At 58.8% G+C, this 47969-nt stretch carries 41 protein-coding genes; 20 read left to right on the top strand and 21 right to left on the bottom strand.

Features of this window, described 5'->3' with window-relative positions; translation table 11 throughout:
• The 3 genes from ACIOWL_RS14000 to ACIOWL_RS13990 form a co-directional block, all read right to left on the bottom strand.
• A partial coding sequence (locus ACIOWL_RS14000; RefSeq protein ID WP_400386207.1) for a GEVED domain-containing protein occupies positions 1 to 2013 on the bottom strand: 2013 nt, incomplete at its 3' end.
• 1464 nt (positions 2014 to 3477) lie between these two features.
• Positions 3478 to 4863 (bottom strand): GntR family transcriptional regulator, encoded by a 1386-nt coding sequence (locus ACIOWL_RS13995; RefSeq protein WP_400386204.1) that lies wholly within the window; start codon positions 4861 to 4863, stop codon positions 3478 to 3480.
• Positions 4864 to 5720: 857 nt separating this feature from the next.
• Positions 5721 to 6725 (bottom strand): Lrp/AsnC family transcriptional regulator, encoded by a 1005-nt coding sequence (locus tag ACIOWL_RS13990; protein WP_400386201.1) that lies wholly within the window; start codon positions 6723 to 6725, stop codon positions 5721 to 5723.
• A 117-nt stretch (positions 6726 to 6842) separates the two neighbouring features.
• Here ACIOWL_RS13990 and ACIOWL_RS13985 point away from each other — a divergent pair, with 117 nt between their 5' ends.
• The 3 genes from ACIOWL_RS13985 (at position 6843) to ACIOWL_RS13975 (ending at position 11636) form a co-directional block, all read left to right on the top strand.
• Complete coding sequence (locus ACIOWL_RS13985) at positions 6843 to 8336, top strand: amidohydrolase (RefSeq protein WP_400386198.1); 1494 nt, start codon at positions 6843 to 6845, stop codon at positions 8334 to 8336.
• A 143-nt stretch (positions 8337 to 8479) separates the two neighbouring features.
• Positions 8480 to 10036, top strand: a complete 1557-nt coding sequence (locus ACIOWL_RS13980) for an MFS transporter (protein WP_400386195.1) — start codon at positions 8480 to 8482, stop codon at positions 10034 to 10036.
• Positions 10037 to 10157: 121 nt separating this feature from the next.
• Complete coding sequence (locus ACIOWL_RS13975) at positions 10158 to 11636, top strand: amidohydrolase (RefSeq protein WP_400386192.1); 1479 nt, start codon at positions 10158 to 10160, stop codon at positions 11634 to 11636.
• Between the two features lie 197 nt (positions 11637 to 11833).
• On the opposite strand, the gene ACIOWL_RS13970 is transcribed toward ACIOWL_RS13975, so the two are convergent.
• The 4 genes from ACIOWL_RS13970 to ACIOWL_RS13955 all read right to left on the bottom strand — a co-directional run bounded on the left by ACIOWL_RS13970 (position 11834) and on the right by ACIOWL_RS13955 (position 17035).
• Positions 11834 to 12667, bottom strand: a complete 834-nt coding sequence (locus ACIOWL_RS13970; RefSeq protein WP_400386189.1) for a bifunctional allantoicase/(S)-ureidoglycine aminohydrolase — start codon at positions 12665 to 12667, stop codon at positions 11834 to 11836.
• Between the two features lie 11 nt (positions 12668 to 12678).
• Positions 12679 to 13935: a DUF6986 family protein gene (locus tag ACIOWL_RS13965; protein WP_400386186.1), complete on the bottom strand. Its 1257-nt coding sequence runs from the start codon at positions 13933 to 13935 to the stop codon at positions 12679 to 12681.
• Complete coding sequence (gene aceB / locus ACIOWL_RS13960) at positions 13932 to 15563, bottom strand: malate synthase A (RefSeq protein WP_400386183.1); 1632 nt, start codon at positions 15561 to 15563, stop codon at positions 13932 to 13934. Before aceB ends, ACIOWL_RS13965 begins: the two co-directional genes overlap by 4 nt.
• 86 nt (positions 15564 to 15649) lie before the next feature.
• Entirely contained in the window at positions 15650 to 17035 is a 1386-nt protein-coding gene (locus ACIOWL_RS13955) for an NAD-dependent malic enzyme (RefSeq protein WP_400386180.1), read from the bottom strand.
• 217 nt (positions 17036 to 17252) lie between these two features.
• Between ACIOWL_RS13955 and ACIOWL_RS13950 the strand changes: the two genes are divergently transcribed.
• From ACIOWL_RS13950 to ACIOWL_RS13940, 3 genes are all read left to right on the top strand, one after another.
• The gene (locus ACIOWL_RS13950; protein ID WP_400386177.1) at positions 17253 to 18026 is read left to right on the top strand and encodes an IclR family transcriptional regulator; all 774 of its coding nucleotides are present in this window, start codon (positions 17253 to 17255) and stop codon (positions 18024 to 18026) included.
• A gap of 163 nt (positions 18027 to 18189) precedes the next feature.
• Positions 18190 to 18540 (top strand): hypothetical protein, encoded by a 351-nt coding sequence (locus ACIOWL_RS13945; protein WP_400386174.1) that lies wholly within the window; start codon positions 18190 to 18192, stop codon positions 18538 to 18540.
• 23 nt (positions 18541 to 18563) lie between these two features.
• On the top strand, positions 18564 to 19352 hold the full coding sequence (locus ACIOWL_RS13940; protein WP_400386171.1) for a Fic family protein: 789 nt from the start codon (positions 18564 to 18566) through the stop codon (positions 19350 to 19352).
• A 193-nt stretch (positions 19353 to 19545) separates the two neighbouring features.
• On the opposite strand, the gene ACIOWL_RS13935 is transcribed toward ACIOWL_RS13940, so the two are convergent.
• Positions 19546 to 21399 (bottom strand): ABC transporter ATP-binding protein, encoded by a 1854-nt coding sequence (locus tag ACIOWL_RS13935; RefSeq protein ID WP_400386168.1) that lies wholly within the window; start codon positions 21397 to 21399, stop codon positions 19546 to 19548.
• A gap of 478 nt (positions 21400 to 21877) precedes the next feature.
• Between ACIOWL_RS13935 and ACIOWL_RS13930 the strand changes: the two genes are divergently transcribed.
• From ACIOWL_RS13930 to ACIOWL_RS13905, 6 genes are read left to right on the top strand one after another with little or no spacing between them, the layout of a single operon-like run.
• Positions 21878 to 22132, top strand: coding sequence for a hypothetical protein (locus ACIOWL_RS13930; RefSeq protein ID WP_400386165.1), 255 nt, complete (start codon positions 21878 to 21880; stop codon positions 22130 to 22132).
• Between the two features lie 16 nt (positions 22133 to 22148).
• Complete coding sequence (locus ACIOWL_RS13925; protein WP_400386162.1) at positions 22149 to 23072, top strand: acyl-CoA dehydrogenase family protein; 924 nt, start codon at positions 22149 to 22151, stop codon at positions 23070 to 23072.
• 59 nt (positions 23073 to 23131) lie between these two features.
• Positions 23132 to 24037, top strand: coding sequence for a MetQ/NlpA family ABC transporter substrate-binding protein (locus ACIOWL_RS13920; protein ID WP_400386159.1), 906 nt, complete (start codon positions 23132 to 23134; stop codon positions 24035 to 24037).
• Positions 24021 to 25100: a methionine ABC transporter ATP-binding protein gene (locus tag ACIOWL_RS13915; RefSeq protein ID WP_400386156.1), complete on the top strand. Its 1080-nt coding sequence runs from the start codon at positions 24021 to 24023 to the stop codon at positions 25098 to 25100. Before ACIOWL_RS13920 ends, ACIOWL_RS13915 begins: the two co-directional genes overlap by 17 nt.
• A gap of 1 nt (position 25101) precedes the next feature.
• Positions 25102 to 25770, top strand: a complete 669-nt coding sequence (locus ACIOWL_RS13910) for a methionine ABC transporter permease (protein WP_400386153.1) — start codon at positions 25102 to 25104, stop codon at positions 25768 to 25770.
• A gap of 4 nt (positions 25771 to 25774) precedes the next feature.
• Positions 25775 to 27175 (top strand): NtaA/DmoA family FMN-dependent monooxygenase, encoded by a 1401-nt coding sequence (locus tag ACIOWL_RS13905; protein ID WP_400386150.1) that lies wholly within the window; start codon positions 25775 to 25777, stop codon positions 27173 to 27175.
• Here the strand turns inward: ACIOWL_RS13905 and ACIOWL_RS13900 are convergent.
• Positions 27172 to 27951, bottom strand: a complete 780-nt coding sequence (locus ACIOWL_RS13900; protein WP_400386147.1) for an SDR family NAD(P)-dependent oxidoreductase — start codon at positions 27949 to 27951, stop codon at positions 27172 to 27174. The two genes, ACIOWL_RS13905 and ACIOWL_RS13900, sit on opposite strands and share 4 nt — an antisense overlap.
• A gap of 82 nt (positions 27952 to 28033) precedes the next feature.
• On the opposite strand from ACIOWL_RS13900, the gene ACIOWL_RS13895 reads away from it, so the two are divergent.
• A complete protein-coding gene (locus ACIOWL_RS13895; protein WP_400386145.1) occupies positions 28034 to 28621 on the top strand; it encodes a TetR family transcriptional regulator in 588 nt (195 codons plus the stop codon).
• Here ACIOWL_RS13895 and ACIOWL_RS13890 read toward each other — a convergent pair.
• Entirely contained in the window at positions 28618 to 29223 is a 606-nt protein-coding gene (locus ACIOWL_RS13890) for a TetR family transcriptional regulator (protein ID WP_400386143.1), read from the bottom strand. The two genes, ACIOWL_RS13895 and ACIOWL_RS13890, sit on opposite strands and share 4 nt — an antisense overlap.
• A 224-nt stretch (positions 29224 to 29447) precedes the next feature.
• Here ACIOWL_RS13890 and ACIOWL_RS13885 point away from each other — a divergent pair, with 224 nt between their 5' ends.
• A complete protein-coding gene (locus tag ACIOWL_RS13885) occupies positions 29448 to 30482 on the top strand; it encodes an aldo/keto reductase (protein ID WP_400386141.1) in 1035 nt (344 codons plus the stop codon).
• Between the two features lie 22 nt (positions 30483 to 30504).
• On the opposite strand, the gene ACIOWL_RS13880 is transcribed toward ACIOWL_RS13885, so the two are convergent.
• A complete protein-coding gene (locus ACIOWL_RS13880) occupies positions 30505 to 31290 on the bottom strand; it encodes a hypothetical protein (RefSeq protein WP_400386138.1) in 786 nt (261 codons plus the stop codon).
• Between the two features lie 339 nt (positions 31291 to 31629).
• Between ACIOWL_RS13880 and ACIOWL_RS13875 the strand changes: the two genes are divergently transcribed.
• A complete protein-coding gene (locus ACIOWL_RS13875; protein WP_400386136.1) occupies positions 31630 to 32514 on the top strand; it encodes a sugar phosphate isomerase/epimerase family protein in 885 nt (294 codons plus the stop codon).
• Positions 32515 to 32543: 29 nt separating this feature from the next.
• Entirely contained in the window at positions 32544 to 33545 is a 1002-nt protein-coding gene (locus ACIOWL_RS13870) for a Gfo/Idh/MocA family oxidoreductase (RefSeq protein WP_400386134.1), read from the top strand.
• A gap of 22 nt (positions 33546 to 33567) precedes the next feature.
• On the opposite strand, the gene ACIOWL_RS13865 is transcribed toward ACIOWL_RS13870, so the two are convergent.
• Genes ACIOWL_RS13865 through ACIOWL_RS13855 form a run of 3 tightly spaced genes read right to left on the bottom strand, consistent with a single transcriptional unit; the run spans position 33568 to position 36739 of the window.
• Positions 33568 to 34563 carry a substrate-binding domain-containing protein gene (locus ACIOWL_RS13865; protein WP_400386132.1) on the bottom strand — a complete coding sequence of 332 codons (996 nt, stop codon included), beginning with the start codon at positions 34561 to 34563 and terminating at the stop codon, positions 33568 to 33570.
• 30 nt (positions 34564 to 34593) lie between these two features.
• The gene (locus tag ACIOWL_RS13860) at positions 34594 to 35778 is read right to left on the bottom strand and encodes a Gfo/Idh/MocA family protein (protein WP_400386129.1); all 1185 of its coding nucleotides are present in this window, start codon (positions 35776 to 35778) and stop codon (positions 34594 to 34596) included.
• A 25-nt stretch (positions 35779 to 35803) separates the two neighbouring features.
• Positions 35804 to 36739, bottom strand: coding sequence for a sugar phosphate isomerase/epimerase family protein (locus ACIOWL_RS13855; protein ID WP_400386127.1), 936 nt, complete (start codon positions 36737 to 36739; stop codon positions 35804 to 35806).
• 233 nt (positions 36740 to 36972) lie between these two features.
• Here ACIOWL_RS13855 and ACIOWL_RS13850 point away from each other — a divergent pair, with 233 nt between their 5' ends.
• On the top strand, positions 36973 to 37974 hold the full coding sequence (locus ACIOWL_RS13850; RefSeq protein ID WP_400386125.1) for a LacI family DNA-binding transcriptional regulator: 1002 nt from the start codon (positions 36973 to 36975) through the stop codon (positions 37972 to 37974).
• Between the two features lie 79 nt (positions 37975 to 38053).
• Here the strand turns inward: ACIOWL_RS13850 and ACIOWL_RS13845 are convergent, their stop codons facing one another.
• From ACIOWL_RS13845 to ACIOWL_RS13825, 5 genes are all read right to left on the bottom strand, one after another.
• Entirely contained in the window at positions 38054 to 38938 is an 885-nt protein-coding gene (locus ACIOWL_RS13845; RefSeq protein ID WP_400386123.1) for an ATP-binding cassette domain-containing protein, read from the bottom strand.
• Between the two features lie 19 nt (positions 38939 to 38957).
• Positions 38958 to 40022, bottom strand: a complete 1065-nt coding sequence (locus tag ACIOWL_RS13840) for an ABC transporter permease (protein ID WP_400386120.1) — start codon at positions 40020 to 40022, stop codon at positions 38958 to 38960.
• Between the two features lie 79 nt (positions 40023 to 40101).
• Positions 40102 to 41100 carry a sugar ABC transporter substrate-binding protein gene (locus ACIOWL_RS13835; RefSeq protein WP_400386118.1) on the bottom strand — a complete coding sequence of 333 codons (999 nt, stop codon included), beginning with the start codon at positions 41098 to 41100 and terminating at the stop codon, positions 40102 to 40104.
• A gap of 211 nt (positions 41101 to 41311) precedes the next feature.
• Positions 41312 to 42322, bottom strand: coding sequence for a LacI family DNA-binding transcriptional regulator (locus ACIOWL_RS13830; protein ID WP_400386116.1), 1011 nt, complete (start codon positions 42320 to 42322; stop codon positions 41312 to 41314).
• 7 nt (positions 42323 to 42329) lie between these two features.
• Entirely contained in the window at positions 42330 to 43535 is a 1206-nt protein-coding gene (locus tag ACIOWL_RS13825; protein ID WP_400386113.1) for a Gfo/Idh/MocA family protein, read from the bottom strand.
• A 380-nt stretch (positions 43536 to 43915) separates the two neighbouring features.
• On the opposite strand from ACIOWL_RS13825, the gene ACIOWL_RS13820 reads away from it, so the two are divergent.
• Together ACIOWL_RS13820 and iolB are read left to right on the top strand one after the other, a co-directional pair.
• Positions 43916 to 44656, top strand: a complete 741-nt coding sequence (locus ACIOWL_RS13820) for a GntR family transcriptional regulator (RefSeq protein ID WP_400386111.1) — start codon at positions 43916 to 43918, stop codon at positions 44654 to 44656.
• 33 nt (positions 44657 to 44689) lie between these two features.
• Positions 44690 to 45589, top strand: a complete 900-nt coding sequence (gene iolB, locus ACIOWL_RS13815; RefSeq protein WP_400386109.1) for a 5-deoxy-glucuronate isomerase — start codon at positions 44690 to 44692, stop codon at positions 45587 to 45589.
• A 154-nt stretch (positions 45590 to 45743) separates the two neighbouring features.
• On the opposite strand, the gene ACIOWL_RS13810 is transcribed toward iolB, so the two are convergent.
• Both ACIOWL_RS13810 and ACIOWL_RS13805 read right to left on the bottom strand, forming a co-directional pair.
• Entirely contained in the window at positions 45744 to 46340 is a 597-nt protein-coding gene (locus ACIOWL_RS13810) for a hypothetical protein (RefSeq protein ID WP_400386106.1), read from the bottom strand.
• A complete protein-coding gene (locus ACIOWL_RS13805; RefSeq protein ID WP_400386104.1) occupies positions 46337 to 46885 on the bottom strand; it encodes a hypothetical protein in 549 nt (182 codons plus the stop codon). The genes ACIOWL_RS13810 and ACIOWL_RS13805 overlap by 4 nt, the downstream gene beginning before the upstream one ends.
• A 120-nt stretch (positions 46886 to 47005) precedes the next feature.
• Between ACIOWL_RS13805 and ACIOWL_RS13800 the strand changes: the two genes are divergently transcribed.
• A complete protein-coding gene (locus tag ACIOWL_RS13800; RefSeq protein WP_400386102.1) occupies positions 47006 to 47815 on the top strand; it encodes a transposase family protein in 810 nt (269 codons plus the stop codon).
• Positions 47816 to 47969 lie beyond the last annotated feature (154 nt).

The following is a 47969-nucleotide window of genomic DNA, read 5'->3' as shown; positions in this document are numbered from 1 at the left end:
GGTCGACGGATCAAGATTCTCTGAATCATTGTCCAACACAGGAACGGTAACTGAATCACCAATCTTGTTCCCATGCGACTCATCATCAGCAGCATCAACACCATCGAGGTAGGTCACGTGAACATTCGCACCAGTCTCATTACCGTTACGATCCTTCACGACGTATGCGATATCAGTCGGATTACCCTCGAAACCCTCTTCAGGAACGAAAGTAACCGAACCATCCTCATTCACCGTCCAGGTGCCTTCACCCTCAACAACCAGTTCCTTCACTGGATTGCCCTCAGGATCAACAATATTCACCGTCGACGGATCCAAATCGCCCTTGTCATTACCCAAGGTAGGAACAGTCACCGCGTTACCACGAGGATTATTCAACGACTCATCATCCGAAGCCTCAGGCAGGTAAGTCACCACAACCTGAGCACCAGTGGACTGACCGTTCTCATCTTCAACGGTGTAATCAATCGGCGTTGGATTACCCTCAAAACCCTCTTCAGGAGTGAAAGTAATCGAACCATCCTCAGTCACCGACCAAGTACCCTCACCAGGAACAACCAAATCCTTAACAGGATTGCCCTCAGGATCAGTAATATTCACGGTCGACGGATCAAGATTCTCTGAATCATTGTCCAACACAGGAACGGTAACTGAATCACCAATCTTGTTCCCATGCGACTCATCATCAGCAGCATCTGCAGCCGGCGAAATCTCTACCGCGTAGTCTTCAACTTCGCCAGAGTCCGCGTGTCCGGTAGGCGACTGAATTTGCGAGCTGGTGTAGCCGGCTCGCAGTCGTAGGTAGGTTGTTCCTGCGGCGAGGTTGGCCGGAGCCTCCCACGTTAGCTCGGCAGAGCCGCTACCGGAAGGAGCCGTTGCACAGGCCTGCTCCGATGAATCAAAAATGCCGTTCTGGTTGAAATCGATCCAGCCGCAGATTTCGCCATTTTTGCTCGCACCCGTGTATGGAACTGTCACAGTGTAGGGGTGCGCTTCCGCGCCACCACGCAGTGGAGCAATTTCGCTCAGCGCATCGTCGGAGTCGCCATCCGCGCCAGCTCCGGCGTTTGGACTGGTTGAACTATTTGCGACCGTTGAATTATCAGCAGTGATACTCTCGCCAAGTGCAAAATCCGTTAGCGTATGTCGCGCAGCGTTACCCTGGTCGTAGGACGCTGGGGCATCGCCGAAATCTTCGCCCAAGGTTGAGGTGAGGTTGAAGGCATCGCCTTGACCGCCACTTAGGGTGAAGTCTCTCCCCGCATAGCGAGTGACCACTAGAGAGGTGTTAAAGGTCAGAGAAGTGACCGTTCCTTCAACCTGGACGGAGCCACAGCCTGCATTCGCCGAACGACCTTGGAACGGTCGCCCGTTGTCAGCGATACAGCTGGCTGAAGAATCTTCGTTGGTGGCACGGATTAGATTTCCGTCAACGGTGAGATTCGGTCCGCTTGCCTTTGAGATACTCACACCTGGTGTCGCGAGCGTCAAACGCGCCGTAATAGTCGCCAGGTTGTTTGTGGCATTCTGCGCGGCACCGCCGAGCCCGGCAAGGTGGATCACAGGATTACGAACCGGATGCTCGTAGTTGATCGTTACGGTGCCACGGTTGTCGTACACGGTTGGCGTACTTCTGGCAGCCAAACCTGCCCCACCGACAGTTACGAGAACAGCCGGTGTTGAGGATGGAATACCTGGGGCGTACTGCGTGACGTTGTATCCACGATCGGTCATGTCACTGTTTACACCACCACTGGTATTCCCTGCCCCCACAATGGTGAGTTGAAGACCAGATGGTGTCACCGCAGTCCCGTTGACGAAATCGTCAACGGGAACTTGATAGGCAACCGACGGAGTAGCCGCCAGAGTCACGTAACCCGACGAAACTAGAATTGCAGCCATGACTGCGGCCGGGCGGCGCAGCCAACCAGGCCGTGCCCCGGGCCTGAGCCGCGCCTCTCTTTTTTCACGAATGTGCGACCACGGACGTGGTCGCTGGTTTTTACCTTTCACACCTAACTCCCCCTGCGATTTGTGATGATTATTTGCTCGTGAACCCCGTAGGGCCGTATCTGGATTTTTCGTCGCGCGGGACAGACTTCCGCCATCGGTGATGGGTGCTGCTGTACTTTCGATAGCCGCGGTGTTGCTCGACCCGGAAAGATTCGATCACCAGATCGCCACCAGCCGCGCTTGACCACGGAGCAGATTTTGCGACGTACTCGACGTCCATAACTTGCCGACGGTGCCAGAACCCTGCCCTACGTCGAGCACGAACCTTCATAACATCGCCGTTTGTATCCGTAGCCCTGCGGGCACCTCGTCTGGGGTTAGCCTCGTACGCACTAACTGTTCCGGTGAATGACAAGGAACCCATATCCACGACTTCCCCCAAAGCCATCACAACTGCGCCTACGCCGGTCTGACAAAGTCGAATCAGCGACTGCACATAACACCCCCTCACCTTCGCTAAACCCAGATAGCTTCATTCGCGGTATGCCAGAACAGAGAACACCGTGGCGCTCTGCCCTTAGATAAACTCATGCACTTCTGGCATCCCAAAGAGTTCACGAAGTCCAAAATATCAAAGAATGTCAATATTTACAGCACCTAGCTATTTCATATTGGCTTGCCAATACGGCAATAGTTACGCTACACAAGCGTAGATTCTGGCATGCCTATCGATATACCACGCCTTGCGGCTGCCGCAGGGTAACTCTCACAACAGAAGAGATCGCTGGCGTGAAACTGGCCGCTGAAGAATTTAGCCACAAATAGGCATGCCAGATTGAAAGCTTTCAGAAACGTAATCACAACGGGTCGGACCGGACATCGAAACCATGTGCGGCACCGTGCGGCTACTGGCAGCGCGGTTGAATTTGGCTCCTCGCGGTCGCATCACAGGAACAGCTTGGAATTAGAGAGCGAGTTCCTGCAAGGTTTTGAACACCGGAGCACCGGCAAGTGGAACCGGCCATTGAAGCACTGGCCAACACCACCTAGGCGCCACCCAACAACTTCCCGTTTCAACCTGAGTCTCCGCTTGCCCTTCACAGGAAGGGCCTGGAGTGCACTACATTAGCCAGCCTGAATCATTGACACCTCGGCAGTGGACTCGCTGGCAAAAATTGTGCCTTGCACGGAGCAATGAGCTCGATAGTTAACCTGAACCAGGGTGCAAGAATCACTAGCCCTACCGCTCACGATCACAATTCACCTGTTGAGCATAAGAGACTTTCAACGAAACAGGCGTAATAACAGCGATAACCATCGTTGCCTACGCCCCTGGGCGCACTATCCGAGCCTGCTGTTGTTGCGGTCCTGACAGCAATCACTCGACGCGTACCGATCTCGAACGTTCGTCTGCATAGTAGGGCACACGACGCAGATCAAAAGTGCAATCGGTCTAGCCGAACTTAACTGCCTAATTGGATCATCATAGGCCGGTGATTGAACCTTCCACAGGGAATAGTGTTTCTATTGATACTCCACGGCAAAGCCTGAGCTCAGATTCACGTAGTCGTCATTCAATGCCAGATCGAAGAAGCACTCGAAAACACTTCTGCCCATCAGCTCATCGCGGTTAATAATTGACTCCAGGAGCAGATAGTTCCCGCGGACCAAAAGCCCGTGCTTCTCGAGCTTGCTAAGGTGCCACTGCAGGCGTGCCTCGATAACTTTGTTGGCGCTCAAGATATATCGGTTCTTTGATGCCACAAGCAATGCCTTGCGAAAATTCATCAGGGCAGGAACTAGACTGCTGGCATTTGCCTTGCCCTCCACACTGGCAACTTGATCGGCCAAATATTGTTTCAAGGCACTTAGATCCTGGCCGTCTCTGCGTTGTCCCGCCAGTTTCGTTGCATAACAATCCAACGCCAGCGCTACGTCAATGACGTCATTGATTTCAGATTCCGCGAGGTCCCTGATGCGGGCGGAGCGTCGCGGGCCTGCGTCACTGACCAATCGATCGGCAATAAGTTCATCAATGGCCTGCTGCGCAGGGGTTCTGCTTACTTTAAAATCTTCGGCCAGAGTTCGCGCGGACAAGGCGTCCCCCGCTCGGCGGGAACCTGAATAGATTTCCTCGCGCACTCTCTGCGCAATCGAGAATCCGCCGCTTTGGTAACTCGCTTCCCCCTTCGGCAGTGGCTGACTGGCTCGATTCCGTTGGAACACCATCGACTGAACCGTCTCAGATGAGGGAAACTGCGGGCTACGCAGGAACTCCATCGCCTCTGCGCGGCCCTTTGCCTGTGCCTTGATAGCGAAGGTCCTGTAGACGGCTTCAACACCGTTGAAGTCGCGCGAGAGAAGGTGATCGGCAAACTCCCGGAACAGAAGACTTAGTTCATCCATGGAGACCCCGTCCGGGTTCCATTTAAAGTAGTAGTCGTTAAGAACATCATTGATCTCAAGAAGAATCGAATTACCACTCGATTCGACAACTAAGCTTCGAAGTCGGTAAATGAACTCATTAACTTCCGTTTGTGTGGCAAGGCCATCTGTTGCACAGAATCGCTCAACAAAGGTTTTCACCTCTGACAGTTTTCGTTCGTCATAACGAACGATTGCCTGACGACATGCCAAGAGATCAAGGGTGACCATTAGTTCATCAAGGTCAACTCGGTCTTCCTTGCGCATCCCCACCACAACAGCTTCATTGCCCGCTTCTCGAGCAACAAGGCCTTCGATCACAAGTTGCTGAATCGCGTACCGCACGGGGCTTCTGCTCACGCGAAATTCGTCCGCTAAGGCGCGTTCCCGAAGCTTTTCGCCGACCGAAAACTCGCGGTCTAAAATTCGCAGACGAATGCCCTGCAGGACACGTTCGTTCTCATTCTCGCGTTGTTCTTGTGACACAGATACATCATCTCATTTCCAGTGCTGCACTACTGATTCGAACGTAGTGTTAATCGCCGTTGCGGAAATGGCAATGGCGAAACTGGCCAAAGCACATGTTTCATCTGGCATACCGTGTGATACGATCTAACACGATAGAAGCTCGATTATAGATCTCAACAAACATCTCTCTCGTTGATGTTTGTTGAAATTTAGCGGATATTCAACATTGGCTTGCGACTTGTGGGTCGGATTTAGCGAGATAAATCTGGCATTCCAATCTTGAACCGCGATTGAACTTCTCTCTGGTTTTGTTGGTCGCTTCCCAGGGCACCGACAAAACCCGCCAGGACCCCCACCCTGGCCCTGTGTAGCCCAAGCAATCTTTGGGGTAGTTTGGGCTACACACTTCTATGAACCCAATACAATCACGCTGTGCACCAAAACTAGCTACCATTTAGAACGGTGAATCTGGCGCTCCGACGTAGTTTTCGGGGTACTGGAGCAAGTGGTATTCGTCTAAATTATCAGCAAGGAAACAAGCGTCCTGCGACATTGGTTCACTCAAGACGTCCACCCAACGGTTCAAGAAACTCCGCGGCCGTTTTTGTCCAGACAAAAACGGCCGCAAATTCTCATTCCAACCCGTGCCCCAATCGCACAGGTCTTCCTCCAACGTTTATACAATTCGATGGTCATTTGTCAGTGGCAGTCCCCGGGTAACCTGTGCAAAACCGCTTCACCTGATTGATCCATGAGAAATACGTGCGAGTGAAATGCGTGGTGAACCCGGCTGCTCTTCCAGCCAATCCCTAATGGTCTGAAGTCGCTTTCGTGAGCGGATACGAAACATCAAAAGCGACAAGCGCAATCCGGCTCTAGGAAAACCCGTTCGGTGCACCGGCGGCTCTGCCGTCCTCGTTAAGCTTCCTTCCCAGATGTTTAGCGGCATGTATAACCAGGGAACGGTCGGCGATACGGGCACCCGGGATCGACTTCTCCAGCATGACTTCCAGACGCTGCACGTCATCGAGGTTTCGCAGCCACACGGACATGATCAGGTTGTATTGGCTCGCGGAGCGGGCAGCCAGCTTCACTTCTTCCACACGTGCCAGCGCTCCGCGCACATTTTCCAGGGAGGAAGCCGGAACCTGCATAAAGTACCAGGCGTTGACGGGCCATCCAGAATACGTCCTGGCGATGTCGGTGCGGAACATAAGTTCGCCGCTGTTTCGCAGTACCGCAATGGCATCCGCTACCCGCTGACTTGTCACGCCGGCTCGTGCTGCAATCTGCGAGGTTGTCGCCCGCCCGTTGACGGCCAGTTCGGATTCAATCACCTTGTGCAGATCCTCGGGAACTTGACGGGGAGCACGCAACCGAGGCGGCCGCAGCGGCGGAATCCGGTTGATATCAGCGGCTGAAAGCTCTCGCAGCCGCCAGGCACCGCCTTCCTTGATCACGTCGGTGACCAGGTGCGTGCGGGCCGCGCGAATTGAGTCGAACTGCCCCAGCTGATGAAGCACAAAGTTTGTCACATCACGCATCGATTTAGCGACGAAGGTCAGGATCAGGTCGCGGCTGCCCACGGTGAAGTCGACCGATAAGATATCCGGATTTTCCGCCATTGACTGAAATGTTGCAATGGACTGCCCCGGCGCGCACTCCACTTCTATCAACGCAAGAGTTGAACGGCTAGTTCCGGGGCTGTATCCGCTGACCCATGCCAGACCGGTTTCCGAAAGCCGTTCCCAGCGCCGGGCCAGTGTGACCGCGTCAACGCCGACTACCGGGGCGAGGTCGCTCCAAGGGGCTCGCGGGTCAACCTGGAGCGCATGCACCAGTCGAAAATCGATGGCATCGGGCTCGTATTCCTTCGTCATGAGGCAATTAGAGCACTCTTTCCTGCAGATTGGACTGACGAAGCCGGTGATGGACAACACTCTCCACCAATCGCAGGCCTTGCAGGCAGGGCCATCAGGTCAACATGAAAGGACATCATGTCCGTCGATGAATCCACACTTCAGGCGCAGGGCGCTGCCACCGTTGAGTACGACCGCGCCGCGCACGTCGAAGCACTGAGCGCCATCGTCAACCATCACCTTCCGGTGTTTACCGAGCTTAGTGATGCCATTTGGGACAACCCGCAGCTGCGCTGGGAAGAGTTTGATGCCGTCGAAAGACAGATTGCCCTGGCCGAACAACATGGCTTCGAGATCAAACGCGAATTGGGAGGCATCCCGACCGCCTTTTCCGCCGAGTACGGAACTGATGGCCCGCTTATCGCCGTCCTTGGCGAGTATGATTCACTTGCCGGCCTGAGCCAGGCTTCAGGATCCACCACCCAGACTCCTGATCCGGGCAACACCTCCGGCAATGGCCACGGATGCGCTCACCATCTGCTCGGTGCAGGATCTCTACTGGCTGCCATCAGCATTGCCGAGTATCTGCAAACCTCGGGGACGCCCGGTCGGGTGCGTTATTACGGATGCCCATCTGAGGAAGCCGGCTCGGGCAAGGCTTACATGGTCAAGGCTGGCGTATTCGATGATGTTGACGCGGCCGTGACCTGGCACCCTATAGCCAATACCTCAACCCGTCAGTGGTTGAGCTTGGCCAACATCAATCCGGTCTTCCATTTCCGCGGGGTTGCGGCCCATGCCGGAGGCGCTCCCCACATGGGACGCAGCGCACTGGACGCGGTTGAGCTGCTCAATGTGGGAGTCAACTTCCTGAGGGAACACATGCTGGATTCCTCGCGAATCCACTACGCAATTACGGACACAGGCGGAGAATCACCGAACGTCGTTCAGTCACAGTCATCCGTGTACTACTTGGTGAGGGCGCGGACCGTCCGGGAGATGCAGGAACTCTACGAGCGTGTCCTGAAGGTCGCCCGTGGCGCGGCGTTGATGACCGAGACCGAACTGACCGTCGAAATCCAAGGAGCTACAGCAGAGCTCCTTCCGAATGAAGTCCTTGAGCAGGCCATCCATGAAATCACCGAACTTGTAGGTCCTGTTCCCTTCGACGAGGCCGACCAGGCGACTGCGCAAGAATTCCTGGCACAGTACCCGGAATCAGAAGTCGCTGCCGTTCGCCAGAGGTACGGGATCGACCGGTTTGATTCGAAGGCTCTCCATGATTCGATCCCTGCGCTGAACCCTTCCATGCCCCGGCATCAGGAAACCGGATCAACAGATGTCGGTGACGTCAGCTGGGTGACACCAACCGTCCAGATTTTCTCGGCAAGCATGGCAATCGCAACCCAAGCCCACTCGTGGCAGTGGGTTGCCCAAGGAAAACTTCCGGCAGCTCACAAGGGCATGGCCCACGCGGCCAAGGTCATGGCGAGCATGGTTGTAGATCTCTTCACGAATGAAGAATTGCTCGAAACCGCAATAGCTGAACATCGGAAGGCAACGGCCCTGACACCTTTCATTTCTCCAATTCCTGACGGAGTAGTGGCTCCGCCGCTGCGCGAAATCAGCTAACCAGTTCCGGGACGGGTCCACAACATTTGTTCCCGTCCCGGAACACCTCGTTATACCTGAGGTCAAACCTCGCTCTTTGGAACACCCTCCGACTAAATCGTCGGACCCATGTAACCTCTCGTTCTCACATCGTTGGAGTAGCAATGAGTTCCACACATACCCCTCGCAGCGCCAAACCTCTTACTGCTAAGTCGGGCGCATCGGCGGCAGTAGGGTTCCTGATTTTCCTGGAATTCGGCAGCGGGCTGCTGCAAGGTTGGCTCAGTCCCCTGCTTCCCGCCATCGGGGCGACCCATGGTGTATCGGCAGCCTCACTGAACTGGATCATGGCCATCTACCTTCTGGCCACCGTGGTAGCAGTCCCTATCTTGGGAAAGCTCGGCGACATGTACGGCCACAAAAAACTCTTGGTCTTCGCGACCGCGGCAGTCGCGGCCGGGTCCATTCTGGTCGCTTTCGCGCCCAGTTTTGAATGGCTTTTGGTCGGGCGCGCACTCCAGGCACCGCTTGGCGCGTTCCTTCCGCTGGAATTCGCCATCGTGCGGCATCGGGATCCCAAAAGCGCGGGCAAAAGCATTGGCCGGCTGGTTGGTGCACTCACCCTCGGCAGTGTCGCGGGCGGGTTGATTTCAGGGGCGGTCATGGATGCGTTGGGCAGCCTGACGCTGACCCTCCTGTTCCCGGGGCTTTTCCTCGCCCTGTGCATCCCGCTGGTGAAGTTCCTGGTTCCAGAGACAACGTTGCTCAAAAAGGGCTCGATCGACTGGATCGGCGCAGCCTTGCTGGGTGTGGGCATGCTGGCCCTGCTGGGCGGTGTCTCCAATGGCAACTCGCTTGGCTGGAGCAACCCGTTGGTCATCGGCGGCATCATCCTCGGAATCATCTTGCTGGTTGCGTGGATTTTTGTTGAACGCAGCGTCAAGGACCCGCTGATCGACCTCCAGGTGCTGACCCGAGGTATCGGGCTTCCCATCCTGATGTCCCTTCTTGTGGGTGCCCAGATGTTCGCTTCCAACACCCCCAGTTCACTGTTCCTGAGGGCCGACCCTGCGAACGGGTACGGTTTCGGGCTGAGCGCTTCCGAGGCAGGGCTGGTTTTGGCCAGCTACTCGTTCGCACTTTTTATCGGCTCAACCTTCAGCGATAACCTCGCCATACGGTTGGGAGCAAAGGGCACAATCATTGGAGGCGCAACAGTCAGCGCCATCGGCTACCTGCTCATGGTGCTCTGGCCCGGAACCGTTCTGACTTTCAGCACGTGGTTGTTCATTTTGGGGGTAGCTTCCGGCATCCTGATCGGAGTCTTGCCCACCGTCATCGTCAAACGCGCACCGGCGGACTCGGTGGGCATCGCCTCGGCGATGTACAACACCTCTCGCTCGGTTGGCGGGGCGGTGGCAGGCGCTGGTTTTGTCCTCGTGATGTCCACTCTCGCGACCCAATCAAGTGTCAATGGGGCCGCGGTTTCCGTGCCGTCCCATGATTCCTACCGCGTGGTGTGGAGCGTTTGCGCCGCCATTTGCCTGGTTGTTGCCGTCATGGCCACGCGCTTGAAAAACAGCCAGCCGGTCCTGGAGGCAAACTCGCCGGAGGCTGGCAACGCACCGCTCCGGGACGAGTCGCGGCCTTCGGCCCAGGCCGCGGGAGATGACAACTTTGAAGAATCAGCAGCACGGGCTCCTTTGCCGGCGCAGGACTAGCAGCTGCAGGCACTGCACTGTGCCCAGCGGTGCACCGCATCTCGCAATCCGGCGCCCCCTTTCCCCTCGCCACGTTTGAGGGAACAATCCACACCGCAACTCAACCAAAAGGTAGGTAGTTATGAATAACCTTGAAGCCATCAACGCGGCAATCGATGCCCTGGCCCCGGAGTTCACCGCTCTTTCGGATACGATCTGGGATCAACCCGAGTTGCGGTGGGAAGAACATCGTTCAGTACGGCTGCACAGCGAACTTGCCCAGAAATACGGGTTCAGCATCACCCAAAACATTGCCGGCGTTCCCACCGCATTCGCAGCTGAGAAGGGCACCGACGGGCCTGTGATTGCATTTCTCGGTGAGTACGACGCACTTGCGGATATGAGCCAGGACAGCGGGAATCCTGAACGATGCCCCAACCCGCTGGGCGATTCAACTAACGGCCACGGATGCGGCCACCATTTGCTCGGATCAGGGTCGCTGCTGGCAGCCGTGGCAACCGCCGCCTACCTGGAGGAAAACAACCTTCCCGGCCGAGTCCGGTACTTCGGTTGTCCAGCAGAAGAAGCGGCAGCCGGCAAAACATACATGGTCAGGGGTGGTGCATTCGACGACGTGGATACGGCCATCACCTGGCATCCAAACAATGAAACGATTGTTCGCCAGGTACTCACGCTGGCCTACGCACAGGTCTATTTCCACTTCACCGGAGTCTCTTCGCATGCCGGGGTAAGCCCGCATCTGGGCCGCAGCGCGCTTGATGCCCTCGAGCTGACAAACACCGGACTGAACTTCCTGCGCGAACACATCCCGGACTCTGCACGGATTCACTACGCCATCACCGACGCCGGTGGACTCTCACCCAACGTCGTCCCGTCCCAGGCCTCGGGTTTTTACATCATCCGCGCCGAAGACACCGCCCAGATGCGTGAGCTCTACGAGCGTGTTGTGAAGGTCGCTGAGGGAGCCGCCCACATGACGGAAACCAAACTGCGAATCGAATTCGACGGGGCCTGCTCAGAGATCCTGCCTAACGACACCCTCGAACTGGTCATGCATGACACGGTGCAGTCGTTAGGAAGCATCCCATTCAGCGACGCGGATCAGGCCGCGGCCGCGGCCTTCACCCTTGACTCATCCGCCCGGGATCTGAAAAATGCACGGCTGCGTTTCGGTTGGTCTTCAGATGATTCACGGGCGTTGCACGAAACCCTCCCGTTGACGGATTTCCAACGCCCGCGCAACCAGATGACCGGTTCCAGCGACGTCGGCGATGTGTCGTGGTCGGTTCCCACGGTGCAGATTCTGGCGTCAACCTATGCGCTGGGAACTCCTTTCCACAGCTGGCAGGCGGTGGCGCAGGGGAAAACAGCTGCTGCGCACAAGGGGATGACCTATGCCGCCAAGGCGATGGCCGGCACGGCCTTGAGAGTCTTCACGGACGCAGAGTTGCTGGCGGCCGCCAAGAAGGAGCATTCACAAGCCACCGCGGAAAATCCCTACGTCAATCCGATCCCTGCTCACGTCGTGGCGCCTCCCCTGCGTACCGCCCAAGACGCCAGTGGCGACCAGCCTTCGTCCCTGGAAAAGTCGCTGTCCTAAGCACTACAAAGTTCAACGGCGCAGCGCGTCACGTTCATTAGCCACAAAAAACCGGGGCCAGAACCCTGCGACATCCCAAGCACTGATGCACCGTGTCCGAGCAAAGAAACATCACTGGAACATGAGGTGGACATGGTGCACCATGAAGCGGCGGGATCTCGCGGGTTCTGGCCCCGGCGGTCTAGGAAGGGATCAGATTACAACGTGATCTGGCGGTTCTGATCCTTGTACAGCAGGTAACGGAAGTTGCTGGGGCCGCCGGCGTAGCAAGCCTGCGGGCAGAATGCGCGCAGTGCCATGTAGTCGCCGGCTTCAACCTCAACCCAGTCGTCGTTCAGGCGGTACACCGCTTTGCCTTCGAGCACATACAGCCCGTGCTCCATCACGTGGGTCTCGGCGAACGGAATCGACGCGCCAGGCTCGAAGGTCACAATGTTCACCCCGAAGTCGTAAGCCAGGTCCTGCGGATCCAGCATGCGGGTGGTGCGCCATTTGCCGTCAGTATCCGGCATGTGGCCCGGCTCGATGTCTTTCTCGTTGCCCACGACCGCCTGCGGAGCCGGAACGTAGTCCAGCGCCTCGTAGCGCTTGCGGATCCAGTGGAAGGTCACGATCTGCGATTCGTTGTTCTTCAGCGACCAGATGGCGTTCGGCGGAACAAAGGCGAAACCGCCCTCATCCAGCACGTGCTCTTCACCGTCGAGGGTCAGCGTCAGCGCACCGCCGACGACAAACAGGAAGCTGGATACCCCGGCCTGAGGTTCCGGCTTGGCGGCCCCGCCGCCCGGAGCGATCTCCACGATCACCTGGGAGAAGGTGGTGGGACCACCGGCTACCGGGCGGTTGAGCACCCAGGCGCGGGTGTCGGTGAACTCGGGGAACACGCTGGTGACGATGTCGCGCAGCACACCCTTGGGGATCACGGTGTAGGCCTCGGTGACAATTGCACGGTCGGTCAGCAGGTCGGTCTGCGGCGGGTGCCCGCCGTAGGTGTTGTAGTACGGGCTCTTCACCTGGGCTGGAACGGTCATGGGAAAATCTCCTAGTTTGCGTGGGAGCGATTCAGCGCGATCGCTTCCAGTTCGGCAAGTGTAATTTGGGCAAGATCGGTGACTTCCTGGGCGGTGACCGCACCGCAGGCGACCCCGCGGTGGATGTAGCGCGCCAGGGCCCGCGCGGTGGCAGGCTCGTCCATGATGGCCGATTCGATCTTGTGCACGTAGTTGCGCAGGCGGGTGCCGGCCGCTTGAAGTCCTTCGCGGAAGAACGCGAAGGTGGCCAGGTAGCGGGTCGCCAGCTGGTTCTCGTGCATGTCCCAGCCCTGGTAGATCCCCCGGGTGAGGTGGCGGTTGACCAGGCGGGCGTGCAGTTCCCAGGCGGCCGCGATGTTCTCCGGGTCCCCGGCCGGGATGATGTTGGTGGAGCCGTCGGAGAGTTCCACTCCGGTGCCGGCCACGGCAACCTGCATCACGTCCTTGGCGAAGTCCGCCACCGGGTGCTCCATGGACTGGTAGCCGGCGGCAACCCCCAGCGAGGCGGAGTAGTCATAGGTGCCGTAGTGCAGCGAGGAGACCCGGCCCTTCCCGGCATGGATCAGGGTAGCCACCGGGTGGGTCCCGTCGGCCGCGATGATCACCTGCGGGGTCTCCACCTGGACCTCGAAGCGGATACGCCCGGCTTCCAGGCCGTGGGCTTCTTCCAGCTTTTCGGCCAGGAAAACCATGGCGCGGACCTGGTCCACGGTGGTGACCTTGGGCAGCGTCAGGCGCAGCCCCTCGGGCAGGCCGCCGTTGGCTAGAAGCCGCGAGACGAACAGGTCCAGGGTGCGGATGCCGCGGGCCCGGGTGGGGGCTTCGAAGCACTTGAAGCGGATTCCGATATAAGCCGGGGCCTTGCCGGCGGCTACGGCGGCGGATACCGAGTCGGCCGCGGCCACTGCGGCCGCATCCTCTTCGGCATCCGACCGGTTGCCGTAGCCGTCTTCAAAGTCCAGACGCAGATCTTCGATGGGTTCGCTCGCCAATTTTGCGGCAACCAGCTCGCCCAAGCGCTGCGGCTCGGCCAGGTTCAGCTTGGCGGCCAGCTTGGCCAGGCCCGCGGCATTGCCGGCGGCGGCCAGGGCATTGGCGCCCCAGGCCTCCGGCAGGCCGACGGTGAACTTGTCCCCCGGCACGTACACGGTGTGCACGGGCTGGCGGGCGCCGGTCTCCCCCGGGTAGGCGGATTCCAGCAGCTGGTCGGTAGCGGCCAGTTTGGCTTCTACCGCGGCGAGCGTTGACTCATCGAAGACGTTGCTCATGGCTTGGTCACGTATTCCTTTTCCAGTAGTTCGTAGGCGCCGGTGGTGAGGAAGTCTGCGAAGTCCTCGTCACGGCCGGACACCAGGGTGCCGATCAGTTTGGCGGCTGGCTCGTAGTAGGTGGCGAAACGCTGGGCGTCGTTGATCTCGCCGCGCAGCTTCTCCACCTCTTCGGCCAGGATTCCGGCAACCAGTTCCGCGGTGATGGTGTTGCCGGTGTCGGCGGCAACCACCTTGTTGCGGATCTGCTGCCAGATCTGCGAGCGGGAGATTTCAGCGGTGGCGGCATCTTCCATCAGGTTGTGGATGGCCACGGCGCCGTTGCCCGAAAGCCACACGGCGGTGTAGGCCACGGCCACGTAGAGGTTCAGACGCACACCGGCCTCGGTGACCGAACCCGGTGCGCTGGCCACGTCCAGCAGCTGGGCTGCGGTGACCTCAACCTCTGGGCGCTGCTTGTCCAGCTGGTTGGGCTTGCGCCCCAGCACCGAGTCGAAGACCTCCATGCAGGTGCTCACCAGATCCGGGTGGGCAACCCAGGAGCCGTCGAATCCGTCATTCGCCTCGCGGGTCTTGTCTGCGCGCACCTTCTCAAAGGCGGCGGCGGTGACTTCTGGTTCGCGGCGGTTCGGGATGAAGGCGGCCATGCCGCCCATGGCGAAGGCCCCGCGCTTGTGGCAGGTCTTCACCAGCAGCTCGGTGTAGGCGCGCATCATCGGCGCGGTCATCGCCACGTCGGCGCGGTCCGGCATGATGAATGCGTCCCCGGCCTCGCGGAAGGTCTTGATGATGGAGAACAGGTAGTCCCAGCGTCCGGCGTTCAGCCCCGAGACGTGGTCGCGCAGTTCGTAGAGGAACTCGTCCATCTGGAAGGCGGCCGGAATGGTCTCGATGAGCATGGTGGCGCGCACCGTGCCGTACGGGATTCCCAGCTCTGCCTGGGCGAAGGTGAAGACCTCGTTCCACAGGCGCACCTCCAGGTAGTGCTCCATCTTGGGCAGGTAGTAGAACGGACCCTGTCCGGATTCGGTGAGCACCTTCGCGTTGTGGAAGAAGTGCAGGCCGAAGTCCACCAGCGCGCCGACACCCGGCTTGCCGTCAATCAGCACGTTGTTCTCCGGCAGGTGCCAGCCGCGCGGGCGGACCACCACGGTGGCCAGCGGCGCATCGGTGCGCAGGGCATAGGACTTGCCGGTGTTCGCGTCGGTGAAGGCCAGCTCGCCGCGGGCGGCGTCGGAGAGGTTCTTCACCGCGTCGATCACGTTGTTCCAGCTCGGGGTGGAGGCGTCCTCGAGGTCCGCCAGCCATACCTTGGCGCCGGAGTTCAGCGCGTTGATGGCCATCTTGGCCGGGGTGGCCGGGCCGGTGATTTCCACGCGGCGGTCCTGCAGTGCCGCAGGTGCCTGCGCGACCTTCCAGTCGCCGTTGCGGACCTCTTCGGTGGCCGGGTCGAAATCGATGCTCTTGGAATCCGAGAACTGCTGGCGGCGTACGTCGCGGGCGGCCAGCAGCTCGTCGCGGGTGCCGGCGAACTTCTGGTGCAGCTTCTGGATGAATGCCAGCGCGTCATCCGAGAGGATCTGCGCGGCGCCGTCGAATTCCGGAATGCGGGATAGTGAAATACTCATGTGGGTTGCTCCTTAACCTCTATGCTCTGTTCCAGTGATGTGGCCCCAAGGTGCCGGGGCCGGGGGTGACTAGCCCCGATAGGTGCTTAGTTCTTTTTCGCGGCGAGTTCCACGGCGACCGCCACGTCGGTTGCGACCTGTGGGTCGAACACCGAAGGAATGATGAAGCCTGGGTTCAGCTCATCGTCGCTTACCCGGGCGGAGATCGCGTCGGCAGCTGCAAGCAGCATCTCATCGGTGATCTCAGAGACGCCGGCATCCAGCAGGCCGCGGAAGAAGCCCGGGAAGGCCAGGACGTTGTTGATCTGGTTCGGGAAGTCACTGCGCCCGGTGGCAACCACCGCGGCGTGACGACCTGCAACCTCCGGGTCCACCTCTGGATCCGGGTTGGCCATGGCGAAAACGATCGCGCGCTCGTTCATTGCGGCGATATCCGCTTCGTCCAGGACATTCGGGGCGGATACGCCGATGAACACATCCGCATTAACAACGGCTTGCTTCAGCGATCCGGAGAAGTTCTCGGGGTTGGTGTTCTGCGCCAGCCACACCCGGTGCTCGTCGGTGTATTCCTCGTCGCGGGTGATCGCTCCGTTGCGGCCGCAGGCGATGATATTGGTTGCACCGCGTGCCGCCAGCAGCTGGATGATCGCGTTGCCCGCGGCGCCGACGCCGGAGACCACGATACGCACCTCGCCGATGTTCTTCTGGACAACCTTCAGCGCGTTGTCCAGGGCCGCCAGGGTCACGATGGCGGTACCGTGCTGGTCGTCGTGGAAGACCGGGATGTCCAGTTCTTCACGCAGGCGGGCTTCGATTTCAAAACAGCGCGGGGCGGCGATGTCTTCCAGGTTCACCCCGCCGTACACCGGTGCGAGCGCCTTGACGATCTTCACGATCTCATCGGTGTCCTGGGTATCCAGGCAGACCGGCCAGGCGTCGACATCTGCGAACTGCTTGAAGAGGGCGGCCTTGCCTTCCATCACCGGCAGCGCGGCGGCCGGGCCGATGTTGCCCAGGCCCAGCACGGCCGAACCGTCGGTGACCACGGCAATGGTATTGCGCTTGACCGTCAGGTTGCGGGCATCGGCCGGGTTTTCTGCAATCGCCAGGCAGACGCGGGCTACACCAGGGGTGTAGGCGCGGGACAGGTCGTCGCGGTTGCGCAGCGCGACCTTGGGGACCACCTCGAGCTTGCCTCCCAGGTGCATCAGGAAGGTGCGGTCCGAGACGTTGCGGACGTTGACCCCTTCCAGCTCATTGAGTGCATCTCGAACCAGCTCGCCGTGGGCAACATCCATGGTGTTGCACGAAACGTCGACCACCATGTGGGTGTGGTGCGATTCGGTCACGTCCAGAGCGGTGATATGTGCACCAGCCGAGCCAACCGCCGCAGCCAGTTCGCTGGTGGCGGTGATCGACGCTGGGGTCTGAACGCGAAGCGTCAATGAATATCCCGGGCTAGGTGCTGCCATGAGGTCCTCCTGTAAAAGTTTCCGTATAGTGGATACTAATATCCTCAAAATGAAAACGCAAGGCCACTTTGTGCACTGTGACACAACTTCTTGCATCATTTCTTCTCGCATCATGGAATTCTTGCTGGCCATGGGGCTATTCTTAGAGAAAAGATTTCGTATCGCAGAAGTTAACTACCAACTACTTCCACGATTCAGAGGCATCAAGGAGTCGTATATGACGCAGACAACCAGCAAGTCGACCACCGGCGGCGTCCAGTCCGTCGAACGCGCCTTTGAACTACTGGAAGTTATTGCCCGGGCCGGCGGAGAAGCGGCCTTGAGCGAGTTGGCTGCCGACACCCCCTTGCCCCTGCCAACCATTCACCGGCTTTTGCGCACCCTGGTTGGCGTCGGCTATGTCCGCCAGCTGCCCAACCGCCGCTACTCGCTGGGCCCCCGCTTGATCCGCCTGGGCGAGGTTGCCAACCGCCAGCTGGGCGCCCTGGCCTCACCGGTACTCAAGGACTTGGTGGCCAAGCTGGGTGAATCGGCGAACATCGCCGTGCTGGATGGCGATATGGTCACCTACATTGCCCAGGTGCAGTCCCCGCACTCCATGCGCATGATCACCGAGGTAGGGCGCCGCGCCATGCTGCACAACTCGGGTGTCGGCAAGGCAGTGTTGTCCGTGCTTGACGACGAACGTGTCCAACGGCTGGTCGCGCAGGCCGGAATGCCCCCGAAAACCGCGAACACCATCACCACCCTGGGCAAGCTTTTTACCGATGTCGAGGCCACCCGCGAACGCGGCTACGCCATTGACGAGGAAGAGCAGGAATTGGGTGTGCGTTGCATCGCCGTGCCGGTTCCCGGTGCACCTACCCCCATGGCGATTTCTGTGTCCGGTCCGGTCACCCGTGTCGATGAAACCTTCATCGGGCACGCAGTTCCAGAGTTGCAGGAGGCCGCGCGCGAGCTGGGCCGCCAGCTGGTTGCCGCCGCAGACTAGTGGCGCCCGCCCGCACAATGAGCGCCCGGTTCCAACAAATCTGCAATTGTGAGATCACTAGTTTGTAATTGTTGCGTGCGAGAGCTCTGCAAAAATCCCTGTCATCACTGGGATCGAGGGGCCTTGCCTGTAATTGTTGCTCGCGGCTTGTTAAATTGTTGATATGCGACCTATCGAAGTTCCGGATTTTTCGTTCAATAGCCGGCTGGCGCAAGTTGTCATCGCGCACGAGCGTCTTCGTGGAGATCCGGGCACAAGCACCACACCGCCACAGGTCTTCGCGCAGCTGAAGCAGCTGTTCCAGCTGATGGCCAGCATCATGAGCGCCCGCATTGAAGGTAACCGAACTTCAATTGTTGAAATCGTCGAAGGCGCCCAAGACAACGTGGCCAAAGCACGCGAAAAAAATCCGCAACCCACTCCGATGGTGTCAAAGAAATCATTCTCCTGGAGGAAGCTTCCGAGTTCATTGACAAGCACGTGCGCCCGGGAGACCCCATTACACACGCCCTAGTTCGCGAACTCCACAAGATTGCAGTGAGCGGCCTCGAACGCGAAGGCGACAAAACTCCTGGGGCGTACCGCACAAACGATGTCCAGATCAAGGGGTCCAGCCACAGACCACCGTCCTTCGTATCTGTCCAAGCCGATATGCAAGAACTGCTGGATTTCGTCAACCAGGACATGGACCGTTCCTTCGATCTGCTAAAAGTAGCAATTGCGCACCATCGATTCGTTTGGATCCATCCGTTCGGGAACGGAAATGGCCGCACCTGTCGATTAATTACCTACGCAATCATGGTCAGCCAAGGATTTACGGCAACCACTGGGTACCGAGCAATCGATCCAACCGCAGTGTTCGGAGCTGATCGTATTTCGTACTATGCGCACCTTGAAGCTGCAGACTCACTGGAACCGGCGGACCTCATTCAATGGTGTACATATCTCCTCGAAGGGATGCTGCTAGATCTCAAGAAGCTGGAGCGTCTGGGCGACCATAGATTTGTTATCAATGACTTGCTCATCCCTTCACTCAAAAGAGCACACACCGCAGGGATGATTGGAGCAGAAGTACTGTCTGTCCTTGAAGTTTTTGCTCACAAAACTGTCGTAAGAGCCTCCGACCTCGCAGAAGCATTCGACGGGACTTCTGTCGCTCGGAGTCAGCTAATCCGGCGTCTTATCGATCATCAACTGATTGAACCGATAGCCGACGGAAAACGTAGCTACCGCCTCGTATTGTCGCCCGGCCCCTTAACCACTTTTGTCTTGCGGCAACTGGATGAGCTCGGATTCCTGCCACAGATTTTGCGTGACGATCTCTAAAATCCATGATCCGCATCAAGTTCTTGTAATTGTGAGATCGCTAGTTTGTAATTGTTGGGCGCGAGCGTTCTGTGAAAATCCCCGTCATCACTGGAATCGAGGGGCCTTGTCTGTAATTGTTGTTCGCGGCGAATGTAAATGTTGAAATTATCCGGCCAAGATTTCAGTTCCCCGCGAGCGCTCTTTGCATCGGCTACTGGGCGAACTGTGTTTCGTACAGCTGGGTGTAGCGTCCACCCAGTTCAAGCAGCTGGGTGTGGGTTCCACGTTCAATGATTCGCCCTGCTTCCACCACCAGGATCTGGTCCGCCGAACGGATGGTGGACAAACGGTGGGCGATCACCAACGCGGTGCGCTGTTCCAACGCCTCACTCAGCGCGGCCTGAACCGCCGCCTCGTTCGCCGAGTCCAGGGACGCGGTCGCCTCATCCAAAATCACCACCTGCGGGGCAGCCAGCAACAACCGCGCAATGGTCATACGCTGGCGCTCTCCGCCGGAGAGCCGGTACCCGCGTTCACCCACCACGGTATCCAGGCCATCTGGCAGGCTGCGGATGACCTCGCCCAACCGAGAGCGTTCCAAGGCTTCCCACAGCTGCGCTTCGGTAGCCTCTGGCCTGGCCAGCAGGAGATTCGTACGGATCGTCTCATGGAAGAGGTGCCCGTCCTGGGTCACCATGGACACGGTGCCGCGCAAGGAATCCAACTTGAGTTGGCGGATATCCACCCCGGCCAGTTCTACACTTCCGGAATCCACATCGTAGAGCCGGGCCAACAGCGAGGCGATCGTGGATTTGCCCGCGCCTGACGAGCCGACCAGGGCGACGGTATGCCCGGCCGGGATCGTGAAATCAATATCATGCAAAACGTCTTGGCCGCCGCGGGTGTCCAGAATCGAGACCTCTTCCAGGGACGCCAGCGAGACCTTATCCGCACTTGGATAGGCGAAATCCACGTGGCGGAAGCGTACATCCACCGCGCCGGCGGCTAAGGCTTGGGCGTCGGGCACATCGGTGATCAGGGGTTTGAGATCCAGGATCTCAAAAACCCGGTCAAAACTGACCAACGCGCTGGTGATCTCAACCCGGGCGTTAGCCAAGGCGGTCAGTGGCGCGTAGAGGCGGGCAAGCAGCATACCGAGCACCACCACATCACCGGCTGCCAGATCACCGCGCACCGCATACATTCCGCCCACCCCGTACACCAGGGACAGCGCCAGGGCCGCGACCAGGGTGAGGGCGGCGACAAAGTAGAACTGGCGCATGGTCATCTTCACGCCAATATCCCGCACCCGGCCAGCACGCAACGCAAACTGGGCCGATTCATCCTGCGGGCGGCCAAATAATTTGATCAAGGTCGCGCCCGGGGCCGAGAAACGTTCGGTCATCTGGTTTCCCATGGCGGCGTTCAGATCCGCTGATTCCCTGCGCAGCAAGGCCACCGATTTTCCGAAGTGCCGTGCCGGGAGCAGGAAGATCGGCAGCAGTACCAGCGCGAGCGCCGTGACCTGCCATGAGGTGGTGAACATGACCGCGGCGGTGAGCACCAAGGCCACGGTGTTCGCCACCAGGCCTGAGAGGGTTCCGGCAAAAGCCGACTGCGCGCCAATCACGTCGTTATTCAACCTGCTGACCAGCGCACCGGTGCGTGTCCGCGCGAAAAACGCCACCGGCATTTTCTGCACATGATCAAAAACTGCCGTCCGCAGGTCGTAGATGATCCCCTCCCCCAGCCGGGAGGAAAACCAGCGCACGGCCACGGAAATGATGGTGTCCAGCACTGCCACCAACGCCATCAGCAACGCCAGGTTGATGATCAAAGACAGCCCGCTGCGCGCAACCACCTCATCCACCACACGTCCGGCCAATACCGGGGTGATCACGGCGAGCACCGCCGAACAGATCGAAAGGATCACAAAAATGACCAACCGGCTTTTATAACCGGCGGCGAAGCTCAGAACGCGTCGCGGAGTGCCCAAAGCGTAGGCTTTGCCTTTGTCTTCCGACATTCTCCACAGTGCATTCCATGCGGTGTGTTCCATGCTCATGAGTGTCTGCTCTCGATCCTGCTCGGGGAATCGTTGGGGGTACCAGCACCTATCTTCCCGGGCGGGCGGCCTCGCATCTACCTAGGGCAAGCTTACGTCCGCGCTCCCAACCGGGAAACCGGTCTGCTCAAACGCTCTTGAAACCACCGCTGCGGCAAGCGTGCTTCCTGAACCTGAAAACACCATGAGGCCACTGGCCGCCAGCCGTCCATAGCCGGTCGCCGGGTAAAAATCATCACGATGTGGCCAGCGACTCCTCGCCGCGTATGCGGTGCGTCATCTGGCCATGCACCACCGCGAATACGTCGAAATACGTCGCTTCCAAGATGTCCCCCAAAGACCGCACATGACGGGTTGCGACCACTTAAGAAGAGCAGTGTCACAGCAAATATGCAGGTCGAACCCGAATTTATACGGTTGAGTCATTGATCGCGCCGGGCAGCTTCCGGCCCCGCCGAACGAATCAGGAGAGTACGCCATGACCGCACCAGCCATTTCACCTACTGCGTCCGCAAACGAAATTGCCGGCTTGCGCGAAGAATTCGGATCGGTCTTTCAACGCATCGCGGCCGGCGCGCTGGAACGCGAAGAAACACGAACCCTTCCACGCGAGCAGGTTCAACTGCTCAAGGACACCGGGTTCACTTCCTTGCGGGTTCCCGTGGACTTTGGCGGGCGCGGTGTTCGCCTAGAAGTTTTCCTGCAGCTCTATTTTGGAGCTGGCGACGGCTGACTCGAATGTCGCCCACTTGCTGCGCGGGCACATCGCACATGTTGAACACCTGCTGCTTCGCCCACAGAGCGCACACCGCGAGAAGTGGCTGCACCGAATCGGCGCCGGGGATATTGTCGGCAACGCGGCGTCTGAACGTACCGAACTGACCGAAATCACCACCGTGCTGGAAGAAAACAACGGCACGTTGAGTGTCTCGGGCACCAAGTACTACACCACCGGAAGCCTCTACGCCGACTGGATCTCGCTCAGCGCCCTGCACGGTGAGCAACGGGTCAATCTGCTTGTTTCGGCCTCCGACCCGGGTGTTTCAATTCGAGATGACTGGGACGGGTTCGGACAACAACTCACCGCGTCAGGCAGCTTGACCCTGGAAGGGGTCCTAGTCGACGCCGCGGACGTGCAGGTTTTTGAACTTTCGGATCCGCACACGGCTTTCCGTGCTGCCTTGTTCCAGGGAATCCTCCTGTTTGTTGCCGCCGGAATCGCACAGAACGCAGTCGATGATGCGGTGGCTTTTATCAAACCTCGACGGCGGACTTTCGCGGTTTTCGGTGAAACGATCCCCGCCGAACAAGAGATTGTCCAGACCACCCTTGGCGAATCGGCGGCTAAAGCCTATTCCGCCGCCTCGATTGTGCTGCACCTGGCCGGCGAGTTTGAACGCTACACCTCATCGCAGGGAGCTGCCCTCAGTGCCGAAGCCTTGGCGCTGGATACCTTCAAAGCCCAGCAGGTGGTGTTGAAACTTGCCACAGACACCGCCACCGAAATTTTCGAGGTCGGCGGAGCCTCCGCGACCAGCCTCTCGCGTCGCCTCGACCGGCATTGGCGCAATGCCCGGACCGTCGCAAGCCATAACCCCGCCAAATACCGTGCACGCCTGATCGGAGAGCAACTGCTGACCGGCAATTTCAGCCTCTATTCAACCCGCCCATAACCCACCGGACTCGTATCCGATTCCATCATCTTCACCGCTACCAACCTCAAGGAACACCGATGACACTCGCATCAACTCGCACCGCCCGACGTTTCGCTCCGCTTGCACTTCTAGCCGTTTCCGGCCTGCTTTTCACCGGTTGCGCATCGAGTTCCGAAGCCGCCGACGAAGGACTGAAACAGATCACCATAGGAACTGGCGAGCTTTCCCCCGTCAACGACGCAATTTCGGCGGTAGCCAAGGACCATGGGGTTCAAATTGAGTGGCAGTCCTTCTCCGATTGGACGCTGCCTAATCAGGCACTGGCGAACTCCGAAACCGACGTGAATGCGTTTCAGCACCTGGCATTCCTATCTGCCTACAACGTCGCCGAGGATCAAAACATCACACCAGTGGGCTCGACTCTGATCACCACGTGGGGAATCTACTCGGATAAACATGATTCGATCGAGTCGATCGGGCAGGACGCAACGATCGCAATTCCCAACGACCCTTCCAACGGAGCCCGCACGCTATTCCTGCTCGAATCCGCCGGCCTGATTGAGTTGGCGGACAACATCGGGGTGTACCCAACGGTGGATGACATCACCTCAAACCCCAAGAATCTGAAGTTCAACGCGGTGGTTGCGCAGCAACTGGTGAACGTCTACCCGGATGTCGACGCGATTGTGGTTGGCGCGGCAACGATTGACCAGGCGAAGTCGATTCCGCGCGACCAGGCGCTGGCCTTGGACGATCCGAATGCAGAATCCTCACGCCCCTACGTCAACGTGGTTGCGGTGCGCGGCGAGGATGCCGATTCCCAGGATTACGCCGAGCTTTCAAGTTTCTGGCAGGATCAGCGGGTCAAAGACGCTGTAGCCGAGGAGTCCAAGGGCAACACCGTGATTGTGGATGTCCCAACGGACGAACTTCGTGCAACTCTTGCGGACCTTGAGGAGCTGGCTCGTGACCTCGAGCAGTAGAACCCTGCAGGTTGATGCGGCGCAGCAGGTTTCTTCCGCCACGCAGGAAATGATCCGCTTTGATCAGGTGTCGAAGATTTTCAGTTCTCGGGGCGAGCACGTCACCGCGCTGCGGGATGTCACCTTGAGTGTTGCTCGCGGCGACATCTTCGGTGTGGTGGGTTATTCGGGGGCTGGCAAGTCGACACTGCTGCGCACCATCAACGGCCTGGAGCAACCGACAACTGGCACCGTGACGGTGGACGGCCAGGTGATTTCCGAGCTGAACGGCAAAAACCTGAGCCGAATCCGTCAACGGATCGGCATGATCTTCCAGCAGTTCAATCTGTTGCTCTCCCGAAACATCTTCCAGAACGTCGCCTACCCGCTGCGTTTGGCAGGGGTTTCCAAGGCGGAGACGGCACAGCGGGTCACCGAATTGCTGGAGTTCGTGGGGCTGGCAGACAAGGCGAAGGCATATCCGGAACAGCTTTCGGGCGGTCAGAAACAGCGTGTGGGAATTGCGCGAGCACTTGCCAATCGTCCCTCCGTGCTGATCTGCGACGAGGCAACCAGCGCGCTAGATCCGCAAACAACCTCCGAGGTACTCGCCCTGCTTCAACGGGTGAACCGGGAATACGAAATCACCATCTTGCTGATCACCCATGAGATGGATGTCATTCGCAAGATCTGCAACAAGGTCGCGGTGATGGAAGGCGGCGCGGTCGTGGAACACGGAAGCGTGTACGACGTGTTCTCCGGTCCTGCCGCCCCGGTCTCGCAACGTTTTGTTTCCTCGGTACTAGACCATCATCCAGGAGCAGAAGCCATCAACCACATCCGCAAGGTACACCGGGGTCAACTGGTGCAGATCGAAGTCAAGGACCGGGACACCTCCGACCCGTTCCTTTCACGCATCGCCCGCACCCGCAACGTGGATTTTAATATCGTTTACGGTGGCGTAAATGAGCTTCAATCACGGATTTTCGGCTCGCTCACCGTCGAGTTCTTAGGGCAACCGCAAGACATCGAGTTGGCAATCGCCGACCTCGCACAGATTGCCGAAACTCGAAAGGTTAGTTGACATGGGAAACACCGATTGGAGCCTGCTCTGGCCCAAGATTTTCACCGCGCTCTTGCAGACCCTGCAGATGGTGAGCATCGCAATGATCCTGGCTTCGATTTTCGGCCTGCTGCTTGGCCTCGTGCTCTACAGCACCAGGCCCGGGCACATTCTGGCCAATCGTTTCGTTTTTGTCGTGTTAAACGCACTGATCAACATCATCCGCCCCATTCCGTTCATCATTTTTATCGTGGCCATCGGCCCGCTGACCCGCGCGGTCATCGGCACCACCATCGGCACCGAGGCAGCGATTTTTGCACTGACCATTGTGGCCTCGCTGAGCATCGCGCGCATTGTGGAAAACAATTTGGTTGCGGTCGACCCTGGAGTGATCGAGGCAGGGCGAGCCATGGGTGCACGGCCGTTGCGAATCCTTTTCACCATTGTGGTGCCCGAGGGACTCGGTGCGTTGATCTTGGGATTGACCTACATGATGGTTGCCCTCATCGATGCAACAGCGGTTGCCGGCATTGTCGGTGGAGGCGGTTTGGGAGATCTGGCAATGGTCTACGGCTATCAACGTTTTGATTCCACCGTAATGCTGGTGATCATCATCTTCCTGATTGCGTTGGTCCAGCTCGCGCAGTTTGGCGGCAATGCCCTGTCCCGCAAGATCCTTCGAAGGGGATAACCTCATGCCAACCGAGAAGAAGCAGCTGATCGTCAACCTGTTCGAGATGGCCTGTGTCAGCCATATTACCCATGGCTTGTGGGTGTTGGAGGGCAACAATCGCCACCGAACCGCAGAGTTGGACTACTGGCTTGAACTGGCACAGGTCAGTGAGGATGCCGGATTCGACGCGATTTTTCTTGCCGATGTCATCGGGGCCTACGACGACTTTCGCGACGGGCCGGAGACTGCGCTTCGTGAAGGACTGCAGATCCCCAATCTTGACCCGCTGAGCGTGATCCCTGCGATGGCCGCGGTGAGCCGCAATGTGGGCTTCGGAGCAACCTATTCAACAAGTTATGAACCACCATTTGCCTTCGCACGCAGAGCCGCGACGCTTGACCATCTAACCAATGGGCGGTTCGGGTGGAATATCGTGACCTCTTATCTGTCAAACGCCGCCCGCAACTTTGGGCTGGCCGAACAGATCGAGCACGACACCCGTTATCGGATTGCCGACGAGTATCTTGAGGTGCTCTACAAACTCTGGGAGGGCTCGTGGGACGATGATGCGGTGCTCAATGACCGGGAACACGGTGTGTATTCGGACCCGGACAAGGTCCGCTACATTAATCATCACGGCGAGCACTTCCAGGTGGCCGGCCCTCACCTGGTGGCACCCAGCAGGCAGCGAACCCCCGTATTGTTCCAGGCAACTGGCTCTGCGGCCGGCATCGAGTTCGCCGGGCGACATGCCGAAGTCGTGTTCACGGGCGGTCGCACCGCGGCCGACTACCGAGCGAATTCGGGCAAAATCCTTGCGGCGGCCGCACAGGAAGGGCGCGGAACGCAGGCAATCAAATGCATTGTCCAGGCCGGGGTCATCGTGGGGCGGACGGAAGAAGAGGCACAGCGCAAGTGGGATCTCTACCGCTCCCGGACCTCCGTAGACGGCATCATGGCCCATGGCGGTTTTGCGATCGACCCGACGGCCTACTCCCCCGATACTACGGTGCATGAGATTCTTGCACGCGAAGGAAAACTTGATTCTCCGTTGGCATCCAGCACTCCGCCGGGGACAACGGCAGAAGCGTTGCTGGATCAACTGCGCGCCGGGCGCCAGGAACGCTACTTTGTGGTGGGCACACCAAAAGTTGTCTGCGATGAAATCGAGCGCTGGCTTGATGCGGACGGGGTGGATGGCATCAACCTGCGCCAGTACCATTCGTTCGGCACAGCGCGCGACTTCGGTGAACTGGTGGTTCCGGAGCTGCGTCGACGCGGACGCATACCGCAGGGTTACACCGCGGGTGAAACGCTGCGCGAACGGATCTTCGGCGCCGGGAATTCACGGCTTCCGCAGACCCATCGCGCAGCACGCTACCGGCTGGGTGCAAACCTCGGTTCGTTGCAACCCTCCGGCTAGATTGCGCTCCAGCCGGTGTCCGAAGCCAACACCGCACCGTTCACGTTGGTGCCGTCGTCGCTGAGCAGGAAGGTAATCGAGGCGGCCAACTGCGCGGCGGTGGCGACACCCGGAACCAGGGTTCCCATCAGCGGCCCGATGGCCTGCTGCGCGAACACGGAATCCATGGGCGCCTCGATGTTGGTCTGCACGGCACCCGGAGCCACGGCGTTGAAGCGCAGACCCTTTTTGCCATACATCACCGCGGAGTTCTTGGTCATCCCGATCACCGCATGTTTCGAGGCGGTGTAGGCAACACCTGCGGCCGAACCGCGCAGGCCCGCTTCGGAGGCCACGTTGACCACCGAGCCGGCCCCGGCCTGGAGCATCAACGGCACGACGGCGCGGGTCAGCCGCAGGATCGAGTTGACGTTCACGTTAAAGACACGTTCCCAGGTGGAGTCCTGGACCTCATGAATTGGCTCGAATTTATCCATGATCCCGGCAACGTTGGCCAAGGCATGAACCGTACCGTTGGCGGCGGCGATGATTTGCGAAACAACAGCCTCGTCGGTGATGTCTCCGGCCACCAGCACAAAACTCAAGGAAGGGTTTTCCGCGACTAGTTCATCCAGTCGCTCAGCGCTCAGGTCAGCGGCGATCACGGTACCGCCCTCCTTGGCCACGCGCAGTGCGGTGGCTTTGCCGATACCGGATCCTGCACCGGTCACGATGACCGTCTTGCCGGCGAAACGCTCGGAGGTGATCTGTTCTTGCCAGGTGTTTTCTGTGCTCATGATGGCTCCCTTGGATCTGTTGACCTAACTGATTTCATGTTATGACACAGGGTGTCATAACTCAATGGCTCATACTGGGAACATGGCAGATGCACAGGATCAACCGACACTACGCGCCACCGGGCGCCCCCAATCCATTGATCCGGATACCGTAGCGGGTATCGCCCTGACACTTTTTGCCGAGCACGGGTACGACGCCGTCTCCATGGCTCAGATAGCGGACGCCGCTGGAATTGGGCGCAAAAGCCTCTACCGTTACTTCGCGTCCAAGGCTGATCTTGTCTGGGGAGGACTCAACGAGGCGGCCACCGTTTCACGCACCGAAATGGCAGACGCCGAAAACCCATCGCAAGACCCCTTGGACGCCCTGTTAACAGCCACCACCGCGGCCCTGCGCTCATTGCCAGACCTCGAAGTGACCCGCGGAAGATTGCGCCTGATCGCCGAGCAACCCGAGTTGCTGGCCCAAGCCCCGGTACGCACCGTTGTCCAGAATCAGCAGACCATGCAGTACCTGATGCACCGCGGGCTCAGCGAACTCGATTCCCACTATCTCTCGGTGGCCTACGGCAGCGTCACTATGACCGCATGGATACGCTGGGCGCAATCCGACGAGCCGTCCCCGCTGCCCTTCCTAACGCAGTCGCTGACGGTATTACGCGTCCCCTAAATTTGCACGCGCGTCGACGACCACGAGGCATCGATCATCGCGGCATGGTCAAAAGCCTCGTCCAGCAGCTCTCGCAGGGATTCAGCCGGGGACTCAAGCCAGCGCACCAGACACCGGTCGTACAATGCCAACGCGATCAGCGCGGAGGTATCCAACTGCCGCGCATTCTCGCAAAATGGCGCCAACGCCTGAGCCAGCTCCGCTTGCTGCTCAAGCCGGGAATTCAGCCAGCGCGCACGCAAATTCGGGTTCTCCCAGATGAATCGAATTCGTTGTCGCAGCAACTCCGGCTCCTGCTCGGCGGACTGAACCGTTGAATCGAAACTGCGGCGCAACACCTCCAGCAGGCTCTCCCCTGGACGCGAAGCTAAGTCATCGGGGAGCTGAGAGATTTGAGCGCTGAAGGAACGCAACGCGGTCACCACGGCGTCTTCTTTCGAGGCGAAATACCTGAAGAAGGTTGCCCGGGAAATCCCAACCGCCCGGGCCGCTTGTTCAGCCGTGACATTTTCCAGTCCGCGCTCGACGAAGAGGTTGTACAGCCGCTCGGCCAGCTCAACCTTCATCTTTGCGCGTACCCGCTCGCCTAGTGCTCCCGCCATGTTCCAAACCCTACACTGAGACGTTCGCTCAAGTTTGAGACTTCGTCTCAAATGGCTTGTCAAAATATCCATGACAGGGAATCTTGGGCACCGAATTCGTACGTTCAAGGTGGCGTCACACCCGGTAACACCACATCGTATGGCGCAATCTAACGACGCACGAATCAGCGCCTCTCCCCCGGCTCGGTAGGCTCGAATTCACAAGGATCCGCACGGAGGTAAACATGGTACAGGAAACAACAGCGTTGGAGATCATCAATCTGGGACAGGGGCTTCAGGTTCCCAATCAGGGATTCGGCAGCATGTCGTTGAGCGGGCCGTACGGCTCGGCAGATGATGCGCAATCCCTGCGGACCGCCAACCACGCGATCGACGCTGGGGTGACGTTTGTCGACACCGCCAACATCTACGGCGAGGGGCACAATGAGAAGCTCCTTGCCCAGGTGCTCAAAACCCGTCGCGATGAGGTCACCCTGGCCACCAAGGCAGGAATCGTCCGGCCGAAGAACCCCGGCGACCCACGCGCCAACGGCGAGCCCGCGTTCATCAAGAAGTGCTTGGACGAGAGCCTGCAGCGACTCGGCGTGGACGAAGTAGACCTCTACTATTACCACCGCGTGGATAGCCGGGTGCCCATCGAGGAAACCGTCGGAGCCTACGCGGATTTGGTGCAGGCCGGCAAGATCCGGTTTATCGGACTGTCCGAGGTGACCAGCAATGAGCTGCGTCGCGCTCACGCGGTACACCCGATTGCCGCCATTCAGATGGAATACTCGATTCTCAGCCGAGACATCGAGCGCTGGCTGCTGCCAACCGCGAGCGAGCTGGGTGTGGGTTTGGTTCCCTACGCGTCCTTGGGTCGCGGGTTCTTCACCGGTGCCGTGGACTCCGTAGAACAGTTGGAGGCCAAGGATTTCCGACGCAACTTCCCGCGCTTCACCGATGAAAACATCGGCACCAACCTCACACTGCGTTCGAGGATCTACGAAGTAGCGGCGCGCGAGGGGATCACCCCTGCGCAGCTGTCCCTGGCCTGGGTGTATGAACAGGCGCGCGAGTTCAACGTCGCAGTCTCCCCCATCCCTGGCACACGCTTCGCCGCGCATGTGGATGAAAACGTGGCCGCAGCTAGCCTGCGGCTGAGCGCCCAGTCCTTAGAAGAGCTGAACACGCTGGCTGATCAGGTAGCCGGCGAGCGCCAACAGGATATCTATTTTGTTTCCAAGGGGCGTGAAGAACTGCAGATGGCGCAGGCCTGACACGCAGAAACTCAGCTGCGGTTCACACGCCGATGCGGGTGAGCCGCAGCTGCATCAACCCGTCATACCGGCTGACCCGTTCCGGAACATCGCCCAGATCCATTGATTCAAGATCATCGCGGGCGTTTTCAGGCTGGATGTAGCGCACGTCAACCAGGCCAAGGGTTGCCGCGTATTCAAAAAGCAAAACCATCAGGTAACGTTTGTCGACCAACCCAGCGAAATCACGGCCGTCATAGCCGAAGGAACCATACTCCGGATGCTCCATGTAGAACCGCCAGACGGAGCGTTCGTAGCGGGCGCACGTGAAATCACCAGTGGCGTAGACCAGTCCAAAGAGTTCGTCGAGGTCCATAAATGAGTCGATCGGCAGGAGCTCTATCGATTCGGCAGCGGCGATGCGCCTCGGACGCAGAGCAGACAAAACATTTTTCCCCGTTTTGCCTTTGATCGCTTCAACCCGCATGATCTCATCAAGGGGTCCTTTCAGCTGCCAGTCGTTCCATAGTTCAATCAGCACCTGATCTGCCTGCCGACTCTGGGCTCGTTTGCCCTTGGCCGTGAGTTTGAGGGTGGGGCCGGTGGCCAATCCTCCAGCCTGCAGGATCAGTGGCCAGGCGAAACTCTGAATATCCTCATGTGAATAAAAATCTCCACCATCAAGTGAGGCCCTGATGAGCTTTACAGTCGCCGCCGAAGGCCGCAGAGTTTTGGCGCCGCACTTGATTTTTCCCTGCTCAACAAGTGACAGCATGATGTGCAGGTTCGCTCTTGCGGCATCGAGTGTGGTGCGTGTGCAGGCCAACATGTTTTCGATTCTACGATCACTTATGTGGCTCTGGGGAAACCCGTGGACTTCCAAGAACGCCATCCGCTGTGTCCGCGCGCGGGATTCCAGAGTCTTGCCGAAAACTTCATCACTTAAAAAGTTTTTGCGGGTGAATATCTGCCAGTGCGGATGTGCGCATGCGTTTTGTTGCCAGCCAACTAGCGTTCCATGCGACCGCCAGATCAAAGACTTTTAGGTTGTCGCCTCGTACCCCCTATGCATGTGAGCATTCAGGGCATACGATACTCAAGAACGATTTGTACTGACAACCTCACATGAATGATTTTTTGATACTTGAAGTTATCCGAGGAGAACTCCATGCCCAAGCTTTCCATGAACGTCACCACCACGTTTCACGGCAACGTAGTCACCGACATTGCAGCCGCCCGCGCCGCCGGATTCGGCGGAATCGAGCTGCAAAGCCCCAAACTCTATCGCTACCTCGATGCCGGATACTCGGTGCACACCCTTCCCCCGCTGCTTGACGGGTTGGAGGTGACCGGCATTGGCGCGGTCCTGGACCTGGAGCGCCGCGGCAACGCCCGTCAACAAATGCTTGCCGAGGTGGAGCGTATGGCCGATATCGCCACTGTTGTTGGAGCGCCAATCTTGCAGATGTGCACCGGACCGGTGGACTGGAACGTGGTCAAGGACTTCAAGAACGGCTCCCTTGCGGATGCCGATCCCCGTTACCGGGGCACCCTTGGCCTGAGCGAATCCGAGGCAATCAACGTCGCCGCGGACAATGTCCGCGAAGCGGCCGCCATCGCGGCAGACCGGGGGCTGGAAATCTATCTGGAGCCGCTGGCTTGGTCCAATATCAACCGCTGCGCCCAAGCGCTGGAGATCATTGAACGCGCTGCTCGAGACAACGTCGGTATTGCCCTGGACACCTGGCATTTCTGGACGGTTGGCGACACCTTGGAAGAGGTTGCCGCACTGCCCAAGGAACTGATCAAGGCAGCCCATATTTCCGACGGCCTTGATTTGGACCGTGCCACCGAGGTTCCCGCCCAGGATGTGCACCGCAATGTGGTGATCGGCGGCGGAGCCATCCCGCTGCAGGAATGGGTTGATGCCATCAAGTCCACCGGCTACGACGGCTGGTGGGTCTCTGAAATGTTCTCCGACAAAGCCAACGAACACGATTTCCTCAAGGTTGCCAGCACCATGCGCAACCTGCTGGACATCATGGTTTCCTGATTTCATCCCCACTCTTCCAAGGATTTCTCATGCAACGTTTTGCACTCATTGGCGCCGGCTTTATTGGTTCGGTGCATGCCCGGAACCTCGCGGAGAACCCGGATGTCGACTTCGCCCTGGTTTACGACGTGGACCAGGAACGGGCCCAAACTCTCGCCCAAACCCACGGGGCCCGTGCGGCACAAGATCTCGATGAAGTTTTCAACCCTGAGCACATTGATGCGGTGTTTATCGCTTCTTCCACCAATACCCATGCCGAGAACCTTCGCCGCGCAGCCGATGCCGGAATTGCTGCCCTGGTTGAAAAACCCATCGACATGGATCTGGCACAGGCTCGGGAAACCGTTGACTATGTTGAGCGCTCGGGTATTCGCGCCATGGTGAACTTCAACCGTCGTTTTGACCGCGACCATGCGCAGCTTAAGCATCTGGTTGATGCGGGCGAGCTTGGTCCGCTCTCATTACTCCAGCTCACCTCGCGAGGACCGGCGTTGCCACCGCTGGAGTATCTGAAAGTCTCCGGTGGCCAGATGCGCGACCAGACGGTCCACTTTTTTGATCTGGCCCGGTGGATCTTCGGGGCAGACCCGGAAGAGGTATTTGTTGCCGGGTCCGCGCTGACCGACCCTCGGGTAGCGGAGATTGGGGATGTCGACACGTCTGCGGCAACCTTGGTTTTCGGCACCGGGGCGCTGGCGCAGATCGACAGCGTGCGGCACACCGGTTACGGCTACGATGAACGAATCGAAGCCCTGGGAGCCGACGGGATGGCCGAATCCGGGCGGATGCGCTCGGGTAACGTCACCCTGTTCCACGGCGCCCAGTCGCGGACCGATGGGCTGCACGCGAACTGGTTCGAACGGGTGCAGCCCACCTACGCGGCATCGCTGGGTGGATTTGTTGATGCATTAGAGCGTGGAGTGGATGTTCCAGTCTCCCTGCGCGATGGCTTGAAGGCTCAAGCCATCGCGGAGGCGGCCACCACGTCGCTGAGCAGCGGGCGCAGCGAGCGGATCAACTACGGGTTCTAAGCATGCGGCCGGGGGTCAGGTATTACCTGATCCCCTCCTGCGCGAAGCTTAGGATCTGCTCCGCATTGGAGGAATCAACAATTGCGGGGCCGGTCAGAATGTTTTTCCCGCCGCCGATTTCAAAGCCGCCGCGGTGATTCTGCCACAGCGCATCAACCGCCAAGTACCCCTGCAGCCACGGTTGCTGGTCCACGGTGAACAAGATCTTTTGATCCGCAATGCCCTGGGCCAGCTCGGCATTCAGGTCAAAGGAGGCAATGGCCGCCTCGCTGTCCGCTTCCTCCTTGGAGGCGGCGGCGGTCAGCGCAATGGGTGCATCCAAGGCCACCAGTGCATCCGCACCCTGGGCGGTCTGCAGTTTGGCGGTGATGGTGGAGGCAACCTGGGTCATGTCAGTTCCTTGGACATAGAGGTTTTCGGTTGCTGGAATCACCTCTTTCACCCCTTCGCACCGCGCCTCCAGACCCACATTCCCCTGTTCGTGGATCACGCAGATCGGCGAGGTTTTACCCTCTTCCTTGAGCCGCTGCCCTACCGCTTCCCCGGCCAGCTTTTCATCGCTGCCAAAGTGGGCGAATGCGCCCATGGCCGCGGACACGTCTCCTCCGGAGTTGATGGAAACCAGCGGAATCCCCGCTTCTTCCGCCTGGGAGAGCACATCTTCCAGGGCACCGGGTTTGGCCAGGGTGACAATGATTCCGTCAACCCCCTGCACCACATACTGTTCAACAAGCTGCGCCTGACGTCCTGCTTCGGGATCCGAGCTGTAGATCAGTTCCACGTTGTCCTTGGCGGCCGCTTCCTCGGCACCCCGGCGAATGGTGTCCCAGAAGGTATTCCCCGGAGCCCCGTGGGTGATCATGGCGACCTTGATCGGATCGGTGGAGGCAACCTGCCCGGCCGATAGATTCTCATCCACTACCTGCCGGCCGCCCTGCGACGAGCATCCGCTCAGGATCAACGCTCCGGCGAGCGCCAACCCGGTCAAACTCGAACTTTTTGTTTCAATCCAACGCATGGTGTTCTCCCTCGATCCGATGCTGGTGCGTTATCTCCGGGCTACGAGGCCTTGGACTGATACCGGTTCCTTGCGCTGGGCAGACGCGTAGGCGGCTCCGACTACGTTCATCATGCGTTCGGCGGTGTCGAAATCGGTGCTCATCGGTTGGCCGTCGCGCACGCACCGCACAAATTCCTGGATCTCCGCCACAAATGCCTCGGCGTATCCGGTCCCGACCCCGGCGCCTGGCATGGCCGCGACATCATTAAAGTACGGGTGGTTCGGACCGGTGTACACGGTGCGCGGCCCGTTGTAGACGCCGTCGGCGCTGGCGGTGAAGAGCTGGAATTCACCGCCGCGGATGGAATCAAAGGTGGCGCTTCCGGCATCGCCGAACAGTTCAACACCCAGGGAATTGGGGACGCCGTGGGCGATGCGGCTGAGCTGGACCTGTGCCTGGGCGCCGTTCTCCAGTCCCAGGGTCAGCAGTGCTACATCGTCGTTGGTGACCTCACCCAGCTGGGACGTGACCGCTCCGCCATGGCCCACCGCACCGGCTGCAGCCAGCGGACGCTGCTTGATGACGGTGTTGAGGGTCGCGTTGTGCACCTCGGTGATTTGCCCGGCCACAAATTCAACCGCGTCCAGTGCATGGGCGCCGATGTCCAGCAAGGTACCGCCGCCTGATTCCTCCTGAGAGTAACGCCAGGTCAGCGCCCCGGAAGGATCCGCCGCATAGTCTGCGTTGTACCAGGCGCGCACGGTATGCACCGAGCCGATCAGTCCCTCGTTCACCGCGGCGGCTACCGCCGCCAGCCCGGGAAGGCGGCGGAAGGAGAATCCGACACCGGTGACTGCTTCACTGGACCGGGCAAGCTGCGCCAGGCTGGAAGCTTCCTGCGGGGTGCGCCCAATGGGTTTTTCGGAGAACAGGTGTTTGCCGCTGGCCAGCACCTTTGGCAGCACCTGTGCGTGCAGGAAGTTCGGCAGGGCGACGCTGATGATGTCGACATCCGAATTGATCAGTTCATCAACATCCGCGGTGGCCTGCTGGAAGCCGAAACGGCGGGCTACAGACTGGGCGAGCTGAAGATTCGGATCTGCAATGCAGACCAATTCGAGGTCAACCGGCTCGCTGTCACGCACCATCATGGCGTTGCGGAAGCCGAAGGCGTGGGCTTGGCCGGCCATGCCGGCACCGATGATTCCGACCCGCAGTGTTTTGTTGCTCATGGCATTTCTCCTTGAAGATTAGGGCTTAGCGTGCGGCGACACGAATACGTGAGGTGCACGAGGAAAGGTGGTTGAAGGTGCGCTGCGCAATGGGCAACGGCTGGTCCATGCTCTTGAGCGGGTACATGTCCTGCTCGACAATTGCGAAAATCTCGCGGTCCAGATTGGCCACGGCTTCAAGCACCGGAGCGAAGTCTGGCACCCCGAACGGCGGCTCGACCATGATTCCCAGCTGCACAGCGGTGGCGAAGTCGATGTCATCCTTGAGTACCTGGGCGATCAGCTGGGGGTTGACCTGCTTCAGGTGCAGGTAGCCGATACGCTCTGGACGCTCGGTGATGAGCTTGACGTTGTCTCCCAGGTAATACGCGAAGTGGCCGGTATCCAAACAGAGATTCAGGTACCGAGGATCGGTATTATCCAGCAGGCGGTCAATGTCCTGCCGGGTTCCAATGGGGCTGTCCGCATGCGAGTGGAACTGCTGGCGCACCCCGAACTCCTGAAGCAACCGGCGCCCAAGTTCATCATGTCCGGTGCAGAAGTTCTCCCACTGCTCCGCAGAGTATCCGCGGCGGCCCTTCACTGCCCCGGCGTCATCACGTACCCAGAGCTCGGGAATAACAATCAGGTGTTCTGCCCCAAGTTTGGTGATCAGCTTCGCCACCTGGCTGACTTCTTCCCAGGCCCGCTCAAGTTCGGTGCCACCCAGGTGCAGCGAGGTGAAGCTGGTGCCGCCGGTCAGGGTGAGCCCGTGCTGTTCCAGTTGCAAGGAGAGCTGGCCGGCATCGGTTCCCAGATACCCATAGGGGCCGAGCTCCGTGTAGGAGTAGCCGGCGGCCGCGGCTTCCGCGAGATACTGGCCGGGAAGTGGCTGCAGCGGGTCTTCGGCGTTCCAGACACCCCATGAGTCGGGCGCGATTCCCACCTTGATTCCACCGGCTTGGGCCTGATCTAACGACATGTATCCTCCGTCATTGTTGTGTTGTTGGAGTTAATACTAGAGCGCTCTAGATTTATGGTCAATAGGTTTGTCAGAACATATTTATGGAACTCATTTCACCAAGTCAAATGCTAAAAATTGACGGCGCAAGGGCGATTCTGAAGACCACGAGACAATAAACTTCCCCTAAGCTAGGTGCTGAGAGGGTCGAACAGCCAGCTGCAGGAATTCACACATCCAGGAGGGAAACTGCTGTGAAGTCGGTGACCATGGAAGACGTCGCGCGGGCGGCCGGAGTTTCTCGCGCGCTGGTGTCATTGGCCTATCGGAACGCAGCTGGGGTCAACGCCAAAACCCGTGAACGTATTTTTCAGGTCGGACGCGAACTGAATTACCAGCCGAACCGCATTGCCGCCACGCTTGCCAGCAAGTCGCAAAATTCCATCGGAGTGTTCCTCTCCGACCTGCACAACGACCTGTTTGCGGATATTTTTGACGGGCTTCGCGAAGGATTCGGGGACAGCACCAAACAGCTCATCTTGGCCGTGGGCAGCATTGACGGCCAGCGGGATACCGCCGCCTTGGACACGCTCATGCAATCGAGGGTAGACCTGATTGTGGCCGCCGGATTGTTGCTCCCCGACTCGGCGCTCCAAGGCTACACTTCCGCCACCCCTATGGTCAGTACGGCCCGGGTGGCCCCGGGGGCGGATAATGTCTACACCAACAATCTGCAAGGCGCCGCCCTGGCTACCAATCACCTCATTGAGCTGGGCCACCAGAACATCGTGTTTCTCGCCAACCCGCCCTCGGATGGATATCTGGAACGCGACGCGGGCTACCGTCAGGCGATGCAGGAATCCGGTCTCCACGCGCAGGTCATCGCCTCATCCTACGCACGCGCCCAGGCGGCGGCCGATATTGGCGAAGCCCTGCGCTCGACCAAACGCCCTACCGCCGTTTTCGCCCACAACGACCAGAGCGCGCTGGGGGTGCTCGATGCCGCGGCTCACTACGGGTTGAAGGTTCCCGAGGACCTCTCGGTGATCGGTTACGACAATTCTTCCTCCAGCCTGGTCCCCGGGCTGGCACTGAGCACCGTGGACATCCATGCGCGCGAGCTCGGGCTACGCTCCGCGCAAGCTGCCTTGGCTCGGCTGGATGACCCGTCGGCACCGTTGCAGTCGATTTCGATTGAGCCCTCGCTACTGGTGCGCGGCAGTACAGCGCACCCCGCCAAGGCCCAGGTTTTGTAGGGAAAACGACAATAATCCCCCGGGAATGCAGGGCCATGCTCCTGCACTTCCGGGGGATCGTTACGTACCGTCCATGACCTTACGAGGTTGCGGCGGCCGCTCCGGCCTCGGCCTCGGCCAGCTCTTCCTTGTGACCGCCGATCTGCTCCAGTTCATGGGCCAGCTCGGCCAGTTCGGCGCCACCGGCCATCTGCGCGGTGAGTTCTTCCACGGTGATATCCGACTTGGTGTAATAACCAATGGAACGGCCGCGCTTAAGCAGCAGGAATGAATCCCCCACCGGGTAGGCGTGGTGCGGGTTGTGCGTAATAAAGATGACTCCCAGCCCGCGGTCGCGTGCCTGCAGGATGTAGCGCAACACCACTCCCGACTGCTTCACACCCAGCGCGGCGGTTGGCTCATCCAGGATCAGCACCTTGGCGCCGAAGTACACCGCCCGGGCGATGGCCACACACTGCCGTTCACCGCCGGAGAGCTGCCCGATTGGCTGCTCCACGTCGCGCAGGTCAATGCCCATGTCCAGCAGTTCTTTTTTGGCAATTTCCTTCATCTTCTTGACGTCCAGCTTCTTGAACGGGCCAACACCCGTGGTCAGCTCGGAGCCAAGGAAAAAGTTGCGCCAGATCGGCATCAGCGGAACCACGGCCAGGTCCTGGTAGACCGCGGCGATCCCGGCATCCAGTGCCACACGCGGGCTCTTGAGTTTGATGCTCGCGCCGTGGAGCGTGAATTCTCCTTCGTCATGCTGGTGAAGGCCCGCAATGATCTTAATCAGTGTGGACTTTCCCGCACCGTTATCACCCAGTACGCAGGTGACCTTGCCCGGATCCACCTGCATGTCCACACCGCGCAGGGCGATGATGCTGCCGTAGTGCTTGCCAACGTTTTTCAGCGTCAGCAGGTTGTCGGTGGTTTTTGGTTCCAGCTTTTCAAGCAGCTGTTCGTCGGTCAGTCGAGATTTCATGATCCTTAGTTTCCTTTCGCTACTTGCTGGATTCCGCGCGCTTTTTCACCACGATGTTCACTACCGTGGCCAGCAGGAGCATCAGGCCCAGGAAGAACTTGAACCAGTCAGGGTTCCATTCGGCGTAGACGATACCCTTGTTGGCCATGCCGAAGATGAAGGCGCCAATGGCGCCGCCGATGGCTGAACCGTAACCGCCGGTGAGCAGACATCCACCGATCACCGCGGCGATGATGTAGAGGAACTCATTGCCGATGCCTTCACCGGACTGCACGGTGTCGAAGGCGAACAGGTTGTGCATTCCCAGCACCCAGCCGCAGAAACCCACGGCCATGAACAATCCAATTTTGGTGCGAACCACCGGCACACCGACCGCGACGGCCGCTTTTTCATCTCCGCCGATGGCGAAGATCCAGTTGCCGACCTTGGTGCGAAGCAGGATCCAGGAAGCGACAATCACCATGATCAACCAGATGAAAACGGTGACCTTGATATCGACTCCCCCGATGCTCACGGATGAAGCAAAAATTGCCTTAGCGCTTTGGAAGCCATCCATGTTGGCGATTGACGGCGAGGACACCGAACCGCCAATGGCACGTGTCAACCCCAGGTTCAGACCGGTCAGCATCAAAAAGCTGGCCAGGGTGACGATAAAGGAGGGGAGTTTGGTTTTGATCAGAATGATGCCGTTGATAAAACCAATCAGCAACGAAACGACCAGGGCCAGCACTACTCCAACCCAAACGTTCAGCCCGAAGTACCAGGAGAACAGTGACGCGCTCAGCGCCGAGGAAATCACCGCGACACCGGTGGATAGGTCGAATTCGCCGCCGATCATCAGCAGTGAAACACCGACGGCCATGATGCCGATGGTTGAGGCGCCGTAGAGCACGGTGGCCATGGAGGCCGGCGCGAGGAACACCGGTGCGACAATTGCGAAAAAGATAAAGAGTGCAACAGCGCCAACGAGGGCGCCGATTTCCGGTCGTCCCAGCAGAACCGATAGCGCGCTCTTTTTGGCGACGCGTTCATCTCCGGGTTGGGCTGGACTTTTACGAGTGGTGGAAGCTGTTGTCAGTGCCATGATGTTTTCTCCTCATCCGGTGTTCTAGCGCCGCTGGTTCGCTGGCGAATCCAGCGGCGCTAGAACAGTTCGGACGTGTTTAGCGGATACCTTCCTGGGCGAAGGTGGAAATTCGGTCCGCGACTTCCTTGTCAACAATGGTCGGTCCGGTCAGGGTGGCCTGTCCACCGCCAATGGTGAATCCGCCGCGGTAGTTCTGCCACAACGAATCAACTGCCATGTATCCCTGCAGCCATGGCTGCTGGTCTACGGTGAACAACACGTTGCCTTCTTGGATTTCGGTGACCAGCTGCGGGTTCATGTCGAAGGAAACTACTTCCGCTTGCGAAGCGGCGGTTTCCTTGGCCTTGAGCAGCGTCATGGTGATGGGTGCACCCAGACCGATGATTGCATCGGCTTCGCTGTCTGCCTGAAGTTTTGCGGTTGAGGTGGATTCCACCTGGGTCATATCGGTGCCCTGGACATAAAGCACCTCGGTTTCAGGGATGATCTCCTTCACGCCGGCGCAACGGGCTTCAAGGCCCACGTGCCCCTGGTCCTGGATCACACAGATTGGTTTTTTGATTCCTTCAGCCTTCAGCTTCTCGCCAGCCGCCTCGCCGGCCAGCTCCTCATCGGAGCCGAAGTGGGCGAAGGCCCCCAAGTCCTTAAAACGATCCTCGCCCGCGTTCAGGCTGACAATCGGGATACCGGCGTCGGTTGCCTTTTGCAGCGCTCCGGCCATCGCGTCAGGTTTGGCCAAGGTGACCGCAATTCCGTCTACACCCTGGTCCACCGCCTGCTCGATGAGCTGGGACTGGCGCCCGCCGTCCGGATCCCCCAGGTACTGCAATTCAACGTTGTCTTTGGCCGCTGCTTCTTCGGCGCCCTTGCGGATGATGTCCCAGAAGGTGTCACCCGGAGGAGCGTGGGTAATCACCGCAATTTTCATTCGTTCGGTGGTCGCAACTTGCCCGCCGCCACCCTCCGAACCACTGGCAACTGGCTCCCGGCCGCCCTCGGCCGAGCATGCGGCGAGCCCGAGCGCCGGAACAATTGCCAGCGCGATCGCCGCTTTCCGCCAAGTTGTCATTCCCATAGTCCTGTTCCCTTCAGGTAACCGTCAGCAGGCTCCGTCGTTCCCTGGAGCTTACCGCCTACTCAAAAACGCTCGTGATGTGAATCACAGGTCTCCTAAAGTGTGCGCTAAGAAATCGCCAACGTCAACACTTTGTAAAGACATAAGGATGTTCTTACGAAACTTTTTTGAGTGCTTCAGGTCCAAAACACTGGGTTTTGCACCTTTCAAACTAGTTGGGACGGGACGAAGTACGGACAATAAGCTCAGGTGAAACCATGATCTGCCGAGAAAACTGGCCATCGGGGGCGCGAAGCATCCGCAGCAGCAGTTGCGCGCCGCGTTTTCCCAGTTCTTTGCTGTCTGGATCCACGCTGGTCAGCGAGATCCGCTTCAGGGAGCAGAGCGCAATGTTGTCATATCCGGTCACCGCGGCCTCTTGCGACACCTCATCCAAGGCTTGAAGCGCGCCGAAGGCGGTCAGGTCGTTGAAGCAGACCAGCGCCTGCGGGGCGGGTTCTTGCTCCAAGAATTCAGCGACGGCTGCCCGTCCCGCCTCAATGCTTGGCCCGGCTTCCAGCACTCGCGTTTCGGACTGCAATCCATGCAGCCGCATAGCCCGGTGATAGGCGGCCTCCCGGCCATGGGACACCAGCCCGGGTCCACCGGTCACGTGGACAATACGGGTGAGCCCGCCATCAACAAGATGCTTAACCACCTCCGAAATCCCTTGGGCATCATCCACCTCGACGGCGCCGATCGCCCCTTGCGCGAGCCGGCCGCTGCCGATAAACACCGCCTGGGCTCCCTCCAACGCGGATTCGAAACCCGAGCCTTCCTCCACCGTCCCCAGTACCAAAAATCCACTCACCCTCAGATCGCGAAGCGATTTAAAGGCCGAGGGCCCCACCCCTTGTCCAGCATGGGGTGGGGCGGCACTGAACAGCACGTCAAAGCCTGCATCTTGGAGTTCGTCGCGGACTACCTCAGCCACTTCGAGCGCCCACGGGTTATGCAGCTCGCCCAGAACCACACCGATGGCCCGGGGATTATCGGCGGACAGTGAGCGGGCGGCCAGGTTCGGTTGATAACCAAGCTCACGGATCGATCGTTCAACCTTTTCCCGGCGCTGCGCGCTGACTCGGTCCGGGTCCGAAAGCACCAGCGACACCAGAGATTTGGAGACCCCCGCATGGCTGGCAACGTCCCGGATGGTTGGGCGACGGCGTAACGGTTCAGTCATCACATGCCTACCGCGCGCAGGTGGCTCCGACTTGCTGCTGCACGGCGTGCCACGCGCCAGACTGAGCAGAGCGCTCAGCCGCCTCGACGATGGCGGCCGCTGCGACCGCATCATGGATGTTCGAGTTCAACTGCTCTCCCCCGGCCACGGCAGTGAGGAATTTTTTGGCTTCGATGATCTTCAGGTCGTCGAATCCCATGGCATTGCCCGGGCCCGGTTGGAATCGCGAGTAGTCCCCGTATTTCGGCGAGCCGACTACCGTGGTGTATCCCTGTTCCTCGTTGCCGCGGCCCACAACGACCTGCAGTTCGTTCATACGCTCGAAGTCCCACTTGACCGAGCCCTCGGTCCCGTAGATTTCCAGCCGGTACCCGCATTCGGGCCCCACCGCGACCCGTGACGCCTCGATACTTCCAATGGTTTTGGCCGCGCGGCCAGGCCCGGAGAAACGGACCAGGGCAGCCGCGTAATCTTCGTTTTCTACCTCGCCCATCTCCCCGCCCTCAATGACATCAAAGTGGGTTCCCTGCCCCATGGCCAGCTTTGGCCTGGTTTCAAACATGGTGCTGCTCGCCGCGGTGATCTCACTGATCGCACCGATGGTGTACTGGCAGAGGTCTGCCGCGTGGCTGAAGAGGTCGGCCAACACGCCGCTGCCGGCGAGTTCCCGCTCAAACCTCCAGGACAGGGCGCCCTTGGGCTCGGCTGCATAACCAGCCAAAAAGCTCGCGCGAACATTGGTGATCTCCCCCAACCGGCCCTCAAGCACCAGCTGCCTAATGTGCTCGATTGCCGGAGCGTGGCGATAGTTGAACCCGATGGAGGTTGTTACGCCATTGTTTTCAACGACTTCCTGGATGGAGGTGGTTTCAGCCAAACTGCGACCAGCCGGCTTCTCAATCCAGAAGTGCTTGCCGGCCTGCGCCGCGGCCACAGCCATTTCAGCATGCAGGAAGTTCGGTGCGCAGATGGACACCACGTCAACGTCCGGGTCGCTCAACACCTGATGGTAGTCCAAGGTTCCGCGTTCGAATCCGAGCACCGAGGTCGCGAAATCCACCCTTGATTGCTCGGTATCCGCGGCAATCACCAATCTGGGAGTGATCCCCAGTTCCGGATACACGTAGGGCAACGAGGAATACGCACGAGCATGAAGTTTGCCCATCCACCCCACTGAGATCAACCCGACGCCAATAGTTTTCTGCTCTGCCATGTTCACTCCTACGGGTTGGCCGGCCGCCAGAGCTGACATATTCAGAAGCTCCGGCCAGCCGATAATCAAAATTGGACCGTTCCAGACAGACTTTATGGGCGTTTGGTTGGTTTAATCAATGAAATTCAACGACTTTTTTGTCAGGACAATTGGACAAGCAGACCTTTCCGTCCAATTTCCCATGTCGCAGCCGGTTTTGAACTGACCTGCGGACGGGCCACAAAGTGAACGGGTCGCAATTTGAGGCACGACAGACACCTAGACAGCACCGATTTTTGGCAGATTTTCGCACTGCGGGTGCCGAAGTGGCAAACTTTCAGATATATTTGTCCTGTCAAAGCGACATTTGACGGCAAGGTCGCCAGACAAGGGAGTTAACCGTGAGCACACCACTAAGTATCAAGATCGACCGATCTTCACCGATTCCGCTGTACCACCAAGTCGTGCAGGGTATCGAAAAGGCCATTCATGACGGGTCGCTGGAATCCGGCTCTCGTCTTGAAAACGAGATCGAGCTTGCCCAACGGCTCAGGCTCTCGCGCCCAACCATCCGCAAAGCCATGGATGATTTGGTGCAGTCAGGGCTTTTGGTACGCAAACGCGGTGTAGGAACACAGGTTGTCTCCAGCCAGATTCGCCGTCATCTGGAACTCTCCAGCCTGAACGACGACCTCGAGCGGGCCGGCAAAAAACCAACCACGACGTTGCTGAATTTTGAGCACACGCAGGCTCCCTCCGAAATCCAGGAGCTGCTCTCACTTCCCAAAGATGTCTCGGTGTACCACTTCACCCGTCTGCGTTCGGCCGGGGGCAGCCCGCTGGCGCTGATGGAAAACTGGGTCCGCGACGACATTGTTGAGCTCACCGAAGAGTCCCTGCGCACCCACGGCCTGTATGAGCTGTTGCGTAATGCGGGGGTCAATTTCCGCCTCGCTCAGCAGCGTATCGGCGCCACGGTGGCCGATAAGGCGCAGGCCGAAACTCTTGAGACGGATAAGGGCTCGGCGCTGGTGACCATGCAGCGTACCGCGGTGGACGACACCGGACGCAACGTCGAAACCGGCTCGCACGTATACCGTGCCGACGCCTACAGCTTTGAAATGACCTTGGTGCAACGCTAAGCGTATACGCACCGCTCCCGAAAGGAACGATGCATGACCGATTGGATTTACCCCGCCGGCTCCGCAGCCGACGGCGACTGGAGCATTTCGCTCGGGGCGCATGATTCGGCGCTCTCCGTGCCGGGCTGGGCCCACACCGGACTCAAGGTGGCGCAACTGGCCCCCGGACAGGTGCTCGAATTGGGCGCGGCCCCCGAGGAACGTATCGTCATTCCGCTCTCCGGAACCTCATTCACCGCGCGGGTTGAGGATCAGGAGTATCTGCTCTCGGGTCGCGACTCGGTATTCGCCGGGCCAGCCGATGTCCTCTACACCGGAATCAACACCGCGTTGACGCTCAGCTCTACCGAAGGTGGCACTGTGGCCGTGGCGTTGGCCCCGGCCAAAGAACACTACCCAACCCGGCTTATCACCGCGGATCAGACTCCGGTTGAACTCCGCGGGGCAGGGAACTGTTCACGCCAGGTGCATAACTTCGGCACGCCGGCCGCGCTGGAAGCCGACCGTTTTATTGTCTGCGAGGTCATTACCCCGGCCGGCAACTGGTCTTCCTACCCTCCCCACAAACACGATGAGGAGAAGGACGGGGAAACCTCGCTGGAGGAAATCTACTACTTCGAAACCCAGCTGGCCGCTGGCATGCCCGCCCCAGCGGCAACCGACCCCATGGGCTATGCCCGCGTGTACGCATCGGATGAACGTCCCATCGACGTGAACACCGAGGTCCGCACCGGTGACGTGGTTTTGGTTCCCTATGGCTGGCATGGACCGGCCATGGCCGCCCCAGGCTACGACCTGTACTACCTCAACGTCATGGCTGGACCGGGCCGGGTGCGCGACTGGCTGATCAGCGACGACCCCCACCACGGCTGGATCCGCCAAACGTGGGACGAAGCGCAGATGGATCCACGACTGCCTTTCGGTGCTTCCTAACCCACCACACCTTATTTACTGCTTTCAGGGCATGTCTTGTGCAGCAATGCTGCACAAGACATGCCCTGTTTTCACACGTTCAATGGCGTGAACCACACTGACAAGAAACTGGTGAACGAAAGTCCGCACCAGGTGCTCGGATTCAGAATTGTGGCTATCGCAGCGGCCTTCTCGTTCTAACCAAAACTAGTCCCGCAGATATGCCTGCCACAATCACCACAACGCCAATACAGGAGTATGGGTGAGGCTCCATGATCCATGCCCAGGGGAAAAATTCAGCCGATTTATTGCGTGCAAAAGCCGATGAAAAAACGACGTAACCGACTGGGAGTACGGATGCAACGGGACCAAGACCCCCAAGCGTCGCCACTAACCACAAGGCCAATAAACTTGCCAGATCACGGAAGAACAGAATCGTTGGAGCCATACCCTGTAAAGACGCCACCGAGACCACAAAACAAGCACCCACTGCAATCACGCAAACGCCAATGAGATAGGCCAAGGAATAGGCCCAACAGTTTCGCACTGAAGCACCTGCCCATAGCCGCTCAGCACCGGCAATACTTGAACCAAGCACTACGCTAAGTAGCAATGCCGGAATAACTGAAGCTGGCATCTGGGTTGGCATGATCAGCCCGCCGAGGAAGGGTACTGAAATAAGTTGTTTCCCGAACATTCCTGCGACTGCCCCACATAGAATCGCGACGGAAATACATAACCAGACACTGTGCGTTCGGAGAACTAGGCTCACGGAGCTACCTTTGGCAATTCAGGAATTTCGCAGTTGCTCAGTCTTTCGTAAGTCGTCAACGCCCAATTCTTTTGTTGCTCGAAAGACATCGAGTTCAAAGCCGAGTTGCCGAACCCCTCATCTATTCCGAGAATCTTTCGGTTGGCGTAGGACGTGCTCCAATCCTGAAGTATTTCGAATGCTTCGTATTGCTGGTCAAATTTATCACTATCACATAAACCATTCAGAACTTCTGCGGCATAGGCGCTGGCCGATGCGTAAACTACCTGCTCATTTGAGTACCAGGGTTCAAAGTTCGTCACCAGCTCATGTGAGTCTTTGAGTCGAACCCCTTCTCTAGCAGACGCCGTCACTTTTTCGACTTCCGGGAATCCGAGTTCAGTAAGTACTGAAACACTTTGCGCAACTAGTTCACTTCGGTCGCCGTTTGATCGCTGTATCTCGTTCAGGCACACTTGGGGTTCCGTTGCCGAACAAGTAAACGAATCGTCGTCGGCCACCACAACAGGAATTCCGTAAACTTTAGCCGAAATAAGCAGACCCATAGAACTTAATTCACAACTCTAGTTAATGACATTCATCACCTGACCAGTGAAAACATAGAAAAATCGGCTTCAACGATTAATAATGGAAGTGATCAAACAACACAAAAACCGAAGAAGCCGATGAGTTACAAGTATAGTACAGGTCTGCCCCTGACCAAGTTCATGGAACTACAGAACAGGATCCAACAGATCCTCGACTCACGTCCCAACCCCCACAAAGGCCCCGGTGGCAGACCTAAGGTTCTGAACCTGCACCAGCAACTACGGATCGTCCTGCACCTGCTGCGCCACAACGTCCGTCAAGCATTCATCGCCGACCAGTACGACATCAGCCAGCCCACAGTCTCCCGGATCTACCGCACGCTCATGCCATTGATCAGCATGGCCCTCGCGTTGGAAGCTCCCGATCTGAAAGAGGCACTAACCAGAGGTGAATCCTTGATCGTAGACGGCACTGACGTGCGAGTTCGCAAACACCGACCCGCGATCAAAACACATTACTCAGGGAAAAAGAAGTGGCATTGCGTCAATATCCAAGTCGTCACCACACTGGCCGGACGGGCCCTTTATATCGGTGAACCAGTGCCCGGGAGGATGCACGACCGGGTAGCTTTCACCCACACCGGTATGGAGCAACTGCTGACGGAGTCGCCTTACCTCGCGGATCTCGGCTACCAAGGAACGTCCGGGCTGATCCCGTACAAGAAGGGACACCGTCCCGGAACCGGGGAGCTGATTGAGCATGATCAGCTGTTCAACAAAGAGCTCTCCAAGCATCGCGCAGCAGTTGAACGAGGCAACGCGCATTTGAAGAACTGGAAGATCCTCGCGGAGGTCTATCGTGGAGTGTTCCACGAACTGCCGGCAGTGATTCGTATTGTTTCGTTGCTGGAATTCTTCCGTGACAACGCGTCTGGGAGTAAGTATTGAATAGACTTCATAGTAATAGCCAGTATCAATGACACGAGTCCAAGCCAGTAGTTTGCGCGTTGTTTAGTTGATCTAAAACGCCCTTTCCAAACTGGGGGCTTGACCTTTGCCAGGCTCAAGAACCCGACTGCTGACATTGTTGAAAATACAACTA

It is taken from the genome of Glutamicibacter sp. NPDC087344 (assembly GCF_044744225.1).
In the GTDB taxonomy this organism is placed as follows: domain Bacteria; phylum Actinomycetota; class Actinomycetes; order Actinomycetales; family Micrococcaceae; genus Glutamicibacter.
Note: the sequence above shows the minus strand (reverse complement) of the source record. Positions and strands in the feature narration are given on the sequence as shown.

Excerpts from the sequence above, each read along its gene's own strand:
- ACIOWL_RS13965 (WP_400386186.1), bottom strand. The coding sequence starts at position 13,935 with ATGAGCAACGTCTTCGATGAGTCAACGCTCGCCGCGGTAGAAGCCAAA.
- ACIOWL_RS13985 (WP_400386198.1), top strand. The coding sequence starts at position 6,843 with ATGTCCGTCGATGAATCCACACTTCAGGCGCAGGGCGCTGCCACCGTT.
- ACIOWL_RS13935 (WP_400386168.1), bottom strand. The coding sequence starts at position 21,399 with ATGAGCATGGAACACACCGCATGGAATGCACTGTGGAGAATGTCGGAA.
- ACIOWL_RS13885 (WP_400386141.1), top strand. The coding sequence starts at position 29,448 with ATGGTACAGGAAACAACAGCGTTGGAGATCATCAATCTGGGACAGGGG.
- ACIOWL_RS13930 (WP_400386165.1), top strand. The coding sequence starts at position 21,878 with ATGACCGCACCAGCCATTTCACCTACTGCGTCCGCAAACGAAATTGCC.
- ACIOWL_RS13870 (WP_400386134.1), top strand. The coding sequence starts at position 32,544 with ATGCAACGTTTTGCACTCATTGGCGCCGGCTTTATTGGTTCGGTGCAT.
- ACIOWL_RS13880 (WP_400386138.1), bottom strand. The coding sequence starts at position 31,290 with ATGTTGGCCTGCACACGCACCACACTCGATGCCGCAAGAGCGAACCTG.
- ACIOWL_RS13990 (WP_400386201.1), bottom strand. The coding sequence starts at position 6,725 with ATGACGAAGGAATACGAGCCCGATGCCATCGATTTTCGACTGGTGCAT.
- iolB (WP_400386109.1), top strand. The coding sequence starts at position 44,690 with ATGACCGATTGGATTTACCCCGCCGGCTCCGCAGCCGACGGCGACTGG.
- ACIOWL_RS13835 (WP_400386118.1), bottom strand. The coding sequence starts at position 41,100 with ATGGGAATGACAACTTGGCGGAAAGCGGCGATCGCGCTGGCAATTGTT.
- ACIOWL_RS13800 (WP_400386102.1), top strand. The coding sequence starts at position 47,006 with ATGAGTTACAAGTATAGTACAGGTCTGCCCCTGACCAAGTTCATGGAA.
- ACIOWL_RS13855 (WP_400386127.1), bottom strand. The coding sequence starts at position 36,739 with ATGTCGTTAGATCAGGCCCAAGCCGGTGGAATCAAGGTGGGAATCGCG.
- ACIOWL_RS13805 (WP_400386104.1), bottom strand. The coding sequence starts at position 46,885 with ATGGGTCTGCTTATTTCGGCTAAAGTTTACGGAATTCCTGTTGTGGTG.
- ACIOWL_RS13890 (WP_400386143.1), bottom strand. The coding sequence starts at position 29,223 with ATGGCGGGAGCACTAGGCGAGCGGGTACGCGCAAAGATGAAGGTTGAG.
- ACIOWL_RS13955 (WP_400386180.1), bottom strand. The coding sequence starts at position 17,035 with ATGGCAGCACCTAGCCCGGGATATTCATTGACGCTTCGCGTTCAGACC.
- ACIOWL_RS13920 (WP_400386159.1), top strand. The coding sequence starts at position 23,132 with ATGACACTCGCATCAACTCGCACCGCCCGACGTTTCGCTCCGCTTGCA.
- ACIOWL_RS13860 (WP_400386129.1), bottom strand. The coding sequence starts at position 35,778 with ATGAGCAACAAAACACTGCGGGTCGGAATCATCGGTGCCGGCATGGCC.
- aceB (WP_400386183.1), bottom strand. The coding sequence starts at position 15,563 with ATGAGTATTTCACTATCCCGCATTCCGGAATTCGACGGCGCCGCGCAG.
- ACIOWL_RS13905 (WP_400386150.1), top strand. The coding sequence starts at position 25,775 with ATGCCAACCGAGAAGAAGCAGCTGATCGTCAACCTGTTCGAGATGGCC.
- ACIOWL_RS13980 (WP_400386195.1), top strand. The coding sequence starts at position 8,480 with ATGAGTTCCACACATACCCCTCGCAGCGCCAAACCTCTTACTGCTAAG.
- ACIOWL_RS13950 (WP_400386177.1), top strand. The coding sequence starts at position 17,253 with ATGACGCAGACAACCAGCAAGTCGACCACCGGCGGCGTCCAGTCCGTC.
- ACIOWL_RS13865 (WP_400386132.1), bottom strand. The coding sequence starts at position 34,563 with ATGCGTTGGATTGAAACAAAAAGTTCGAGTTTGACCGGGTTGGCGCTC.
- ACIOWL_RS13875 (WP_400386136.1), top strand. The coding sequence starts at position 31,630 with ATGCCCAAGCTTTCCATGAACGTCACCACCACGTTTCACGGCAACGTA.
- ACIOWL_RS13970 (WP_400386189.1), bottom strand. The coding sequence starts at position 12,667 with ATGACCGTTCCAGCCCAGGTGAAGAGCCCGTACTACAACACCTACGGC.
- ACIOWL_RS13830 (WP_400386116.1), bottom strand. The coding sequence starts at position 42,322 with ATGACTGAACCGTTACGCCGTCGCCCAACCATCCGGGACGTTGCCAGC.
- ACIOWL_RS13910 (WP_400386153.1), top strand. The coding sequence starts at position 25,102 with ATGGGAAACACCGATTGGAGCCTGCTCTGGCCCAAGATTTTCACCGCG.
- ACIOWL_RS13840 (WP_400386120.1), bottom strand. The coding sequence starts at position 40,022 with ATGGCACTGACAACAGCTTCCACCACTCGTAAAAGTCCAGCCCAACCC.
- ACIOWL_RS13945 (WP_400386174.1), top strand. The coding sequence starts at position 18,190 with ATGCGACCTATCGAAGTTCCGGATTTTTCGTTCAATAGCCGGCTGGCG.
- ACIOWL_RS13900 (WP_400386147.1), bottom strand. The coding sequence starts at position 27,951 with ATGAGCACAGAAAACACCTGGCAAGAACAGATCACCTCCGAGCGTTTC.
- ACIOWL_RS13825 (WP_400386113.1), bottom strand. The coding sequence starts at position 43,535 with ATGGCAGAGCAGAAAACTATTGGCGTCGGGTTGATCTCAGTGGGGTGG.
- ACIOWL_RS13845 (WP_400386123.1), bottom strand. The coding sequence starts at position 38,938 with ATGAAATCTCGACTGACCGACGAACAGCTGCTTGAAAAGCTGGAACCA.
- ACIOWL_RS13975 (WP_400386192.1), top strand. The coding sequence starts at position 10,158 with ATGAATAACCTTGAAGCCATCAACGCGGCAATCGATGCCCTGGCCCCG.
- ACIOWL_RS13895 (WP_400386145.1), top strand. The coding sequence starts at position 28,034 with ATGGCAGATGCACAGGATCAACCGACACTACGCGCCACCGGGCGCCCC.